Raw genomic sequence first — 49,258 nt, 5'->3', positions numbered from 1 at the left:
CTCGGCCAGCGGCTTGCCCTGTTCGGCGGTGAGGATCGCGGCCAGATCGTCGGCGTTCTCGATCACGAGATCGTGCCAGCGCTTCAGGACCCCGGCCCGCTCCTTGGCGGTCTTCTTCGCCCAGTCCTTCTGAACCGCGCTCGCCGCCTCGATGGCGCGGCGCGTTTCATCGACACCCAGATCCGGCAGCACCGCCAGCACCGCCCCGTCGAACGGGTCCCGAACCTCGAAGCTCTTGGAACCAGCACCGACCCACTCGCCGGCCAGAAAAGCCTTCGAGACAAGAAGCGAGGGATCGCGAAGATCGAGAGAAGAAGCGGAGGTTTTCGGCAGAGCGGACACGGGGGCACGTCCCTTTGGTGATGGAGTTCGACGGCGTTAAATGCCGTATCGACACCCAAGATAGGCTGCCCGGCGCGCCATTTCGAACGCCAATCCTACGAATACGCAGCAGATCGTTCCAAAATGTCGCGGGAACCCGCGCGAATCGGAAGGGATTCCGTTGCCATGCCGACGCCCCAGACCCTTTTCGATCCCCCAAGGCGACCCCGCCCTCCTCGCGCAGCGAAGCGGGCGGCACTGGTGGCGACCGATCCGGGCCTCAGCGAAAAGGCACTTCTTGTTCACCGCCGCCTTTGCCCAGTCTATGGCTGCCCGATCTCTTATTTCCACGCTCTCGACCCTTTGAGCGAACTGGTTTCTTCGCTGCTTTCGCACCGGACGCGCAACGCCGATTCCGGTCGCGCCTTCAAGGCGCTGAGAAGCCGCTACCCGGGTTGGGAAGATGTGATCGCCGCTCCGACCGCCGAAGTGGAGGAAGCGATCCACGGCGTACGCTGGCCCGAGCAGAAAGCGCCGCGCATCCAGTCCTCGCTGCGGGCGGTGAAAGACAGAACCGGGACGCTGTCGCTGGATTTCCTGGCCGAGATGAGCGTCGACGCGGCGCGCGCCTGGCTTCAGGAAATTCCGGGCGTCGGGCCGAAGACGAGCGCGGCGGTTCTGTCCTTTTCCGTTCTTCGGATGCCGGCCCTGCCGGTCGATAGTCATCATCACCGCGTCGCCCAACGGCTCGGACTGATCGGGCCGGAGGTCGAGGTCGGTCCGTCGCATCCGATCTTGCGCGCGCAATTGCCGGCCGACTGGAGCGCGCAGGACCTTTACGACAATCACGAGGTGCTGATGCTACACGGGCAGAAGATCTGCCACCACCGCGCGCCGGCCTGCGGCGCCTGCGTCCTTGCCGATATCTGCCCGAGCGCCTTCGCGGTTCGCTGAGCGCCGCGCGAAGGCTCTATCCAAGCCGTTGTGTAACGGGTGCGATCAGGACGACAGCCCTTTTCTAGGATCGGATGCCGAACTGAATCAGCTTCCGGCGTTTGCTGCCCGAAGCGGCGAAGCCTACCAGGGCCGCATCCTTGTCAGGAGACCGTCGCGCTTGACGAACTGGTGGCGAAGCGCGCCGAGGACGTGCAGCGCGACCAAAGCGAGGATGGTCCAGCCGAGCGTCTCGTGGAGGTCGAACAATCGGTCGCTCATGTCCTCGTCCATTCCGACGAGATCGGGCAGCGGCAGGCCGAAGAAGCGGACCACATCGCCCGACAGCGCCGAACCGAGCCAGCCGATGGCCGGCATGGCCAGGAGAGCGAGATAAAGGCTGGCCTGAACGCCGGACGCCAGAAGCCGCTCCCAAAGTGGGGACTGTCGCGGCAGGGGATCAATGCGATGGGTCGCACGCCAGATGAGGCGGGCGCAGACCACCGCGAAAAGAAGGATGCCGAAGGAGCGGTGAACCTCCACCAAGGTCGCGCCGCTTGGGCTTGGCCCCAGCCAGTCGAAGGTCCAGGCCAGGCCGAAGAGCAAAGCGAGCAGGCAGACGGTTCCCCAATGGAACCAGCGAAGCGCGGCTGGCAGGGGACGAACGGGGGGCGGCTGCGCACGGCGATCGTTCGAGATTACCGACATGTATTGAAACGGCCCCATTGCGAACAAGATCGGACCGATAGCCTCACCCGTTCTTCTTTGCTCGAAGCTAGAGAAGACGCAGGAATGTGTCAACAAAACCAGCACGAATGGGAGACATCATGCGGATGAAGAAAGTATATCTATCGGTTGGCGCCATTGCGATGATGTTGGCATCGCCCGCCTTTGCGGCGACGAAAGTATCCGTCGAGCTGATCGGCGAGCGCGGCGGCAAAATGTCCATCAAGCTCGACAAGAACGAGGTCCCGGCGGGCGAAATCACCTTCGACGTGGTCAACGCCGCCATGCAGACCCCGCATGAGATGGTCGTCATCAAGCTCGACAAGGCGGGGCAGAAGCTGGAAGTCGATCCCGACAAGAACCGGGTCGATGAGGCGAAGCTGAACAGCATGGGCGAAGTGTCGGACCTCAAGGCCGGCAAGGGCGGGACCCTCACCGTCAATCTCGAACCCGGCTCCTACGAACTGATCTGCAACCTGAAAGGCCACGTGGCGGCCGGCATGGTGGTGCCCTTCACCGTCGCCAAGTAATCCGCGATTTGCCGTGCCGGGGACCCACGCTCCTCGGCACGCCATCATCCAAGGCAGCCCTCATACGGATCAGTTGAGCGGTGCCCGACTGTCATAAGGTCGGTGGTCCACTTTCCAGGCAAGACGCGGGGGCGATGCGGCCGGAAGGTCCTTCCGATATTTCGGCGTATCGAGAACGAGCTTGCAAGGCAGGATGAGCTTGAGGCAGCGGGCGCTCGAACTGCCGCGACGAGCCTCTTCGCAAGGCAAACGAACCATGCTGCATCCATGCTGCGATCGTTCGCCGAGCCCACCGAAAAATCGATGTGGTTCAACGTCATAGACCCGCAGCGATATGCGGCACCAACAGCACAGGCGTCGTGGTGCCTACCCAAGCGTAATCAATGTCATAGGGAAGGTGATGGTAGCGGGAGAGGGACTTGAACCCCCGACACGCGGATTATGATTCCGCTGCTCTAACCAACTGAGCTACCCCGCCAGCCTTCGGTGCCGAAGCACTGGATGGGGCGATATAGGTGCGCCGGAGCTTGCCTGTCAAGCGGCTCCAGGCGCGATCTCCGCTTGATCTCACGCCGTCGCCCCCTTAACCCCGCAGCGTTTCGAGGCCTTTGACGGGAGCTTACCATGGCGGTGCGGATCGCAGTTCTGGGCTGCGGACAATGGGGCCAGAACCATGTGCGAACGCTCGCCGAGATCGGCGCGCTCGCCGCCGTCGCCGACCGCGATGCGGAAAAGGCCGCCGCCTTCGGCGCGAAATACGGCGTCCCTGCCCTTTCGCCCGACGCGGCGATCGAGGCCGACGATATCGACGCTCTCGTTCTCGCCCTGCCCGCCAGCCTTCACGGCCCGACTGCGCGGCGCGCTTTTGCGGCCGGCAAGGATGTGCTGATCGAAAAGCCCATCGCGCTCGACGTCACCGACGCACGGCTGACCGCGGAGGCCGCGGAAGCGGCGGGACGCATCCTGATGGTCGGCCATGTCCTGCGCTTCCATCCGGTATTCGAGGAATTCACACGGCTCGTGGCGAACGGGCGGATCGGCATGCTTCGCCATATCGTGGCGCTGCGCCAGGGGCTCGGGCGCTTTCTCGGCATGGACGTGGTGTGGGACCTCGCGCCGCACGACCTGTCGCTCGTTCTGAAGATCGCGGGCGAAGCGCCATCCCAGGTGGAGGCGACGCGCCGCACGGTGCTCAGCGACGACACGGATATCGCGCAGATCGTCCTCGGCTTCCCGAGCGGCGTTTCGGCCGAGATCCAGGTGTCACGCGTGTCGCCCTATCGCGACCGCCGCTTCTCGGCGATCGGCACGGAAGGAATGCTGGTCTTCGACGATCTGGCGCCGGAAGGCCGCAAGCTCGCCTTCTACGGGCATGAGGTGAAGCGCCAACCGGACGGCACCATCGGCTTTCGCCATGTCGATCCCGAATATCTCGACACCGAGCCGGGCCTGCCGCTCGACCGCGAGCTTCGGCACTTCATCCGCTGCGTCGAAACGCGCGAGAGCCCGGAAACGGGCGCACGCGAAGCGGTCGAGACCGTGCGCCTTCTCGGTCTCGCTTCCCCGATCGGCTGAGGTTCAGCCGACCGCCGCGAGGCACGCTTCGTCTTCATGCATATTGAGGAGCGCGTCGGGAACGGAGCGCGCGATGAAGCCGCCGCCGAGAACGCGCGCGCCGGGCGCTTCACCATCGTAGAGCGCGGCGGCCTGGCCGGGGGAAACGCCCTCTTCCGGGTCGAGAAGTTCCAGAACCACCTCGCCATCGGCTTCGCGCACCAGCCGGGCGGGCGCCGGACGGCGGGTGGAGCGCACGCGCGCCAGCACGTCCCGCTCCTGACGGCCGCCGGACAGGAAACCCTCGTCGCCGAGCCAGTTCAGATCGCGCAGGATCAGGCGGCGCGTGGCGAGCGCCGAGCGCGGACCGACCACCACGCGCGCGCGGGCCGCTTCGATGGCGACGACATAGAGCGGTTCGGGCGCGGCGATCTTGAGGCCGCGCCGCTGCCCGACGGTGAAATGCACGATGCCCTCGTGCCGGCCGAGAACGCGCCCATCGACATGCACGATGTCGCCGGCGACACCGGCATCGGGCCGGAGCCTCCCGATGACGTCGCTGTAATGGCCGCGCGACACGAAGCAGATGTCCTGGCTGTCGGGCTTGTCGGCGACGGCAAGGCCGTGCGCTTCCGCCAGACGGCGCGTTTCAGGCTTGGTCAGGCGGCCGAGCGGAAAGCGCAGGAAGTCGATCTGCTCCTGCGTGGTCGCGAACAGAAAGTAGCTCTGGTCGCGGTCGAGATCCTGCGGCCGGTGCAGCGCGCGATGGGGCGAGCCGTCGCCGGCCATGCGGCTGTCGATGTAATGGCCCGTGGCGAGGGCATCCACGCCAAGATCCCTGGCGAGCGCCAGAAGATCGCGGAACTTCACCGTCTGATTGCACGCGATGCAGGGCACCGGCGTTTCGCCTGCGACATAGCTTTCCGCGAAGGGATCGATCACCTGCCGCCGAAAGGCTTCCTCGTAGTCGAGGACATAATGGGGGATGCCCAGCGTTTCGGCGACACGGCGCGCATCGCGGATGTCCTGGCCCGCGCAGCAGGCCCCTGCCCGGCGCGGCACCGCCCCCGAATCGTAGAGCTGCAGCGTCATGCCCACGACATCGTAGCCTTCGGCCTTCAAAAGCGCGGCCACCACGGACGAATCGACCCCGCCGGACATGGCGACGACCACGCGGCAATCTTCCGGCGCCTTCGGCAGATCGAGAGAATTCAACATTTTCGAATTTCCGGCGAAAAGGCCCTTCGGCCGTACGGCATGCCCCATTTAGCGACGGCCGATCAAAAAGCCAAATCCGTGGCGTCACTTGGGCGGAATCCGCGGCATCTACCGAAGAGTCAACGAAGCCGGCGGACGGGCTTTGATTCCGAATTCGTCAAGGGTTCTTATCGAATTATTACAGAGGGTTTAGCCGAATTTTAAAAGCAACGCTCTAGGCTCCGACATCAGATTGGTACTGTGAGTTTTGTTGAGAGTACAATGACCGATCAGATCAGACCCCGCGTGAAATACGTCATCGGGCCGGATGGAAGCCCGCTGACGATCGCGGATCTGCCCCCGCCCAACACCCGCCGTTGGGTGATCCGGCGCAAGGCCGAGGTGGTGGCCGCCGTGCGCGGTGGCCTTCTCAGCCTCGACGAAGCCTGTTCGCGCTACACGCTGACGGTGGAAGAGTTCCTGTCATGGCAGACTTCCATCGACAGCCACGGCCTTGCCGGCCTGCGCACCACGCAGATCCAGGAATATCGCAAGAAATACGATCTGCACTGAGATTTCCCGAAGAAATGCACGAAGGCCGGCGCAAGCCGGCCTTTTCGCTTTGGTGGACCTGTCAGGGAGAATGGGAAAGGGTGGAGGTTGAACGCGCTGTCGGTTCGGCTCCCCGACCCGCACGAAGCCGAAGGCAGTCGATCTGACTGGCCCGGCTCAGGCGGCTCTCGGGACGGCCTTTCCGCGACCGAGCCCCTCTCGGCTTGCTTGGGGCTTAGAACGTCAGGCGTTCAAGCGGGCGCGATGCGCAAAGCGGGCACAACGCTTCGGGCGCTCCTGCGGCAACGGGCAGGCGGACGGTCTCTGCGACCCGGCCGCGAAGGCCGGGCGATCGTCTCGATGACTTGAATTCTATGTCAGGCGGAGGCGCGGCGGTCCTCGGCCATCTCGTCGCGCATTTCGAGCTTCTCGGCGTTCAGAAGCTCGGCTTCGGCTTCTTCCTGCGAGATGCGGGCGGCGTTCAACTGAACGCGCAAATCCTTCACCGAATTCGTCAGGTTGTCGCGGCGCGCGCGGGCCGCCTTGGCGAAGGTCGGATAGGCGAAGTGATTCGTGTCGGTGATGCCGGCGCGCTTTTCCTCGCTCGCGATCTGCTGGTCGAGCTCGGCCGCCATGCGGCCGAATTCGGCCATCATCAGTTCGAGCTGTTCGACCTGACGGCGCTTCTCGCTGACCTTGAAGCGTGCGAGCCGCACGAGATTGTCTCTCTTCATGGGTTTTGCCCCCGCTCGTCGTGTCAGAAGATCCGCTTCATGCCGGACCGCGCGAGGAGGGTTTCAGGCAAGGCCTGCGGCTTAGTTTTAACCGTCCGTTTACGCGCGACGTTAATCATAGGAACGAGGGCTTAAGGCTGGGTAAATCCAGGCGAGCCAAGCGGTTGCAATCTTATACGCGATCGCGGGCCAGCCGGGTTCGAACAGCCGGGGTTTCCGAAAGGTTTCGTTTTCGGCGAATCGGTCGGGACCAGCACGGGATTTGTTAACCATTGCATGTCAGATTTTAGCAACGGACAAACGACTGATGGGAATGGCGCCGCCTTCGCCCGCGCGACGCCCCCCACGGAGAGGACCACCTGATGCGCGTTCTTTTGATCGAGGATGACAGCGCGGTCGCGCAGAGCATCGAGTTGATGTTGAAGTCCGAGAGCTTCAACGTCTACACGACCGACCTCGGCGAGGAAGGCGTGGATCTCGGCAAGCTCTACGACTACGACATCATTCTTCTCGACCTGAATCTCCCCGATATGTCGGGCTACGAGGTGCTGCGCACGCTTCGCCTTTCCAAGGTGAAGACGCCCATCCTGATCCTGTCGGGCATGGCGGGCATCGAGGACAAGGTTCGCGGCCTCGGCTTCGGCGCGGACGACTACATGACCAAGCCCTTCCATAAGGACGAGCTGGTCGCCCGCATCCACGCCATCGTGCGCCGTTCCAAGGGCCATGCCCAGTCGGTGATCGTGACCGGCGAACTGACCGTCAATCTCGACGCCAAGACGGTGGAAGTCGCCGGCCAGCGCGTCCACCTGACGGGCAAGGAATACGCCATGCTGGAGCTGCTTTCGCTCCGCAAGGGCACGACGCTCACCAAGGAAATGTTCCTGAACCACCTTTACGGCGGCATGGACGAGCCGGAACTGAAGATCATCGACGTCTTCATCTGCAAGCTGCGCAAGAAGCTCGCCAACGCCACCGACGGCAAGAACTACATCGAAACCGTCTGGGGCCGCGGCTACGTGCTTCGCGAGCCGGAAGCTGACACCCGCGCCGCCTGATCGGCGACAAGGGCGACAAAGAAAGAAGGCCCGCGATCCTTATCGGTTCGCGGGCCTTTTCATGTTTGAAGATGTCGCCGACGCTCAGGCGGCTTCGGCAAGGCGCAGATAGGTTTCGAGGCGCATGGACAAGGACATGCGGTCGAAGGGCTTCAGCGCGAAGCCGCTGGCCCCTGCCCGCTTCAGCCGGGTCATCTGGCCGAGATTGCTTTCCACGAGAAGCGCGATCACCGGCACGGCCGCTCCCCCTTCGAGGGCGCGCAGGCGCCGGATGAAGTCCTCGCCGCTCATGTCGGAAAGGTTGCCGGAGACGAGAACGAGGTTCGGCATGGTGTTCTCGGCCGCCGCCAGACCTTCCGCACCGCTGGCCGCTTCCGCCGTGGCGGTGTCGAAGCTCGCGATGATGCGCCCGGCGACCTTCCGCACGATGCTGGAATCGTCGATCACCAAACAGGTCCGCATGGGAGGCTCCGCCGAGGGGCGCCTCGTCCGATGAGGCGCCGTTTCATGGGCAGGACCTTAGCGCGGCGGCCTTTGCGCCTTTGTTCGGAGAACCCTTAAACTTCGAGCGATGCCGGTTTCTCTTGCCCCGAGTCGGCCGGCGTCACCTTGAACACGGCGCTGTCGCCTTCGCTGGTCAGCTCGACCTTCAGCTTGGCTTCGCGTGCCAGAAGCAGCGTGTAATAGGGCTGGACGCCATGCGCGTCGACGGCCTCGGCCAAGGGCTCGCCGGCCAGAAGCGCGCGGAACTTCTGGGGCACGCGCAAGGGCGTGCCGGAGGCCGTGACGGTGAAGCGCGGGGCGGCGCCGAGCGCTTCCACCTCGATCTTGACCTCGCGGCCGCGCGGCACGGATGCGTTGGCGACCACGAGCAGATTCAGCATCAGCTTGGCGATGTTTTTCGGCACATAGGCGCGCTCGCCCGACCACACGAGATTGGCGCGCTCGAAGGACATGAAGCCTTCCGCCACGGACCGCGCGTCGCCGAGATCGATCTCGGCGGTGGAGGAGCCGGACGCGCCATAGGCGATGCGGGCGAACTGCAGCTTGGCGACGGCGCTTTTCGTGGAGTTGCGCACGAGAGCCATGGATTCGGGATCGTTCGGCATCTCGTCCAGAAGCTCGAGCCCGCTTTGCACCGCGCCGACGGGCGAGATGATGTCGTGGCAGAGCCGGCTGGCGAGAAGTGCGGCGAGGTCCGGAGCGGAGACGGGTGGGAGTTCCATGGATCCTTGTTCCGTTCGGGCGTCGCGTGCGGGCGGCAGGTGCCGGGAGAATGATTCGCACGAGGTTGGCCGTCAACCATGTGCCGACCATCGCAATGCCGGCTGCGTTAGGCTTTCGGCAACCATGGCATGATCAAATACAGCGAATGTTGCGGTTCGGCCGCAGGATCGGGCGCATCCCGATTCGGCGCCGGCCAAATTCGTGAAGGAATGACCGCATGACTATCCTGCGCCGTATCCTCGCCCGCCCCATGGGGCGCATCATGCTGTTCGCCGCGCTTCTTCTGTCGCTCGGCCTGCCGGCGAAAGCCCAAGGTCAGAACGGCTATACGATCGGCGAGATCGTCAACGAAGGGCATCGCTTCTTCGGCGCCGCCTCCGGCGGCATCGCCAGCGTCATCGAGAAGGCTTTCGAGCGCTACGGCCTGCCGAACGGCTACATCCTCGGCGAGGAAGGGGCCGGCGCGATTTTCGGGGGCCTTCGCTTCGGCGAGGGCACGCTCTTCACCAAGAATGCCGGCGACCACCGCATCTTCTGGCAGGGCCCTTCGCTCGGCTTCGATATCGGCGGCGACGGCGCGCGCACGATGATGCTCGTCTACGACCTGCCTTCCGTGGAGGGCGTCTACGGGCGCTATGGCGGCGTGACGGGCAGCGCCTATCTCGTGGGCGGCGTCGGCATGACCGTGCTCCAGCGCGACAACATCGTGCTCGTGCCAGTGAAGACCGGCCTCGGCGCCCGGCTCGGCATCAATCTGGGTTACCTGAAGCTCACCCCTTCGCCGACCTGGAACCCCTTCTGATCCAACGCCTATCCGAAATCCCGACGGCCGCGCGGAAGATCATCCGGCGGCCGTTTTCGTTTGCGCCGTCCGCTGCCCGTGCTATCGCCTCAGGATCATGATCGCGAACGCCCTCGTCTTCCTTCTCGGTTTCGCCGTCGCCGCGCTTCTGGCGCTTCTCGTCGCGCCCATTCTCTGGCGAAAGGCGCAAAGCTTCGCCCGGCGCGAATACATGGCGACGCTGCCGGCAAGCGCGAACGAGATCCGCGCCGAGTTCGACATGGTGCGCGCCGAGGCCGCGATGAAGGTCCGGCGCGCGGAGATCGATGTCGGCGAGATGCGCGAGCGCGTCGCGGGTGCCTTGTCCGATCTCGGCCGCGCCCATGGCGAGATCGCCGATCTTTCCCGCGCCAAGCGCGAACTCGAAGGCGAGATCGAAGCCTATGGACGCGAGCGCGACAAGCTGCGCCAGACCTTCTCGGCCTTCGAGGACAAGGAACGCATCCTGAACAGTTCCCTGGACGAGGCGCAGCGCGACGGTTGGCTGAACGCCGAGGAGCTCGAAGCCCTCGCCCAGCGCTTCCGCGAGGTCTCGGATCTGGCCGAAGAGCGCAAGATCGAGCTGGTGGCGGCCGAAGCGCGCACGGAGCGCTTGACCGACACCCTGCGCTCCCTGGAACGGGCGAGCGTCGAGAAAGACACGCTGATCCGCCTCCTGCGCGCCGAAGCCGAAAAAGCTCCGACAGCAGCCAAGCCGCGTCAGCCCATGAAGGCCGGCGCGATGCCCGGCATGGCGACCGGAGCGCGACCGGCGTCGCCGGCGGCCGAGCGCCAAGCCATACCGACCCAGCCCGCTGCTTCGCTTCGCGAACTCCTCGACCGACCCCGGCCGGAACTCGGCCTTCCCGGCGCGCAAGGCGGTGATCCCACTGAGCGCCTGTCCGAGATCGCCGCCCATGCGATCCTCGCGGTCGCGACGCGCGAAGGCGAAACCTCCGCGCTTGCCGAAATCCTTGGCCGAGACGACATCGGCGAGGCACCGGCAAACGGCGTCAGCCTCGCGGAGCGGGTGCGCCGGCTCGCCGACGAGATGGCTCAGGCGGGCGAGGCGCCGCGCCGGGCCGAATAAATCCGCTGCAGCGCGATCGCCGCGCTGGTCGCGACGTTCAGGCTGTCGAAGCCCGGCACCATGTCGATCCGAACGCCTTCCATGCATGCCATCAGATCGGAGGGAAGCCCCTCCCCTTCCGTGCCGAGGAACAGCGCCGCCGGCCCCAGCCGTTCCAGACGCGAAAGATCGGGATCGCCTTGCGGCGACAGGGCGAAGGTTCGAAAGCCAGCGGCGCGCAACGCATCGAGCGCTTGGGCCGGGGCTAAACGCACGAACGGCACCTGAAGCACCGCCCCGACGGACACGCGAAGCGCCTTGCGATAAAGCGGATCGCAGCATTGGGCGTCCAGAAGAACGAGGTCCGCACCGAAAGCCGCGGCGTTGCGGAAGATCGCGCCGATATTGTCGTGATTGGCGATCCCGACCGCGACCACCACCGTTCCACCCTTCGCCGCGATACCCGCCAAGCGATCGGTGAGAGACAGGGGCTCGGTCGCCTCGCGCGCGACGCCATGCGCCAGAACGCCGCGATGAACGGCAAAGCCCGCGATCCGGTCGAGAACGGCATTGTCGGTGACGAGAACCGGTGCGTCCGATGGCATCCGCTCCACGATGTCGGCGATACCAGACAAGCGACTGCGCAGGGTGAGAAGGGCCGTCGGGCGAAAAAAGGGCGAGGATATCAACCCGCGCGCCACCACCGTTCCTTCCGCGATGAAGCCCCCGGAGCGCACCAGATCGCGCTCGCGGATGTCGCGAAACGGCTCCAGCGCGGGGTCGTCCGGGTTGTCCACGGTTCGCATTTCACCCATCGCCTCATCGCCCTTCCATCACGGCATGCGTCGCTGGTTTATCCATCTTGTCCGGAACGCGACGCCCGCTTCTTTACTTTCGTGGCCAAACCACGATGGAAATGGGGCCATGCAGCGCCGCACAGCCTCCCTTATCCTTTGCGCTTCGACGCTGGCCGCGTGCGGCCCACGCGTGCCGAGCATCGACCTGTCGGGCATGACGCTGCCCAAGCTCGAAATCTTCCGCTACGGCGTGGCGAACACGGACACTTCCACCGAACCCTATCGCCTAACGCCGCAGGACCTCGCCGCGGTCAAGTCGCAGTTCTCCGCCGCCTTCACCGATGGGCGCACATTGGAATTCGGTCCGGTTTCGGCGCGCCGCAAGCGCGATGGTGATCTTGCGATCTGCGGCTTGGTCAGCGTGCGCCGGCCGGACACGCGCGAAACCGGCATGAAGCTCTTCGACGGGTCTGCCAAGTTCGATTCTCTCGGCAGCCTCCGCTTCACGCCGTCCCGTCTCGCGGACGCCAACGCCAAGCCCATCGACATCTACGGAAGCTGCCGCGACCAGGGCGTGATCTGATCGGCCCGGTCAGGGCCGCACGTCGATCGTGCCTTCCACCTTCTCGAGTTCGACCCGGTTATCGCCGACCTCCAGCCAGACTTGCCAACGGCCGGGCACCGGCAAGGCCGCGTTGGCCTGCCAGAGACCGTTGCCGGACCTGACGCCGGCTTGGCGAACCGGCGGAACCCGGCCGGCGGGATCGGTGAAGACAAAGGTGACGCCTTTGGGATCGATGGGCACGTAGTCGATCGTGGACAAGGCGGCACTCGCCTCCACCGGGCCGGCGCGCCCCGGGCGAAGCGTCACTTCCGCCGCCAGCCGACCGGTGACGAGATAAGCCACAGCCGGCTGGCGCGCCGCTTCCTGAAGCGCGCGCGGCGGGGGCGTAAAGCGCCAGAAGGCCACGACGGCGAGGACCAGAAGCACCAGCGCCAGTTCCATGCCGATGAGGCCCACCATGCGCTCGCGCACCGTCCGGTCCGCCCCACCCGCCACGGCCGGCGTCAGGCTCCAGCGGTTGGCGGCGGCCAGAAGCAGAAGCAGCGACACGAGACCGAGCTTGGCCACCAGCACCCAGCCATAGGCCGTGTCGAACAGCGCGTCCGGCTCGCGCACCTGCACGACGCCGAGCAACACCCCGGACGCGACGAGGGCCAGGAGAACGAAGGGAATGGCGGCGGAAAAGCGCTTCAGCGCGGCCCTTCCCTCTTCGCGGCCGCCCTGGATGGCGAGCGCGAGCGGCAGGAGGCTGCCGACCCAGAAGGCGATGGCGAGGGTATGGAGAAACACGGCGGGCCGGGTCGCCCATTGCGGCGGCGCGGCGGAGGCATGGCCGGAGGCGGCGAGCGAAAGGCCAGCGCCCAGAAAAGAGAGACCCGCCAGCACCGTGCCGATGCGCCCGCCGGGCAGGAATGCCGCGGCGAGCCCGAGAAGAAAGGACACTGCCGCGATGCCGAGAGTTCGGCCGAAGGAGGTTTCGGCCCCCGCCGCCCAGCTATCCGGCTGGAAAAAGGCGCCGATGGACGCGCCGAGCGCATCGAGCCCTTGCGCGGCGAGCGCGACCGGCACCGCGACAAGGCCGAGAACGAGAAAAACCCGCACGACGCGGCGTGCGGCAGACTCGAAGGGCTGGATCGCGGCGCCATAAGCGAGGCCACCGATCCCGACAAACAGGCCGAGGTAAAGCAGGAGCTTGGAAGAAAACACCAAAGCCGCCACCGGCCAGTCGGGCGCATCGCCGCGCCCCGGCGTGCCGCTCGGCGCACCCACCGAGAACAGCACCGACCCGCCGACCGGGTGGCTGTCGGCCGAGACGATGCGATAGCGGATCGCGTGCGTCCCCTCGGCCATGTTCGCGGGCACCGCGACCGACACGTCCGTCCCGTCGACCTCGGCCCCCTTCAGGGCGACGGTTTCGCCGGTCGGCGCGGCGAGCGAAAGGCTCATCAGCTTCACCGGCTCGGAAAAGCGTAAAGTCAGGCGTGTCGGCGCAGTTTGCAGCACCTCGTTGTCGGCGGGCTCGGCGGACACCAGCGTCGCATGGGCGCGTGCCTCGGTCGCAAGGCCGAGACACAGGAACGGCAACGCCAACACGGCGACCAAGACTGCTGCCAAGGCCCGCGCCGATTGGCACCCGGCAGCGATACGCCGCCGGATGCCTGATCCATGAGACTGCACCCTCACTCGCCGTCCTTGGAATCGGCGGCGGTCATCTTCTCGACCTGGAGGTAGACCTCCACCGCGCCGCCCTTTTCGAAGATCAGCGTGAGGGGAACCTTGTCGCCGGTCTTCAGCGGAGCCTTCAGATCGGTGAGCATCAGGTGGAAACTGCTCGGCTTGAAGGCCACCGTCTGGCCGGGCGGGATTTCGACGCCGCCGGTGACGGGGCGCATCGTCATCACCCCGTCCTTCACCGCCATCTCATGCACTTCCACTTTCGCGGAAGCGGGAGAGGTCGCGGAAACGAGGCGATCGGGCGTCGAGCCTTCGTTCTTCAAGGTCAGGTAGCCGGCCCCGACCTTGGCGCCGGGCGGCGTCGCGCGGCTCCAGGGGTGGCCGATCTCGACCGAACCGGCCTTGAACTCGTGGGCGAAGGCGGACGGCGAGAAGGCGAGAAGGCTGAGGGCGAAAACCGCGGCGGCGCGGGTGAAAACGGACATGGAATGACTCCCAAGCGAAGGATCGAGCGGGCGCGCAGCCATCTTGCTCGATGCCTCCTTCAAGCTGGATTTGCCGGTGCGATCCACCGGCGACGGATGGGCTCGTCGTCAGGCCGACGGAGGCGGCGCACGCGCCCACGCGCCCGGCCAGTCGAACCCGACCCCGTCGATGCGAACGAAAGGATAGGCGAGCCGTTCCGCAACCGCTGGGGCAACGAACAGCGGAACGCCTTCCGGCGGCATTCCCGCGGATCGATCCGCGCCGGCCGGGCAGCCGAGCTTGCAGCAGTCGAGCCTCCCCGCCCCGTGCGGGCCGCCGTGATCCGCCGGTGACGGATCGTGCGCCTCGGAATGGCAAAGAACGTTGCCGAAGCGATCCAGCGCGACGGGGGCGGCCTCAGCCCCGATGCCGAATGCGAGAAGCAGCCCCTGCAAGGCGAACAGAAGGACGGCGAGTTCAGCCGTCCATCTCTTCGAGCCAAGGGCGCGCGTCGCAGTCACGTATCGGAACCTTCGAAAGGACAAGTCGTCGGACAAGGCGACGGGTGCCGGTCGGATCGGCTGTAGCAGGCGCTCGGCGCAATTGAAATGCGGCGGGACCGCGCTTCAACCCCGCCGTTCGGACTGCGGCAGCACAAAAGGCACGCCGGCCGGCGGGACGACGCCGACGCGTAGCGTCACGTCGAAGACCGAGCGCAGCATGTTGTCGCGAACGACCGTTGCCGGCGTGCCGTCCGCATCGATCCGCCCACCTGCGACAACGACCAGGCGGTCGGCATAAGCAGTCGCGAGGTTGAGGTCGTGCAGGATGGCGACGGCGCAGCCGCCTTTCTCCGCAAACTCCCGCGCGATGGCGAGAACACCGAGCTGGTGGCGCAGATCCAGCGAGGACACCGGCTCGTCCAGGAACAGGAGGCGCGGCTCGCCCGCTTCCACCGGTTCGCCGATCTGGCACAGGACGCGGGCGAGATGGACACGCTGGCGCTCGCCACCCGACAGTTCGTTGTAGAAGCGGCCGGCGAAGCCTTCGAGCTCGACGCGGGCCAGCGCGCGCGCCACCGCTTTCGGATCGTGACGACGCCCGCCGGCTTCCAGCCCGAGGCGCACGACTTCCGCCACCGTGAAGGGAAAGGCGAGCGCCGAGCTTTGCGGCAGAACCGCCCGGCGGCGCGCCAGCGCGGCCGGCGACAGATGCGCGATGTCCTGCCTGCCGAGAAGCACACGGCCCGCGCCGGGCGCGAGTTCCCCCGTCATCAGCTTCAAAAGCGTCGATTTGCCGGCCCCGTTCGGCCCGACGATCACCGTCAACTCGCCCGCCCGAAGCGAAAGGGAAACGCCGTCGATGACGCGCCGGCCGCGATAGCCGGCCGAGACGTCCTGAAGTTCGACGAGCGGCGCGCGGTCAGTCACTGCCGAGGCCTCGCGAGCGCAGGAGAATCCAAAGAAAGACCGGCGCGCCGAGCGCGGCGGTGAGGATGCCGATGGGAAGTTCGGCGGGCGCGACGATCAAACGGGCGACCATGTCGGCCAGAAGCAGGAGAACGCCGCCGCCAAGCGCGGATGCCGGCAGGAGCCAGCGGTGATCGGGGCCGATGGCGAGCCGCAGCAAGTGCGGCACCACGATGCCGACGAAGCCGATGACGCCCGACACCGCGACCGCCGCGCCGGTGGCGAGCGCCACCACGACGACGGTGCAGCGCTTCAGCACTTGAACGCGGATGCCGAGATGGAACGCTTCCGCTTCGCCGAGAACGACGCCGTTTAACCCGCGCGCCAGGAACGGCGCGGCGAGAAGCGCGGCGAGCATCATGGGCGCCGCCGCCGCGAGCTTCGTCCAGCTCGCGCCGCCGAGCCCGCCGAGGCTCCAGAACGTCAGGTCGCGAAGCTGGTTGTCGTCGCTGAGATAAACCAGAAGCCCCGTCCCGGCGCTCGCGAAGGCGCCGAGCGCGATGCCGGCGAGCAGCATCAAGGCCATGGAGGAGCGCCCTTCCCGCGTGCCGACGCGGTAGATCACGATCGTCGCCAGAAGACCGCCGGCAAACGCGAAGACGGGTAAGGTATAGATCCCGAGGACGCTCGCGACCGGTGCCAGAACGCCGCCCGACAGAACGATCGCCGCGACCGCCGCGAAGGCAGCCCCGCTCGACACGCCGACAAGGCCGGGATCGGCGAGCGGATTGCGGAAAAGACCCTGCATCATGGCCCCGACGCTGGCGAGCGCTGCGCCGACGAGAAGACCGAGAAGAACGCGCGGCAGGCGGATCTGCCAGACGATCATCCGCTCGGCCAAAGGCGCATCGCCTGCCCATGGGCCATCGGACAGGACCGAAACCACTTTAGCCGGCGACAGCATGGCGGGTCCCGTTCCAAGCGCCAGCACCGTCACGGTAAGAAGCGCCAGACCCAACAGAAACGTGACGAGCCGCGCCCGCCCGCTGCGGTCGCCGCTTGCCGGGAAGTCAGCGGGCACCGGCGGCCAGGAGGTTCTTTTCGGGATAAAGCTTGGCGGCGAGATCACGCACGGCGGCCGGCGTGCGGGGGCCGAAGCCGAGGAGATAGGCCGCATCCATGCGGATCACCGCGCCGGACTGCCCGGCGGGCGTCGCGGCGAGCGCCGGCACGCTCATCGGATCGGGCGCGTTGGACGGGCCGGCGCGGCTCACGAGGAGGATGACGTCCGGTGCCAAGGCAGCGAGCGCTTCCGTGGACAGCGTCTTATAGCCCTTCACGTCGCCGAAGACGTTCTCAGCCCCCGCCAGTCGGATCACCGCGTCCGCGCCGGTGTCCGATCCGGCAGCGTTCGGCCTGCCATCCACCAGCGACAGGATGAAAAGGACGCGGCGCTTGCGTTCGATTTGTCCAAGGCTGGCGGCAAGGCTCGCGAACTCGCCGTCGATGCGGTTCGCCATCTCCTCGCCCTTTGCAGCATTGCCAACAACCGATGCGACCTTCACCACCTTCTCATGCAATTCCGCGACCGAATGGCCGGTCGGCACATGCTCCACCCGGACGCCCGAAGCATCCAGAAGCGCCACCGCCTCCTTCGGCCCTGCCCCCTCGTCCATCAGCACGAGATCGGGCGACAAGGACAGGACGCCCTCGGCGGACAGGGCGCGCATGTAGCCGACATTGGGCTTCCGGCCGAGCGCCTCAGGCGGAAACAGGCTGGTGGTGTCGACGCCGACGACGCGGCTTTCCTGCCCGAGCGCGTAGAGGATTTCGGTCACCGCCCCGCCGATGGAGACGACGCGGGAGGGCGCGGCGGCTTCCTCTGCCCAAACGGACGCCATCGGCGAGAGAAGAAGAGCGACGGCGAGCGAAAAAGACCGCATGGCTTTCTGTTTCCGTTTCGAAGAATGGCGCACTGCCTAGAACCGGGCAAGCGGTGGCCCGTTCCGGCGACAAGGGTTCGACACGTTCGTTATCCCGCCCTTGCTGGCGCGGCAACGGTTGATCGAAACAAAACTTCGCTAGTTTAGAACTATTTCAATTAAAGAAGCCGTCTTTCAATTCTTTAATTAGAATAACTCCATGTTATGTTTCTTATTTCTTTGAATAATACATTGACTCTACATCATGACCGTCAATAGAACCCCCATGCGAAAGCGGACGGCAGGGGCGCCGGACGCTGATGCAGGCGGGCGGGCCCGCCGTGTTCGGAAAATCATTCTTCAAAGGGGGTTTGACGCCATGTCCGACAGGATTCGGCACCTCTTGTTCGGCGCTGCAGTCGTGGCGTTGCTTGGCGGAGGGCAGGCTCTCGCCCAGTCGCCCACGGCGCGCACGGCCGACGACGAACCGGGCGACGGCGTTCAAACGGAGATCGAACTCGAGACCGTGACGGTAGACGCGCGTGCCAGGGTCCGCAATCCGACGGCACCGGCCGGCACCGCGACCACCCGGACGACGACGCGCGAGGCGATCGACAATCGCCAGATCAACAACATCCAGGATATCGGGCGCACGGAGGAAGCAGGGGTTTCCTTCAACCGCACCAACAACAGCGTCAACATTCGCGGCCTCGACGGCTCGCGCGTCCTCACCACGGTGGACGGGGTGCGCGTGCCCTATCTGTCGGACGCGACGCGCGGCGCGGTGGGGGGCGTCAATTCCTTCGACTTCAACTCGCTATCGGCGTTCGACCTGACGCGCGGCGCCGATCCGCTGCTCGGCAACGGCGCGCTCGGCGGCGTTCTCGCCATCCGCACGCTCGATCCCGACGACATCCTGAAGGACGGCAGGAAGGTGGGCTACCTCACCAAGAACGGCTATGACGGGGTGGACGATTCCTGGTTCACCAGCCACGCGGCGGCAACGCGCGTCGGCGACACGTCGCTGATCCTGCAAGGCGGTTATCGCGACGGTCACGCCATCGACAACCAGGGGGGCGGCGACGCTCTCTCGACCCTTCGCACCGCGCCGAACCCGCGCGACTACGACCAGTACAATCTTCTCGGCAAGCTTTACCAGGATGTGGAAGGCGGCCACCGCTTCGGCATCACCGGCGAAATCTTCGACCGGAACGAGGACATCAACACCCGCACGCTGCAGACCGCGACAGGCAACTATCGGCGCGACAACCATTTCAGCGGCGAAGACCTGAAGCGCCGCAAGGTGGCGCTGACCTACGATCTCGATGCGCCGGAGCCGGGCTCGGGCTGGTTCGACGACGCCTCCGCCGTCCTTTACTACCAAGACGTGGAGCGCCACACGACGGTCGATGCCTTCCGCTCTACCTCCGTGATCGGCCCCTTCTCGCGCGACAATTCCTACGATGAGGAAAGCATCGGCTTCACCGGCTATGCCGCGCGCGACTGGCAACTCGGCGGCGTCGGTAACCGCTTCACCTTCGGCGGCGAGGTCTACGGCACGAAGACCACGCAATATTCCGCCGGCGCGGACGGCTGCGCGACGGCGACGCGGCCCTCCGATATCAGGGCCTGCACCAACCTCCACACCAACCAGGCCGACACGCCGCAGGTCGACAGCCGGGTCGTCGGCTTCTACGCCGAAAACGAGACGCGCTTCCTCGACAACCGGCTGCGCGTCACGCCGGGCCTGCGCTTCGACTGGTACGAGCACGAGCCCAAGCTCACCGACGAATATCGCGACAGCGCGGCCTTCAACGGCACCGTTCCCGACGGCTCGAACGACGTCGCCCTGTCGCCGAAGGTGCTGGTGGAATACGACATCATTCCAAGCCTCACCGCCTATGGCCAGTATACGCAAGGTTTCCGCGCACCCACCGCCGGCGAGTTGTTCGGCCGCTTCGGCGCGGTCGGCACATATCTGCGGACCGGCAACCCGGACCTCGACCCGGAAACAAGCAGCGGCTTCGACGTCGGCCTTCGCTACGGCGACAAGGACCTCGGCGCGCAGGTGAATCTCTTCACCACGCATTACGACAACTTCATCGACACAGTTCTCGTCGCCCCGCCCGGCGGCAACTACCCGCAAGGCGGCATCACGAGCTATCGCAACATCCCGAACGCACGCATCTCGGGCGTCGAGCTTTCCGGCCATGCCCGCTTCCTGGACCATTGGCGGGCGCGGGCGTCCGTCGCCTACCAGGAAGGCGAGAACCTCACCGACGACGTTTATCTCGACTCGATCCCGCCGCTGACGGCGATCCTGGCGCTCGGCTACGATCGCACCACCTGGGGCGGCGAGGTGTCCACCAAGCTCGCGGACCGGCGCGACAAGGTGGATGACGGCTTCAATGCCCCGAGCTACGGCGTGGTGGACTTCACGGCCTGGGTGTCGCCGGAGCGCCTGCCGAACCTGAAGCTTGCAGGCGGCGTCTTCAACATATTCGACAAGACCTATTACGACGCGGTCAACGTGCCGGACGATCCCTCGCGCACCCAGCCGCGCCTTTATTATTCCGAGCCCGGCCGCTCCTTCAAAGTGAACATGACCGTCCAGTTCTGAAGCATGGGCTTGGCCATGGGCGGGGTGACAAACGGCGCTCCCCGCTGCATGTCTGCCTTCCGGCCACCCTCGGCCCACGAGCACCCACCATGCTTCCCTGGATACATCTCGACAAGGCGGCCGTTCCCGGCGGCGACACCGAACTCCTCCTGATGCGGCGGGGCACGGAGTTCTCGATCATGCTCGGCGGCAACGAGTTGATGAACAGCCGCCTCAGCGGCTCGGAGGAAGCGCTGGCCGATCTCGCCTGCGGGCGCATTGCCGGGCGAAGCCAGCCGCGCATCCTGATCGGCGGGCTTGGCATGGGCTTCACGCTGCGCGCCGCGCTCGCCGCCCTGTCACCCGACGCGCATGTCACCGTCGCCGAACTCGTGCCGGCAGTGGTGGCCTGGGCCAAAGGGCCGATGGCACCGGTGTTCGACGGCTGCCTCGAAGACCCGCGCGTCGCGATCCACGAAGGCGACGTCGCCGGCGCGATCACGGCTGCGCGGGCGACGTTCGACGCGATCCTTCTCGATGTCGACAACGGGCCGGACGGGCTGACGAGCGCGGCGAACGACGGGCTCTACGGCTTGGCCGGACTTCGCGCGGCGGCCCGAGCGCTGCGACCGGGAGGCGTGCTGGCCGTCTGGTCGGCGGGACAGGACCCACGCTTCACCGCCCGGCTCGGGCAAGCCGGTTTTGCCGCGGAAGCCGTCAAGGTTCGCGCCAACGGCAAACGCGGCGGCGCCCGCCACGTCATATGGCTGGCGAGCGCCGGCAAAGAGAGCGCTTCGGCCAAACAACGCGGCTAAGAGCCCGTTTGGAAACTCCGCCGGGTCGGTCCGGCGGGTCTTTTCCTCCCCCATTTCGTTGCCAATCCTCGCCGATGCCGCCGGCATCGACTGCGTTTGGCGCCTCACGGGAACGAAAAATCCCTCGCCGGCTCTCCGCCGGTGAATTTTCAAACAGGCTCTCAACGAAAGGCATCGCCCGGCTTTCAGCGGTCGAGGGCGACCGCGATTGTGTCGCACTGCCCCTATGACACCGGGCGCATCGCTCCACGTTAGCCGGGTTCGCTATTTCGGAGAACCCCATGACAGACGACACCGCCGTTCAGGCACGCCGCCGCGAGATCGCGTCCGAGCATATCCTGTTCAAGCTGATCGAATATGTCGAGAAGCAGCATCCCGGTCTTCTCGACCATATCGAGGGGAGTCTCGACCATCTCGGTGATCCGGCCAAGGACGAGACGAAGGACGACGATGCCGTGCGCGAGATCGCCCGCAAGATGCTGAAGGGCGCGCGGCACGAACTCGGCAAATAGAGGCAAAGCCGTCGGACAATGAAACCGTCGCGGCGATGTTCGGGCGTGGACGCGCCGCCGGTCGACCGGCGCAGATTGTCGCGGCAGGCCAAGGAATCCTTCGCCTGTCGGCATTGCGGAAGTCAGCTACGCATTCACCGCCCGGCGGGCGATGGACGACCCTGAGCCTCGCCCTTTCTCCGGCTTCCTTGATGAACCATTCCGGTTCCGCTTCGGGAGGCTTCCATGCACCGCCGCCAAATCCTTTCCACCGCCGTCGCCATGTCGGCGCTTCTCGTCGCCCCAGCCGTTTTCGCGCAGGAAACCACGAAGACAACCGATCCCGAAAAGATGGGCGAGGCCGAAACCAAGCACGCGATGGAGACCATGAAGGTCGGCGCTCTGTCGCTTGCCACCAGCCGCATCGCCGAGAAGAAGGACACCGGCCCCATGGTGGCGCAGTTCGCGATGTTCGAGGTCGCCGAACAGGAAACCATCGCCGACGTCCTGAAGTCCATGAAGATGGACGAGAGCGCCGCCAAGGGCACCGTCGCCAAACCGAGCGACGCCGAGGTGATGGGCATGCTCGACGCCGAAGGCAAGCAGATGGTGGAGAAGCTCCAGGCCCTTTCTGGCAAGGAATTCTCGAAGATGTACGTGATTGCCCAGACCGAAGGCCACCAGAAGCTTCTCGACATTCAGGAGGAGTATCTGAAGGTCGGCAAGAACCGCGAGCACCTGAACGTCACGAAACTCGCGCGCGGCCAGATCAAGGAGCACCTGAAGCTCCTCGCCGATCTCAAGACCGAACTCGGCTGAGCTTTTCGCTCGAAAACCGGAAGGGGCATGTCTTTCCCTTCCGGCCCGGATGCCCTTGCCCTCAGCGGAGTTTGGGTTCGCTCGGGGCCGTGCCGTTCCAGGTGATCGGCGCGACCACCGACAGCGAGGTCGCCGGCGAGCCGTCGATGATGCGGGTGGTGCGCGCGACATAAACGAGGCTGCCATTCGTCTTGTCGAAGATGCGGTCGATCTCCAGCGACTTGAAGATCAGCGAGCGGCGCTCGTCGAAGACGCCCTCCCCGCTTTCGCCGTCGCTGATCGGCTCGTTAAAGGAGATCGGCCCCGTCTGGACGCAGGACACGCTGGCGATCGACGGGTCTTCGGCGATGCCGACGGCGCCCCTGAGGCCCCCGGTGCGCGGCCGCGCGACATAGCAACTGACGCCGGCGATCTTCGGGTCCTCGAAGGCCGTGATGACGATCTTGTGGTTCGGGCCGAGGAGCTTGAAGCCCGTCGAGACCTCGCCGACATCGCGGGCCGAAGCGGCCCCGGAAAGAACGGTCGCCGCCAGGGCCGCAACCCAAAACCCTTCACGCATCATGCCTTCAAACTTCCGCTCGACATTCACATCCACGATCCGAAACGGTCGGATGGATGGAATATAGGGTCGTCATGTCGCCTGCGCTTGCGGAACCGCCCCGCGATTCATCGACTGGCGTTCCTCGGCGGTCTGGCGAATGGCGGCCGCGACGCTCGGCTGGCGGCTCATGAAGAGATCGAAGTCGCGCCGTTCCAGCACCAGAAGCTGGCAATAGTCGACGGCCGTGACATCGGCGCTGCGCCGCGTGTTGTCGAGGAGCGCCATCTCGCCGAAGATCGCGCCGGCCCGCAGATCGACGCTGCCGCCCTGCGTTTCCACCTCCACCCGGCCTTCCGACAGGAAATACATTCCGTCGGGCCGGTCGCCGCGCCGGATGATGCGCGTGCCGGGCGCGGCGGTGCGCGGTTGAAACAAGAGAAGCAGCGCGTCCCGGTCTTTCGCCGGCACGCCGGCCAGAAGCGGAAAGGTCGCGAGCAGCGCATCGATCCTCAGCGTGCGCTGTTCGCGCCGCGCTTCAGCGCGCTGCCGGCCGGCTTCGAGATCGGCTTCCAGGCGCGCGAACTGAGCGCGACCGAAGGCGGATAAGCCTGCACTCCCAAACCGGGCTTCCAGCCGGTCGGCGATGACCGTCGCGCTCTTGTTGAAGGTGATCGACAGAAGCGCCGCGGCCAGAACCAGATCGCGTCCTTCGCTCGGCAGAAGACCGAGGCTGAGCCCGAGGCCGACGAGGATGAAGGAGAACTCGCCGATCTGCGACAGGCTGGCGGCGATCCTCAGCCCCATGACGAGCGGGTAGCGCAGCGCCAAAACGATGCCGAGCGAGATCAACGCCTTGCCGAGGATCACCACGAGCAGCGTCGCGGCGACGGCGAGCGGTTCTCGAGCGATGATGCTCGGGTCGAACAACATGCCGACCGACACGAAGAACAGAACGGAAAAGGCGTCCTGCAACGGCAGCGATTCCGCCGCCGCGCGATGGCCGAAATGCGATTCGGACAGAACCACGCCCGCGAAAAAGGCGCCGAGCGCGAAGGACACGCCGAAGAGTTCGGCCGAGCCGACCGCGATGCCGACGGCGATCGCCAGCACCGACAGGGTGAAGAGCTCGCGCGATCCGGTGCGCGCCACTTCGCCCAAGATCCAGGGCAGAAGCCGCGGCCCGATCAGGATCGCCAGCGCGACGAAAGCCGCCACCTTGCCGAGCGTCACTGCGAGTTGCAGGGCGAACGGCCCGCCCTCGCCGCCTGCACCATGGGCGGCGCCGGCCGCGATCGCGTGGCCGCCGAGCGGTTCGGCGATGGCCGGCAGAAGCACGAGCGCCAGCACCATCGCGAGATCCTCGACGATCAGCCAGCCCACCGCGACGCGCCCCGCCGGCGTATCGAGCCGGTTGCTTTCCTCCAGCGCTTTCAGAAGCACCACGGTGGACGCGACCGACAAGGCGAGGCCGAACACCACGCCCGCGCCCACGCCCCACCCGAAGAACCAGGCCAGCGCCATGCCGAGAAGCGTCGCCAGCGCGATCTGCGCCAGCGCGCCCGGAACGGCGATGCGCCGCACCGCCATGAGGTCGGGGATCGAGAAGTGAAGCCCGACGCCGAACATCAGAAGGATGACGCCGATTTCCGCGAGCTGTCCGGCCATCGCCGAATCGGCCTGCAGGCCCGGCGTGAAGGGCCCGGCGAAGACGCCGGCGATAAGATAGCCGACAAGCGGCGGCAGGCGCAGGCGGCTCGCGATATAGCCGAATACGATGGCGAGCGCGAAGCCGATGGCGATCGTGGCGATCAGTTGCGTTTCGTGCAAAAACCCGTTCCCCGACTGCCCGACACGGCGCGAGCATAGCCTGCGACGGGCTGAGGGCAACGGTTTCGGCGCGGCTTCTTCAACGCGCGAAAGGCTTTCCCACTGAGGCCGATCATTCTCGGTCTGACCGCAGGCGCGGCCGCCCTCCGAGGCCGGTCCGTGAGGCAAAATGGCTCGGCCCGCCTATCCAATTCGCAAACCTCCATAGATACGATCGCCGCTGGCGGCGCGGGTTTCCCTTGGCCGCCGAGAAGGACATGGCATTGGACGACCTGAGTGACGACGTCGAAGCCGCCGAAGCGCTCGTGCTGGAGCCCTTGGCGGACTTTCCCCATATCGATCTTCGAACGCCCGGCGAGCCTTGGGAAAAGCGCCGAGCCGCCGGCAAGGTGCTGCGCGAGGCGGTGCCGCACAGCGCCCATGGCCCAAGCGAACCGATACGCAAACGGCCCGATCCCGTTCGGCTGATCGAGCGCGCCCATAAGGGGCGGCAGGCGGACCTCGTTCCGCTGCGGGTCGCGCGGATGGCGAGTTCGCCCTTCGCGTTTCTGCGCGGCACGGCCCATGTCATGGCCTGGGATCTGGCACAGATGCCCAATACCGGCATCGACGTGGTTCTCGACGGCGACGCCCATATCGCGAATTTCGGCCTGTTCGGCACGCCGCAGGGCGATATGGTTCTCGACCTCAACGATTTCGACGAAGTGACGATCGGCCCCTGGGAATGGGACCTGAAACGCCTCGTCGCCAGCATCGTCGTGGCGGCGCGGGCGTCGAAAGCGCATCGCGGCGAGCGCCGGGCGGCGGTAGAGGCGGCGGTGACCGGATACCGGCAAACGGTGGCGGACCTGGCCCCTCTCGGCTCCATCGAGGTGTGGGGGCGCATGGCGCTCGCGACCGACCTGAACTTCGCCGGCGTGTCGATGGACGAGGCGTCGCGGGCGATCATCGAAAAGGCCGTCCAGAAAGCCCGCCGCCGCAACAATCGCAGCCTCCTCGACCAGATCGTGGAGCGGCAGGTGAACGGCGGTTGGCGCTTCAGGCAGGACGCGCCGATCCTCACCCGCGTCGACGAGGAAACGCGCCAAGCTGTCACGACAGGGCTCGAGCACTATGCCGACACCCTGCCGCGCGAGCGCCGCTTCATGCTGAACCGCTACCATGTCGTGGATGTCGCGCACCGCGTGGTCGGCGTCGGCAGCGTCGGCACGCGGGCCTATGTCGCGATGCTATGCGGCAATTCCGATCTCGACGTCCTCTTCCTGCAGGTCAAGGAAGCGGTGACGCCGGCGCTCGCCCCTTACGTTCCCGGCATGCCGGCGCCCTACAACGACCATGAGGGCGAGCGCGTCATCTACGGCCAACGCCTTCTCCAGGCAGTCGGCGACCCGTTGCTCGGCTGGACGTCGATCGCGGGGCGACCGTTCTATGTCCGGCAGATGAAGAACATGAAGGGCGACATCCCGGCAAGCTGCATGAGCGGACGCCCGCTCCAGTTCTTCGCCTACGCCTATGGCGCGCTTCTGGCCCGCGCCCATGCGCGCACCGGCGACGCCGCCGCCATTTCCGGCTATTGCGGCGGCAACCACAACACCACCTTCGCCAACGCCCTGACGGACTGGGCCGAAAGCTACGCCGATCAGAACGAGGCGGACCACTCCCGCCTGGTCGAGGCGATCGAGGAAGGCCGCCTCACCGCCGCAGCGGACCCCTGTCTTTGATCGAAGGGTTCAGTTCGGGAAACCAAGGCCTATCGCAGGGAACCCCCGCCCCGTTTCACGACGGGGCCTTTGGCCCGCGGATCAGGGAACGCCACTGGTAAACGGGACAGCACCGACCGACTTCCGGCTCCCGGAATCAGGAAACCCAATCGAACTGACTGCCGTCATCATGTGAGGAGAAACTGGTACGCCCAAGGGGAATCGAACCCCTGTTTGCGCCGTGAGAGGGCGCCGTCCTAACCGCTAGACGATGGGCGCGTTGCCAGTGTGTGGGTCATATAGCCGGGGTCATGGCGGAGCGCAAGCGCCTTGTTGGGCCTCGCGTCAGGGCCGTTTCAGCTCGTAGCGCGACAGCACCCGGCCCGTGGACAGATCGATGCGAAGGATGCGCTCCACCTCGTTCTCGCGAAGGCGGAGCAGCATCTCCCCGTCCCCGGTCGCCATGTCCTCAACGAGGGAGCCGGCCGGAATCTCGATCGGCAGAACGCGGGTCGGGTCACCGCCCGAGCGATCCGTCGTGATCTTGTAGACAACAGCCGCCAGCACGGCCATAACCGCCGCAAAGGTCACCCCGATCGAAATCACGAGCAGCCGGACCATCTTGCGGCGCAGGCGCTCCGTCGCCGGGTCCAGCGGCTTGTCCGCCTCGTCGCCGAGCTCCGCATTCGCCATGGCATCATCCCATCCAGTCGAGGGCGACATGCCCGATCAAGCTCCTAGCCTCGGCCCCTCCGGCGAAGCAAGCCGCTTCACCGTGACGGAGGAGGCCGGCGGCACACGGCTCGATCAATTCCTCGCTTCCCGGCTGGATGGGGCGCTGTCGCGATCGCGCGTGCAAGGGGTGATCGAGGCCGGCGGGGTCAGCGTGGACGGCAAGCCAACGGCAAGCGCCAAGCGCCGCATGGTGGCCGGCGAGGTCGTGGAGATCGCCGTGCCGGAAGCCGCCGAGCCCGATCCATTCCCCGAGGATATTCCGCTCGACATCCTCTTCGAGGACGATTCGCTCGTGGTTCTCGACAAGCCGGCCGGGCTCGTCGTCCATCCGGGCGCCGGCAACTGGACCGGCACGCTCGTCAACGCGCTTCTGCACCATTGCGGCGACAGCCTGTCGGGCATCGGCGGCGTGAAGCGGCCGGGCATCGTCCACCGGCTCGACAAGGATACGAGCGGCGTGATGGTGGTAGCCAAGACCGATCTCGCGCACCGGTCCCTGTCGGAGCAGTTCGCCGCCCATGGCCGCGACGGGCGGATGGAACGCGCGTATCTCGCCCTCGTCTGGGGCGTGCCGACACGGCCGAAGGGGCGCATCGACGCGGCGCTCGGCCGATCCACCGCGGACCGCCTGAAGCGGCAGGTCGTGCCCGAAACGCGCGCCGACGCCCGCCACGCCGTCACGCAGTTCGAGGTTCTGGGGAAGGACGCGAGCGGCGAGGTGTCGCTCGTGCGCTGCATCCTGGAAACCGGGCGCACGCACCAGATCCGGGTGCATATGGCCCATATCGGCCATCCGCTCGTCGGCGACGAACTCTATGGGAAGTCGCTCCGCACCAAGGCGCGCAAGCTCCCCGAACCCGCCTCCTCCCTTGTCGGCGCCTTCGCGCGCCAGGCGCTCCACGCCCATCGCCTCGGCTTCGTGCATCCCATGACGGGCGAAGAGATGCGCTTCGAAACGCCGGTTCCCACCGATATGGCGGCGATCATGGAGGCACTTCGCCTTTCCACATGAACGAAGGTTTAGGTGCGTCACCATGCGCGATGCAGCATAATCGGCATTCGATCGTTAACATCTCTGACGACAGTCGGTGAACGGTTCGTTCGAAGAATGAGGCGGCCGTCTTCGATGAAATTTGACGGCGCGATCCCCATCTGAAGCTACGCGGGGGTGGGTGAAAAGCGATCTCCGCGCGCGGCCGGCTCGATTGGAGCGGCCGATATCGAACATGGAGGGTGCATCATGGCCCGAGCCAATCTGCCGAGCATCGCGTCGGGTGAAGGTGGTCTCAGCCGCTACCTGGAAGAGATCCGCCGGTTCCCGATGCTGGAGCCGCAGGAAGAATACATGCTGGCCAAGCGCTATGCCGAGCACGAGGACCGCGACGCGGCTTCCCGGCTGGTCACGAGCCATCTGCGTCTCGTTGCCAAGATCGCCATGGGCTATCGCGGCTACGGCCTGCCGATCGGCGAGGTCGTGTCGGAAGGCAATGTCGGCCTGATGCAGGCGGTGAAGCGCTTCGACGCCGATCGCGGCTTCCGCCTCGCCACCTACGCGATGTGGTGGATCAAGGCGGCGATCCAGGAATATATCCTGCGCTCGTGGAGCCTCGTGAAGATGGGCACCACGGCGAACCAGAAGCGCTTGTTCTTCAACTTGCGCAAGATGAAGAGCCGTATCCAGGCCCTGGACGAAGGGGACCTTCGCCCCGAACAGGTGAACCAGATCGCGACCTCGCTCGGCGTGTCCGAAGAGGAAGTCGTGTCCATGAACCGCCGCTTGTCCGGCGACGCGTCCCTCAACGCGCCGATCCGCGCGACGGAAGGCGAATCGGGCGAATGGCAGGATTGGCTGGTGGACCAGTCGGACAACCAGGAAGCCATGCTGGTCGAGCAGGACGAGATGGATCAGCGTCGCGGCATGCTGCACGGCGCGCTGGACGTCCTGAACGACCGCGAGCGCCGCATCTTCGAGGCGCGGCGCTTGTCCGAGGAGCCGCTGACGCTGGAAGCTCTGTCGGGTGAGTTCGACATCAGCCGCGAGCGCGTGCGCCAGATCGAGGTGCGCGCCTTCGAGAAGGTGCAGAAGGCAGTGCGCGACACCGCCGAGGCGGCGCGGCGGGCCTTGCGCCCGGTCGCTGCCTGACGGACACGGTAAGGCCCCGACAATCAAAAGCCCCGCCGGAAGCGGGGCTTTTTCGTATCCGATCAGAAAATCGGGTCAGGTCTTGGCGGCCCAGGCGTCCATCGCCTGCTTGAAGACCCGCTCGCCCGGCACGCCCTTTTCGATCGACATCAGAGCGCGGCGGCCCGTGGCATAGGCGAGCGGGATGTCGATCCACTGCTCCTTGCCGAGCAGCGAAAGGTTGGTTTCCGTCGCCTTGTCGAGATTGTTGAGGGCGATGATGAAGAAGCCGTCCGAGATTTTGCCCGCGACGCCGATCAATGGTTCGCCGCGCGCTTCCTCCGTCGGCTTCATCGCCAGCCGCTGGACATTGGCGACCTGCCCGCCGGAAAAGCCCGGCGGCACGTCGAACTGAAGCTCGATCACATGGCTCGCCGGCAGGGTCTGGTCGAGATTGCGCCGGATCGTCAGAGTCAGCTTGAAGTTCTCGTCCGGCACGTCGGCGACGCCGCGAATGGCCGGCTCCGGCGGCTGATCGTCGGCCGGCGGCTCGCTGACCACGCTCCAAACCACGTTGCCGATGCGCTGCGTGCTTTGCTGCGTATCGGTGCGCTCTTCGTAGAACATGGCGCGCTGCGCGACGGCCGGCGCGCCGCTCGGCGGGGCGGAAGCAGGCGGCGTGGAAGCCGTCGGCGGGGTCGCGGCCGGGGCTGCAGGTGTTGCCGGGGTCGCGTCGGCTTCGGGCGTCGCGGCGGCGATGTTCGTGCCCTCGTCGAAGGCATTGCTGTTGGCCGCGCCGGGGCCGTCGTTGACTTCGGTTCCGTCCGGCAGAAGGCGCTGCGTGAAGCGCCGGCCGCTGGCGGCGGAAGCCGACGGGTCCGGCGTGCCCGCATTGTTCTCGCCTTCCGCGCCGGTCGAGGGCAAGGCCGCATTCTCGGTTCCGGTCGCAGCCGGCGTCTGATTATCGCTCGCGACATCCATGGTGCCGAACCCAGGGATGCGATCGCTGTAAAGATATCCGCCGATCCCGAGGGCCAGAAGCGCGACGCCGGCGACGCCGGCATAAAGCGGCGCGCGGCTGCGCTTGGCGCGCGGGGGCTTGGACGCCGCGTAGCGCGGGGCGCTCGTATCGGCATCCGGGATATCGAAGCCGCTGTCCGGCTCGGTGGTTCGGGGCGCATCGGCCGGCAGGCCGAGGGCCGGCTCGCGGCGCTCGGTTGAGCGCTCGAAACGCCGCTCGGCGACGGGGGGCGTCGTGAAATCGTCCTCGACGCGCGGCAGGCGCGGAATCGGGGCGGCCGGCGTGATCGGCTCGACGGGGGGCTCGGGCAAAGGCGGCGCGGCCGGCTCGTCGAACGCGAAGGGTTCGGCTTCCAAAGCCTCGACGCCGGCATAATGCGCTTCGGTGGACTCGATCGCGTCTTCAAGTGCGGCGGTGCGCCGTTCCACGACTTCGTCGGCGAGCGGGGGATTGGCGTTCTCGATCTGGCGGAGAATGGCGGCGCGCGCCTTCTCGTAGACCTTGGCGCGAAGCTCGGGCGTCGCGTTGGGCAGCCCGTCGATCGTCTTGCGCAGAACTGCGCCCAAATCCGCCATTGATCGATGCCATCCGTTGCCTGCGCGGCACGGCAGGGCCGCGCCACGGGGATCATCCTGCCCGGCCGACCGGCGCCGCCTCCGCCGCGCGGACCATCGGCCGGATGCAGTCCGTCAAATTTATCGTTGTTTCGCATAAACCATTCCGCGTCCGACCGGAAGCGCGGATGGACGCGCTCCGGGCGAAGCGGCCGGAGCGCGATAAGCGGATCAGTCCTCGAAGGGATCGCGCACGAGGATCGTGTCCTGGCGCTCCGGCGAGGTGGAAAGGAGCGTCACCGGGCAGTTCACCAGTTCCTCGATGCGGCGGACATATTTCACCGCCTGGGCCGGCAGGGCGCCCCAGCTCCGTGCGCCGGCGGTGGTGTCCTTCCAGCCCTCGAAGGTCTCGTAGATCGGCTCCAACCGCTGCTGCGCGCCGAGCGTCGCCGGCAGATAGTCGATCTCCGCCCCGTCGAGGCGATAGCCGACGGCGATCTTGATCTCGTCGAGACCGTCCAGCACGTCGAGCTTGGTGAGGGCGAGGCCGGTCAAGCCGTTCACCGCGACGGCCTGGCGCACCAGAACGGCATCGAACCAGCCGCAGCGGCGCTTGCGGCCCGTCACGGTGCCGAATTCGTGACCTTTGGTGCCGAGAAACTCGCCGACCTCGTTCTGCTGTTCTGTCGGGAACGGCCCTTCGCCGACGCGCGTCGTGTAGGCCTTGGTGATGCCGAGCACGAAGCCGACCGCCGAGGGCCCGAGGCCAGAGCCCGCCGCCGCCTGCCCCGCAACGGTGTTGGACGAGGTCACGAAGGGATAGGTGCCGTGATCGATGTCGAGCAGCGTGCCCTGCGCGCCCTCGAAGAGGATGCGGTCGCCGGCGCGGCGATGCTTGTCGAGAAGCTGCCAGACGCGGTCGATATGCGGCACGATCTCGGCCGCCACCGCCTGGAGCTCGGCGAGGATCGTCTCGGCCGAGACCTCCTCGACGCCGAGCCCGCGGCGCAGCGGGTTGTGATGGGCCAGAAGCCGCTCGACGCGCTCCGGCAGCACATCCGGGTCGGCCAGATCCATGACGCGAATCGCCCGGCGGCCGACCTTGTCCTCGTAGGCCGGACCGATGCCGCGCCGGGTGGTGCCGATTCGCGTGCCCGTGTTGGAGCTTTCGCGGAAAGCGTCGAGCTCGCGATGGACGGACAGAATCAGCGCCGCATTGTCGGCGATGCGTAAGTTTTCGGGCGTGATGGCGACGCCCTGCCCCTTCAGCCGGTCGCGCTCGGCGACGAAGGCGTGCGGATCGAAGACGACGCCGTTGCCGATCACCGACAGCTTGCCGGGGCGCACCACGCCGGAGGGCAGAAGCGAGAGCTTGTAGGACACGCCGTCCACTACCAGCGTATGCCCGGCATTGTGGCCGCCCTGGAAGCGCACCACCACGTCGGCGCGCTCGGACAGCCAGTCGACGATCTTGCCCTTCCCTTCGTCACCCCATTGGGAGCCGACGACGACGACGTTTGCCATGCGAATTTCCAGTACCGGTCAGCGGATATCGCAGCCTTTTATCCCCCGAGGCCGCAGACGGGAAGCGCCCGGCGTTCATAATTGGGTAGGAGAACGCAGGGCATGGTCACCCATGGGAAAGTCGTGACCAGGGGGCTGGACCGGGTTTCCACTAAAGATTGAGTAAGACATACATTTTAGAAGGCATTCCCACCCAGCGGCGGCTGCTTCGAAGGGGGAGCAACGGCATGGACCCCAATACATTGCATCTCATGGACGCCCTGGTGAACATCACCTGCGGCGTGACCATCGGCATCGCCTGGTTCTTGCGCCGCTCGGAACGCTATTTCGCGTGGTGGGCAGGCGCGTTCCTCGTTTTCGGCGTCGGGCTTCTTTTGAAGCCTCTGGTTGCATCAAACCAGATCTTCGGCGCCTTGCAATACGGACTGCTGACGGCCGGGGTGATGATGATCCTGGCGGGCATCCGCAATTTCGACGGCAAAACGAGCATGGCCCCCTGGATGGCGGCAAGTCCCGTTCTGCCGACGGTCATCTATCTCGGCGGGGGGCTCGCCGGCCTTCCCGCAGTGATCTGCGAGTTGTCCGGCTTCGCTTCCTCCTGGCTTCTCAGCCTTCTCGGCATCGCCCAGGTCTTTCTGTTCAAGGGCGAAACCTCGATCTATCGACGCCTTGCCGGCGGAACCATGCTGGCGCAGTGCCTCACCACGGCCCTCATCGTTCTGTTGGCGGGCGCGATCCTCGACCAAACCGCCGTGGATATCGCCATTCCGCTCGCCGATCAGCTTTTCTCCATCGCCCTCATCACCTCGATCTTCGGCATGTCCGTGGATCGCGGTTATCGGCGAATGCAGAATCTCGCTTATAGCGACGCGCTGACGGGTGTCCTGAACCGGACCGGTTTGGCGCTCCGGTTTCCCAAGGCGGAAGCGCGCGCCGGCGTCGTCATCGCCGATCTCGATCACTTCAAGGGCGTGAACGACCGTTACGGACATCTCGGCGGCGACGCGGTTCTCAGGGAATTCGCCAATCGCACATCGGCATGCCTGCCGCAGACCGGCTTGATCGCTCGCCTCGGCGGCGAGGAATTCGTCGTGGTTCTCCCCGATGCCGACCATGTCGAGACAACGGCGGTCGCGCATCGCATCTTGCTCGCCACGAGGCGCGATCCGATCGTCTGGGGCGAAGAGTTCATTTCCGCGACGGTCAGTCTGGGGATCTCGATGGTCCATCGGGGAGAGGACCTGGAAGCGGCGATCTCCCGCGCCGATGCCGCGCTCTACCGGGCCAAGATGGAAGGCCGCAACAGGGTCGCGGCCTGACTATCGACGCGTCGCGGAACGCGATAATGCGCTGTCATGAAACGCATTCTCGGCCATCCTTACATTCTCCTGGCCATCACATCCTTCTTCTGGGGCGGCAACGCGGTCGCCGGGCGCCTCGCCATCGGCCACGTTTCGCCGATGGTCATCACATCCCTGCGCTGGCTGATCGCGACCGCCATCCTCCTGCCCTTCGCCTGGGGCGACGTGAAGCGCGACTGGCCGCTGATCCGGCCCGCGCTGCCGCTCTTGTTCGTTCTGGGCGCGGCGGGCTTCACCGTGTTCAACGCGATCTTCTATGCCGCGCTCCAGCACACGACGGCGATCAACGTGATGATCGAGCAGGCGGCGATGCCGCTCGTCGTGTTCGTGGCGGGCTTTCTTCTGTTTCGCACCCCGGCCAGCCTTTTCCAGATCGTCGGCTTCGCGCTCACCCTCGTCGGCGTCGCGGTGACGGCCGCGCACGGCCATCTCGAAACGCTTCTGTCGCTCGATCTCAACCGGGGCGACGCGATGATGATGATCGCGGTGGTGATCTACGGGCTCTACACGGTGGCACTGCGCTGGAAGCCGGCCGTGCACTGGCGCTCGACCATCTTCGTCCTGTCGGTTTCTGCCCTCGTCGCCTCCCTGCCCTTCCTCGCCTTCGAGCAGGCCACGGGCACCGCGCAGTGGCCGGATATCGAGGGCTGGCTGATCGTCCTTTACATCGCGCTCGGCCCCTCGCTCGCGGGCCAGACGCTCTACATCAAGGGCGTGGAGATGATCGGAGCCAACCGCGCCAATCTCTTCATCAACCTGACGCCGATCTTCGGCGCGGCCCTTGCGATGGCGATCCTCGGCGAGGACCTGTTCCTCTACCACATCGCGGCCCTCGTCTTCGTTCTCGGCGGCATCGCGCTGGCCGAGCAGGGGCGCAAGCGCCGCGAGCCGCCGGCCGTGATGCCGGTACCGCAGGAAAGCGAGCGCGTATGAAAAAGGGCGGCGCGGAGATGATCCGCACCGCCTTCTTCGTATGAAGCCGCCTTTCGGAGCGCCCTGTCACACCTCGAAGGACATGTATTTCGCCTGACCGATGCCTTCGATACGGCGGAGGTCCTCCAGCACCGTTTCCTTCACCGGTTCGTCGACATAGATGATGGCGATGGCGTCGCCGCCATGCTCGTCGCGTCCGAGATGGAAGTTGGCGATGTTCACCTTGTTGCGGCCGAGCGTCATGCCGATCTCGCCGATCATGCCCGGCACGTCGCGGTTGGTGATGTAGAGCATGTGGCGGCCGACTTCGGCATCGAGATTGATGGACTTGATCTGGATGAAGCGCGGCTTCTTGTCGGAGAAGCAGGTGCCCGCCACCGAGCGCGTCATCTTCTCCGTCTTCACCGTCAAGCGGATATAGCCGTCGAAGACGCCGGACTTGTCGCGCCGGACTTCCGAGATCACGATCCCGCGCTCCTTCGCCATCACCGGGGCGGAGACCATGTTCACCGTCTGCACCAGCGGCTTCAGAAGGCCGGCGATGGCGGCGCTCGTCAGGGCGCGGGTGTTCATGGCGGCGGTGGTGCCGTCGAAGAGGATCTCGACCTCCTTGATCGGGTCCTCCGTGACCTGGCCGACGAAGGCGCCGAGGATCTCGGCGAGCCGCACGAAGGGCGTCAGGATCGGCGCTTCCTCGGCGGTGATCGAGGGCATGTTGAGGGCGTTGGAGACCGCGCCGTTGACGAGATAGTCCGACATCTGCTCGGCGACCTGCAGCGCCACGTTCTCCTGCGCTTCCTCCGTGGAAGCGCCGAGATGCGGCGTGCAGACGACGTTGTCGAGCGTGAACAGCGGGCTTTCCTTGGCCGGCTCGGTTTCGAACACGTCGATGCCGGCGCCCGCCACCTTGCCGCTTTTCAGCGCCTCGTAGAGATCGGCCTCGACCACGAGACCACCACGCGCGCAGTTCACGATGCGCACGCCGTCCTTCATCTGGGCGATGGCCTTGGCGTCGATGATCCCGCGCGTCTTGTCGGTCAGCGGCGTGTGCAGCGTGATGAAATCGGCGCGGCGGAAGAGTTCGGGCAGTTCCACCTTTTCGATGCCCATCTCAAGGGCGCGCTCGGCCGACAGGAAGGGATCGAAGGCGATGACCTTCATCTTTAGGCCAACGGCGCGCGAGGCGACGATGGAGCCGATATTGCCGCAACCGACGATGCCGAGGGTCTTGGCGGTCATCTCGACGCCGAGGAAGCGGTTCTTCTCCCACTTGCCGGCCTTGGTGGAAAGATCGGCGGCCGGCAGGTCGCGCGCCACCGCGAACATCATCGCGATGGCGTGCTCGGCCGTGGTAATGGAATTGCCGAAGGGCGTGTTCATCACGATGATGCCCTTCCGGCTGGCGGCCGGGATATCGACATTGTCGACGCCGATGCCGGCGCGGCCGACGACCTTCAACCGCGTCGCCGCCTCGATCACCTTTTCGGTGACCTTGGTGGCCGAGCGGATGGCGAGGCCGTCATACTGGTCGATCACGGACAGGAGCTTGTCCTTGTCCTTGCCGATGTCCGGCAGATAATCGACGGCGACGCCGCGATCGGTGAAGATCTGGACCGCGGTCTTGGAAAGCTGATCGGAAACGAGAACGCGAGGTGCCATGGGGCGAAGCTCCGTTGAGCCTTGATAAGGGAAAAGGACGCGAGGACAGGCGAAAGCCTTCCCTCCCCCGGCATGGGGAAGGGTGGCTGCACTTGCGTTTCCGCCTTTGAAGGCGGAACGGATGGTGTGTCAGGCCGCCTTGGTGGCGAGTTCGGCCTTCTCGGCCTCGAAGGCATAAGCGAGCCAAGGCATCAGCGCCTCGACATCCGCCGTCTCGACCGTCGCGCCGCACCAGATGCGAAGGCCCGCCGGCGCGTCGCGATAAGCGCCGATATCGAGGGCGACGCCTTCCTTCTCCAGACGCGCCGCGACGCCCTTGGCGAAGGCCTGCTGCACCTCGTCGGAGGCACCGGCCACCGCCGGGTCGGTAAACGTCAAGCAAACGGAGGTGTTGGAGCGGATGGCCTTGTCTTCGGCCAGGAAGCCGATCCACGGATTGGCGTCCACGAAACGCTCGATAACGCTGAGATTGGCGTCGGCGCGGCGCTTCAGCTCGGCCAAGCCGCCGATGCGCTTCGCCCAGTCCAGCGCATCAAGATAGTCCTCGACGCAGAGCATGGAGGGCGTGTTGATGGTCTCGCCCTTGAAGATGCCCTCGATCAGCTTGCCGCCGGAGGTCAGGCGGAAGATCTTCGGCAGCGGCCAGGCCGGCTTATAGGACAGAAGCCGTTCCACCGCGCGCGGCGACAGGATCAACATGCCGTGCGCGGCCTCGCCGCCCAGCACCTTCTGCCAGGAGAAGGTCACGACATCGAGTTTGTCGTAGGGAAGGTCCTGCGCGAAGGCGGCCGAGGTCGCGTCGCAGATGGTGAGGCCCTTGCGATCCGCCGGGATCGCGTCGCCGTTCGGCACGCGGACGCCCGAGGTCGTGCCGTTCCAGGTGAACACCACGTCGCGGTCGAAATCGACCTTGGCGAAATCCACGATCTCGCCATAGCCTGCCTTGATGGTGCGGGCGTCGGAAAGCTTCAACTGTTTGACGGCGTCCGTGACCCAGCCGGCGCCGAAGCTCTCCCAGGCCACCATGTCGACGCCGCGCTCGCCCAGCAGCGACCACATGGCCATCTCCACCGCGCCCGTGTCGGACGCCGGCACGATGCCGATACGGTAGTCGGCGGGGACGCCAAGAACTTCGCGGGTGTCGTCGATGGCCTTGGCGAGCTTGGACTTGCCGAGCTTGGCGCGGTGCGAGCGGCCGAGTGCGGCATCGCTCAAAGCCTCAAGCGACCAGCCGGGTCGCTTGGCGCAGGGGCCAGAAGAGAATTGGGGATTTGCCGGACGTTTGTCCGGACGCGATACGGTCGCCATCAAGCTATCCTTCCAGATAGAAGCGCCTCGTTGGGGAGGCGTGTCCCATCGCGGGAGCTATCCTTGGGCGTCGTCGCAGTCAAGATGGTTCGGTGCGAAAAGAAGAAGGCGGGGATCGCTCCCCGCCTCGTATCGCCCCGATTCGTTCAGAACAGCGAGTAGCGCAGGCCCGCCTGGATCGTGTGCCGGTCGAAGCCGTCGTCCTTGAAAGACATCGTGCCGCCATTGAGCGGCGTTTGCGCGACATCGCCGCCATCGACGTTCACGTAGCGATAGCCGACGTCGAGCTTCAGGTTCTGGGCGATATCGTAGCTGATGCCCCCTGTCAGCGCATAGGCGAAGCGCCAGTCGTTCGCGCCGTCGAACTCCACGGAAGCGTCGGCATTGCAGAGATTGGCGTCGAAGCAGTTCCCGAGCGCCGAGAAGTTCGTGTATTTCACGCGCGCCGCGCCGACGCCGCCGCCGACATAGGGCGTGAAGCCGGCGAAGGTGCCGAGATCGAGGTAAGCGTTCGCCATCAGTTCCCAGGTCTTGGCTTCGCTGTTCTCCGATGAGCAATCGAAGCCGGCCGGGAAGGACAAGCAGGCGGTGTCGCCGAACTCAGCCCCGGAGAGCTTCAGCTTGCTTTCCCAGTAATGCGCCGTCAGGTCGCCGCGCAGCATATCGGTGAACTGATAGCCGAAGCCGATGCCGAAATCGGCGTTGTCCTTCAGGCTGATGCCGCCCACCGAACCGTGATCGCTGAAATCGACCCCGTTCGTGTCGACATAGCTCCGGTCGAACTTCACGTCGACGTCGGACTTGAAATCGTAGGAAACGTCGCCGCGCAGATACCAGCCGGAGCCGACCTCGACGGGAACGAGCGGCGCCGATTCCAGCGGCGCGTCGAAAATGTCCGCAGCCTTCGCCACGCCCGTCAGGCCGAGGCAGGCGACCCCGACGATCAGCACCTTTCCAATGGTCATCCTGTTCCATTCCCAAGCGGACCGCAGCGGCGCAGGGCCAAGCCGACGGTCGTTCGATCTGGGATGGAGCCTATCGTGCAGAGCTTAACCGACGATTAACCCTGTTCTTTAACCACGTTGCGCTCAAGCCTCGCCGCGAAACGCCAAAGGCGCGCCCGGTTTCGCGGGCGCGCCTTTGGTGAAATCCGAAGGAGTGGATTGATCAGTGGAACTCGTAGCGCAGGCCGACGCGCACGGTGTGAAGGTCGAAGCCGTCGTCCTTCAACTGCGCGCCCTTGGCGCCGGTCGCCTGATCGGCGGCGTCATAGGCAAAGGCGTCGCCGCCGGAAATATGGGTGTACTTGTAGCCGGCATCGAGCTTCAGAGCGCCGGTGAGGTCCACGGTCGCGCCGGCCATCAGCGATGCGGCGAAGCGCCAATCGTCGAGACCCTTGTGATCGAAGCTCCGGTTCGTCGCGATGCCGCATTCCACGCCGCATTCCTCGCTGCGAAGGTTGCCGTAGTCGACATAAGCCGCGCCGATGCCGGCGCCGATATAGGGAACCACGAGCGGCCCGAAGACCGGCAGGTCGACATAGGCATTGGCCATCGCCGTCCAGATGTCGACATCCGCCTTGTCGGAATATTTGCAGGAGATGTTGGGCGCTGCCTGCCCATATTGCGACGCGGCGACATAGCTCGGGCACTGGGTCGAGCCCTTGAAGTCCGGGTTGAAGTAGTCGACCGTCGCGTCCATGCGGAAATTGTCGGTGAAGCGGTAACCGACACCCGCGCCGAAGCTCGCCCCGCCATCGAGGTCGAAGTCGTCGTAGTTGAAGGTGTCGTCCACGCCCCGGTAAACCGGATCGGGGTTCCAGAACTTCCAGCTTCCCTCGTTGCGGGACTTGAAGGTGTAGCCGACATCGCCGCGCAGATACCAGCCGGACGCGGCCGGGAGGGGCTCGATCGGGGCCGGCGGGGGGACCTCGATCAGGTCGGCGGCAAGGGCCGGACCGGACGCCAGCATGAGAACCGCCAGAACCGGCAGGAACCTCGAACGCGACATGACAATCTCCGAAAGATCCAACTCGGCCTCTGCCGACGATTTCCCGGAGATTCTGCTTGGTCATGGTTAAGAAGCGGTTAACGCTCGCACGAAAGTTCTTAACCGGTTCAGGCGGCCTGATTGAGCGCGCCGATGATATCGTCCACCACCATGTTGACGAGATGCGGGTCGTCGCCTTCCGCCATCACGCGGATCAGCGGCTCGGTGCCCGATGGCCGGATCACGAGACGGCCGGCATTGCCGAGGCGGTCGCGGCCCGACGAGATGGCGAGTTTCACCTTCTCGCGCTCCAGCGGCTCGCCGCCCGAAAAGCGCACGTTCTTGAGGACCTGGGGCACCGGCTCGAACTTGCGGCAGACTTCCGACACGGGACGATCGCCCCGCGCGACGACGCCGAGCACCTGCAGCGCGGATACGAGACCGTCGCCGGTGGTGCCGTAGTCCGACAGGATGATGTGGCCGGACTGCTCGCCGCCGACATTGTAGCCGTGCTGGCGCATGTGCTCCACCACATGGCGGTCGCCGACTTTGGTGCGCGCGAGCGACAGGCCCCTGTCGCCCAGGAAGCGCTCCAGGCCGAGATTGGACATGATGGTGGCGACGATGCCGCCGGATGCCAGACGGCCGTCCTCGGCGAAGGATTCGGCGATGACGGCCATGATCTGGTCGCCGTCGACGATCTCGCCATGCTCGTCCACGATGATGACGCGATCGGCGTCGCCGTCGAGGGCGATGCCGACATCGGCTCGCATCTCGCGCACCTTGGCGCAAAGGGCGGCTGGGCTGGTGGAGCCGCAGTTCAGATTGATGTTGGTGCCGTTCGGCTCCGTGCCGAGGCGCACGACTTCCGCGCCGAGTTCCCAAAGGACCTCCGGCGCGACCTTGTAGGCGGCGCCGTTGGCGCAGTCGATCACGACGCGCATGCCGTCGAGCGTCATGTTGCGGACCAGGGTTCGCTTGGCAAATTCCGCATAGCGGTCGCGCCCGCCGTCGTCGTAGCGCTTGGCACGCCCGAGCCGATCGCCTTGCGCGAGATGGCGCGACAGGTCCTCTTCCAGAAGGCTTTCGATCTCCTCCTCGATCTCGTCCGACAACTTGTAGCCGTCCGGGCCGAAAAGCTTGATGCCGTTATCCTCGAAGGGATTGTGCGAGGCCGAAATCATCACCCCGATATCGGCGCGCATGGAGCGCGTCAGCATGGCGACGGCCGGCGTCGGAATCGGGCCGAGCATCAGGACATCCATGCCGACGGAGGTGAAGCCCGCGCAAAGGGCGGGCTCCAGCATGTAGCCGGACAGCCGCGTGTCCTTGCCGATCACGACGCGGTGGCGGTAGTCGCCGCGCCGAAAGGCGATGCCGGCGGCCATGCCGACCTTCATCGCCAGATCGGCCGTCATCGGCTTGGCGTTGGCGCGTCCCCGGATACCGTCCGTGCCGAAATATTTTCTGCCCATGATCCCCCGCGAGCTTCAACGAGCTTCGAATACTGACGCAACAATTACGGAAAAAGTAAAAAAGAATGTCATCACCTCACGAAGAGCCAGGAAATTCAATCCGGCGCTCGGTTCGTTTGTTCAGTCCAAGCCATGTCGGCAATTTTCCGTCTGGAACCACAAACGAAAAGGGCGGCCCATAGGACCGCCCTTTTTGAATTCTTTCGTCCGGCTTCAGACCGAAGGCTGGGGCTCGAAGCCGCCTTCCGGCTTCGGACGCGGAACCGAGCCGGTCTTCGGCACGGTGGACCCACGTGAGGGCGGCGTGTCGTCGCCCATGTCGCGGGTCAGCGTCTTACCGGCCAGAAGGTCGCGGACCTCGTCGCCCGACAGCGTTTCGTATTCAAGCAGACCCTTGGCGAGCGTATGCAACTCGTCCAGGTGCTCGTTGAGGATGCGACGCGCCTTGTTCTCGGCGACCTCGACGATGCCGCGCACTTCCGAATCGATCAGCCGCGCGGTATCCTCGCTCATGTTCTGCTGCTGCGACACGGAATGGCCGAGGAAGATTTCCTCCTGGTTCTGCCGATAGCGCAGGCGGCCGAGCTTGTCGCTCATGCCGTATTCCATGACCATCGCGCGGGCCATGTTGGTGGCCTGCTGGATGTCGTTGGACGCGCCGGTGGTGACGTTGTCGAGCCCGTAGATGATCTCCTCGGCCGCTCGGCCACCGAAGATCATGACGAGGCGCGCTTCCATCTCGTTCTTGCGCATGCCGTAGCGGTCGCGCTCCGGCAGGTTCATCGTGACGCCCAGCGCACGGCCGCGCGGGATGATCGTGACCTTATGCAAGGGATCGTTGAAGGGCTCGTGGATGCCGACGAGGGCGTGGCCGGCCTCGTGATAGGCGGTGAGCGTCTTTTCTTCCTCGGTCATGGCCATGGACCGGCGCTCGGCGCCCATCATGACCTTGTCCTTGGCATCTTCGAACTCGAGCATGGTGACGAGACGCTTTGAGCGGCGTGCCGCCATCAGAGCGGCCTCGTTGACGAGATTCGACAGATCGGCGCCCGAAAAGCCCGGTGTGCCCCGCGCGATGGTCTTCAGATCGACATTCGGCGCGAGCGGCACGTTGCGGATGTGAACCTTCAGGATCTTCTCGCGGCCGCCGACATCCGGGTTCGGCACCATGACCTGACGGTCGAAGCGGCCCGGACGCAGAAGCGCGGGATCGAGAACGTCGGGACGGTTGGTCGCGGCGATGAGGATGATACCCTCGTTGGCCTCGAACCCGTCCATCTCGACCAGAAGCTGGTTTAGCGTCTGCTCGCGCTCGTCGTTGCCGCCGCCAAGGCCCGCGCCGCGATGCCGGCCGACGGCGTCGATCTCGTCGATGAAGATGATGCAGGGGCTGTTCTTCTTGGCCTGCTCGAACATGTCGCGCACGCGGCTCGCGCCGACGCCGACGAACATTTCCACGAAGTCCGAACCGGAGATCGTGAAGAAGGGAACGTTGGCTTCGCCCGCGACGGAGCGCGCCAGAAGCGTCTTACCGGTGCCGGGAGGACCGACGAGAAGCACGCCGCGCGGGATCTTGCCGCCGAGGCGCTGGAACTTCTGCGGCTCGCGCAGAAACTCGACGATCTCTTCAAGGTCCTGCTTGGCCTCGTCGACACCGGCGACATCAGCGAAGGTGACGCGGCCATGCGCTTCGGTCAGGAGCTTGGCCTTGGACTTGCCGAAACCCATGGCCTTGCCGCCCGCGCCGCCCTGCATCTGGCGCATCAGGAAAATCCAGACGCCGAGAATGAGGAGGATCGGTCCGAAGGACAGGAGCATCGACCAGATCGGGTTCGAGTTATCCGACGGCGCCGACGCGTTGATCTGGACGCCCTTCCCTTCCAGCCGGCTAACGATGTTCGGATCGCCCGGCGAGTAGGTCTGGAACGAGGTCGCGGCGTCGTTGTACTTGCCCGTGATGCGCGGCCCCTGGATCGTCACCGATCGCACCCGTCCCGAATCCACGTCGGACAGGAACTGCGAATAAGGAACCTCGCTCGCGCCGGCATTCTGCGAGCCGTTCGAGAAAAGCTGGAAGAGCGCAATCAAGAGAAGCGCGATGATTGCCCAAAGCGCGAAGTTGCGGAAGTTCTGGTTCATCTCTCATCCCAGGCGTCACACGCCAGCGCCGGGAAGGCGCGCACGCAAGATAGGCAGGCACAAGAGCAATGCCAACCGCATCCGGCGGTTTTGCGGCAAATTGGTTGCCGGATAAAAGCCCGGCTTTACTCAAATCTTCGGCATAGAGGCCAAGTCGCTGAAAAGGCGTGCGGAAACCATTTCCGCCGCGTCCAGCAGCCGAGCGCGCGGATAAGGACGCGCCAGGGCGGGGTGGACTGCGACGACGTGCCCGCCAGAATCGATGGCGACCGGCAACGTTCGGGTCACGGCATTGCCGCGCCCCAGCGCACCGAAGGCGACGATCCGGGAACCCACGGGAAGCTCGTCGAAGTTTCGGTTGAAGATCCTGAAACGGCGGTCGAAGATCGCATCGCAACCGTCTGCGATGTCGAGGATTTCGAGACCCCTCCGCCCATATTCGCGCATAAAAGTGAAGATCGCGTTGCCATGAACCGCCGCGCCGCCCAGCGTGGCATGGATTTTTCCGCCCGCGCGAAGCCGCTGGCCAAGCCGGACGACCGCGGCGGCTGATGGCGGATAGTCCGCCCCCGCGACCGCGCGAAGAAGAAAGCCGAGAAGAAGTTCTGCGAGGCGAGGATCGTCCGCACGCAGCGCTGCCGCTTCGAGCCGCGCGCAGCCGCATTCGTCAAAGGATAAGGCACCACTTTCAAGGAGCCGGGCGCACCAGGCGCCAAGCGCGGCGTCCTCTTGCGTGCGCCTTTCCCCGTGGGCGGCGATCCGGGCGAGGCAGCGCTGGCGTTCGGTGGCGTCCAGCCGAAGCGTGGCACGCAGTCGCGCCCGGTCGAACCGCGGGTCGCGATTGCTCGGATCGTCCACGCAAACGAGGCCGCGCTCGGCGACGCTGGCTTTCAGCCGCGCACCCGGGACAGACAGAAAGGGCCGCAACAGCCATAGGTCCGGTGACAAGCGGCGAGCATCGCGCATTCCCGCCAGCCCCCGATCCCCTGCCCCGCGCGCGCCGGCAAGAAGATGCGTTTCGATCTGGTCGTCCTGGTGATGCGCGGTGAGGATCGCGGGGGCGCCGAGTTGCCGGGCGTAGGTCGCCAGGAGAGCATAGCGCGCATCGCGGGCGGCGGCGGCAAGGTTGCCGGTGGGCTTCGCGCCGAGCCAAGGCAGAACATAGTGGGGAAGCGCAAGACGCTCGGCCTCAGCCGCGACGAAATCGGCCTCGGCGGCGGATTCAGGGCGCAGGCGATGGTCCACCGTCGCGACGACGGGACGAAAGCCGGCCAATCTCAAGCGATCGATATTTTCCGCCGCGAGCACCAGAAGCGCCAGCGAATCGGGACCGCCGGACACGGCGAGAAGAACGGGGCGGATAATGCCTTGCTCGGGAGCAAGAGGGCGAAGGCTGACAAGAAGGAGGCGACCGCCCTCTGCGGCGTCGATCCCGGCGGAGGCGAGCGTCACATCCAACCGTGCCTCAGCACTTGGCGGACTGCGTCTCCGTTTGCAGCTTGCGCTTCACGGTCGCGTTCATCTGGGGGTAGCGTCGGGCAACTTCCTTGAAGGTGACGCAGGCCGTGTCGCGGTTGTCGAGCTTGGCGAGCGACATGCCGAGCTTCAGCATCATCTCGGGGGCCTTCGGGCTCTTCGGATAATCCTTCTGCGCGTTCAGGAAGGTCTCGGCCGCGTCGGTGAACTTCTGCTGCTGGAACTGGCTTTCGCCGAGCCAATAACGCGCGTCCGGCACGTCCTTGGCGTCGGGATAGGTCTGCGTGTACTGGCGGAACGAGCTTTCGGCGAGTTGGTAGTCGCCGGCCAGCAGATAGTTGTAGGCTAAGCCGTAGAGCTCGCCGGCATTGTTGGTCTTGATGGAAGCCACCGTGCCCGAATTGGCGGCCGGGGCGCGCGAGGCCGGCGGCGCGGCTCCGGCCGAACCGCTCGGGGTTCCGAGCGTCCCGGTCGCGTTGCCGTCCAGCCCGCCTTCGCCGAGCAGCGAGCCGATCTCGTCGCCCGACGGCGGGGCGGCAGCCGCCTGCTGCTGCGCGGGCGGCGCACCGGCCGAGGGCGCAGGCGCGGCGTCGCTGCGCTTTTGCGCCGGCGGCGTCGAAGCGGGCTTGGCTCCGCCGCCACGGCCTTCCAGATCCTGGAAGCGGAAATCGTTGTCTTCCTGCATCTTGCGCATCTGCTCCTGCATCTGGAGCACCTGGAAGGAGAGTTCCTCGACCTTGCCGTTCAAGCGGCGGTTCTCTTCCTCAAGCTGGCTGAGGCGCTGACCGGCATCCGACATCTGCGCCATCACGATCGGGCGCTCGGCTGCCGTGCGCGCCGGTGCCGGCCGCTCGCCGCCGAGATTGAAGGGAAGGTTCAACGCGGACGCGGGTAGCGCCGCCGACGCCAAAGCCGCACCGAAAACCGCCACGCGCAAGGCCCTAGCCAGATTCCTGTTCAAGTCCGATCCCCGTTGCCTATCGGCTCCTTAAGGTCACGGCCGCCCCTGCCCCGCGATCCTTTGCGCCTTCGCTCACACCTTGGATGAGCCGTTTTCGTCATAAGTTTGGCCGCAGGCGTTGGAAAGCGCAAAGCTTTCCTCCGATGGCGTGCCGCCGAACGAAAAAGGGCGGCCCACCGGACCGCCCTTCGCATTTCGTTCGGTCGGGCGAGGCCCGGATCAGCTTCCGGCGCCGTTGAGGACGGTGACGGCGCGGCGATTCTGCGACCAGCAGGAAATGTCGTCGCAAACGGCGACCGGGCGTTCCTTGCCGTAGGAGATCGTGCGCATCCGGTTGGCAGCGACGCCCTGGCTGGCCAGGAACTCGCGGGTGGCGGAAGCGCGGCGGGCGCCGAGCGCCAGGTTGTATTCGCGGGTGCCGCGCTCGTCGGCATGGCCTTCGACGGTGATCGAGTACTGGCGGTACTGGTTCAGCCAGCGGGCCTGCGAGGCGAGCGTTTGTTGCGCATCGGCGCGAACCACGGAGGAGTCGGTGTCGAAGAAGATGCGGTCGCCGACATTGACCGTGAAATCGCCGGGCGTGCCGGGCGCGGAAGATCCGGCACCGCCGGCGCCGCCGGCACCACCCGCGCCGCCGAGGCCGAGACCGGCCGCGTTGTCGGGCAAGCCCCCGTTCTTCTTCGCGCAGCCCGCGATGGCGAGTGCGGCGACCAGGGCCAGCGCGACGCGGCTCTGAGCCAAAACAGCAATCCGGCTCATGGCCTTCTCCTTCGATTGCGATGAATGTTTCTAACCGACCATTTACCCTGTTCACCGTTAAGGCAGGGTAAACGACGGAGCGCCCTTGCGGGGCAGTCGGGAACTCCTCGCGGGCGATTGGGACGATCCTCGGGCAGCATGGAACGGCGGCCGCCACAACGCGAAAGGCGGGGTCTTTCGAACCCGCCCTGTTGCAGTGAAACCACGTTTTGGCGCTGGCTTTATTCGCGCGCGGGCGACCAGGCCGGATCGGACGCATAGCCGGGCGTCGGCACCCGTCGCTCGTTTCGGCCCGTGAGGTCGATCGAATAAAGCTGCGGGCCGGCGCCGGAATCCTTGAAGAACATCAGGACGCGGCCGTTCGGAGCCCAGGTCGGCCCTTCCGCATGGAACGAGGAGGTCAAGATGCGCTCGCCCGATCCGTCCGGCTTCATCACGCCGATCTGGAACTGACCGCCGGACTGCTTGGTGAAGGCGATGAGATCGCCGCGCGGGCTCCAGACGGGCGTCGAATAGGAACCGGGGCCGAAGGAGATGCGGTTCTGGCCCGAGCCGTCCGCGCCCATCACGTAGACCTGCGGCCGCCCGCCGCGATCGGATTCGAAGACGATGCGGTTCCCGTCCGGCGAAAAGCTCGGCGCGGTGTCGATGGCCGAGGTCGAGGTCAGGCGCGTCGTGGCGCGCGAGCGCAGGTCCATGGCGTAGATGTTGGACGAGCCTTCCTGCTGAAGGCTCATCGCGATCTTCGTGCCGTCCGGCGAGAAGCGCGGCGCGAATGTCATGCCGGGGAAGTTGCCGACGACCTCGCGGCGTCCCGTTTCCAGTTGCAGGAGATAAACGCGCGGTTCGGCCTTGCCGAACGACATATAGGTCAGTTCCTGCCGGTTCGGCGAGAAACGCGGGGTCAGGACGAGGTCGTCGCCGCCCGTCAGATACGAGACGTTGGCGCCGTCCTGGTCCATGATGGCGAGGCGCTTCACGCGCTTCTGCTTCGGCCCGGTTTCGGACACGAACACGACGCGCGTGTCGAAATAGCCCTTTTCGCCCGTCAGCCGCTCGTAGATCGCGTCGGCGATGATGTGGGCGACGCGGCGCCAGTTGTCGGGCGTCGCGTAGAACTGCTGGCCGTCGAGCTGGCCGTTGGCGAAGGTGTCCCACAGGCGGAACTCGGCGCGCAGGCGCCCGTCCGCCTCGCTCGCCAGCTTGCCGGTGACGAGCGCCTGCGCGTTGATCACCGTCCAGTCGGGAAAGCGGGGCGTGGCATCCGGCGACACGTCCTTCTGGATAAAGGCGGAGGGGTCGATCGGCGCGAACAGCCCGGTGCTTTTCAGATCGTTCGCAATAACGTCGGAAATCTGCGCCGCCATCTTGCCGCCGCCGAAGGTCGGAATGGCGATCGGCAGCGGCTGCACGTTGCCGCGCGTGACGTCGACCGTGATCTCGGCCCGGGCGGGCGCCACCACCGTCGCGAAGGCGACGGAAAGGCAAAGCGCCGCGCCGAAGGCCTTGAAGAAGCTCGTCATCGATTCATCCCATCTTTCGGAAAGCCGCCGACCTCGAAAGCCGCGCATCCCAATTCGGTGAGCGACCCAGATCGCGGATCAGAACATCTCGCTCGGGTCGAAATTCAGGTTCGTCACTTCCCAACCACCGGCATACATTTCGGACGGCAGGTTGAAGGGCGCGCAGCGGCGGATGGCGCGAACCGCCGCCTCGGCAGCGATGCGCTGCGATCCCGAACCACCCCCTTGCGTGATCTCCGGCATGCCCTCGACCTCGCCGGACGGCGTAAAGCGGACGCGGATCGCCACGCGCAGGGAGTCGCCCGATTCGATGCCGGCGGGCGGGTTCCAGCATTTCGACATCTGCTCCTGGATCATGCCTTGGAGTTCGCCGAGCTGCGAACGCGACAGCTTGGTGCCGGTCGTGACCTTGGAGCCGAGCGAGGCCGTTTCGGTGGAGCGCTTGGCGCCGCCGCCGGCAGGCTTGGCCTTGTTCAACTGCGCCATGATCTCGTCGGCGTTGAAGTCCGAGCCTTCTTCGCTCGCCTTGTCCGCGACTTCCTTCTTCGGCTTGTCCTTGGCCTTAGAGTCCATCTTCTTCGCCGTTTCCACCTTTTCCTCCTTCGCCGTTTCGGTCTTGGGGACCTCTGGCTTCGGGGGCTGGGGCTTCACGACGGGTTTGGGCACGGGCTTCGGGGCCGGCTTCTCCACCGGCTTCACTTCGTTTTCAGCCTTTTCGATGGCTTCGGCGAGCGGGTCTTCCTTCGGCGGCTCCGGCTGCTTCTGCGGCTCGGGCTTCTTTTCGGGCTCGGGCTTTGGCGGCTGCGGCGGGGTCGGCGCGGGCGTCGGGGCCGGCGGCGTCTTTTCCGCGACCTTCGGCTCGGGTTTCGGCTCCGGCTTCTTTTCCGGCGGCGGCAGGTCGGCGGCTTTGGGCTGTGGCTTCGATTCCACCGGCGACGGCTTGGCGTCCGGCACCGGCGGGGTTTCCAGATCGGCCTCGTTGTCGCCGGTGTTCTTGGCGTCCATCGGCAGCGTCTGCGGCTTCGTCGTGGGCTTGGGCGCGGGCTTGTCCTTAAGGGGCGCGTCCTTCTCGCCCTTCACGCCCTCGAACGTGTCGGACATGATGACTTCGACGGGCAGCGCCTCGGCGAATTGCGCGTCGAGCGCCTTGGGAGCGCCGAGCGACCAAAGCCCCCAGGTGAGGAGGGCGACATGGACGACGGATGAGGTGACGACGCCGGTACGCATTTCGGGCTCGTCAGCTCGTCGTTTCGGGCGCGGTGATGAGGCCGATATTCTTGTAGCCGGCCGCCGAAATCAGCGCCATCACCTTGATCACGGAACCGTAGTCGGCGGCCTTGTCGGCCTTCACGAAGATGCGCTCCTCGTAGCCGG

47 protein-coding genes and 2 tRNA genes (1 of these 49 cut by a window edge) are annotated in these 49,258 nt (G+C 65.8%); 17 read left to right on the top strand and 32 right to left on the bottom strand.

All coding sequences use genetic code 11. The features are described 5' to 3' along the window. Window positions 1-342, bottom strand: a 342-nt coding sequence (locus tag F9929_RS03780) for an aldehyde dehydrogenase family protein (RefSeq protein ID WP_235918983.1), incomplete at its 3' end; no start/stop codon positions are given. Window positions 343-507: 165 nt separating this feature from the next. Here F9929_RS03780 and F9929_RS03775 point away from each other — a divergent pair. Further along, a complete protein-coding gene (locus F9929_RS03775; RefSeq protein WP_152045168.1) occupies window positions 508-1,275 on the top strand; it encodes an endonuclease III domain-containing protein in 768 nt (255 codons plus the stop codon). A 123-nt stretch (window positions 1,276-1,398) separates the two neighbouring features. Here the strand turns inward: F9929_RS03775 and F9929_RS03770 are convergent, their stop codons facing one another. Continuing rightward, window positions 1,399-1,962: a cytochrome b gene (locus F9929_RS03770; protein WP_193227595.1), complete on the bottom strand. Its 564-nt coding sequence runs from the start codon at window positions 1,960-1,962 to the stop codon at window positions 1,399-1,401. Between the two features lie 125 nt (window positions 1,963-2,087). Between F9929_RS03770 and F9929_RS03765 the strand changes: the two genes are divergently transcribed. Beyond that, window positions 2,088-2,510, top strand: a complete 423-nt coding sequence (locus F9929_RS03765; protein ID WP_235918980.1) for a plastocyanin/azurin family copper-binding protein — start codon at window positions 2,088-2,090, stop codon at window positions 2,508-2,510. Window positions 2,511-2,911: 401 nt separating this feature from the next. On the opposite strand, the gene F9929_RS03760 is transcribed toward F9929_RS03765, so the two are convergent. Further along, window positions 2,912-2,988: transfer RNA gene (locus F9929_RS03760), tRNA-Met, on the bottom strand. 146 nt (window positions 2,989-3,134) lie between these two features. Between F9929_RS03760 and F9929_RS03755 the strand changes: the two genes are divergently transcribed. Beyond that, entirely contained in the window at window positions 3,135-4,085 is a 951-nt protein-coding gene (locus F9929_RS03755; protein ID WP_152045165.1) for a Gfo/Idh/MocA family protein, read from the top strand. A 3-nt stretch (window positions 4,086-4,088) separates the two neighbouring features. Here the strand turns inward: F9929_RS03755 and mnmA are convergent, their stop codons facing one another. Next, a complete protein-coding gene (gene mnmA / locus F9929_RS03750; protein WP_152045164.1) occupies window positions 4,089-5,282 on the bottom strand; it encodes a tRNA 2-thiouridine(34) synthase MnmA in 1,194 nt (397 codons plus the stop codon). Between the two features lie 261 nt (window positions 5,283-5,543). On the opposite strand from mnmA, the gene sciP reads away from it, so the two are divergent. Further along, complete coding sequence (sciP, locus tag F9929_RS03745; protein ID WP_152045163.1) at window positions 5,544-5,834, top strand: CtrA inhibitor SciP; 291 nt, start codon at window positions 5,544-5,546, stop codon at window positions 5,832-5,834. A gap of 356 nt (window positions 5,835-6,190) precedes the next feature. Here the strand turns inward: sciP and F9929_RS03740 are convergent, their stop codons facing one another. Continuing rightward, a complete protein-coding gene (locus F9929_RS03740; protein ID WP_152045162.1) occupies window positions 6,191-6,547 on the bottom strand; it encodes a flagellar export protein FliJ in 357 nt (118 codons plus the stop codon). 362 nt (window positions 6,548-6,909) lie between these two features. Here F9929_RS03740 and ctrA point away from each other — a divergent pair, with 362 nt between their 5' ends. Beyond that, a complete protein-coding gene (ctrA, locus tag F9929_RS03735) occupies window positions 6,910-7,605 on the top strand; it encodes a response regulator transcription factor CtrA (protein WP_152045161.1) in 696 nt (231 codons plus the stop codon). Between the two features lie 84 nt (window positions 7,606-7,689). Here ctrA and F9929_RS03730 read toward each other — a convergent pair whose 3' ends face one another. Continuing rightward, a complete protein-coding gene (locus F9929_RS03730; RefSeq protein ID WP_152045160.1) occupies window positions 7,690-8,067 on the bottom strand; it encodes a response regulator in 378 nt (125 codons plus the stop codon). Between the two features lie 95 nt (window positions 8,068-8,162). Continuing rightward, a complete protein-coding gene (gene chpT / locus F9929_RS03725; RefSeq protein ID WP_152045159.1) occupies window positions 8,163-8,831 on the bottom strand; it encodes a histidine phosphotransferase ChpT in 669 nt (222 codons plus the stop codon). Window positions 8,832-9,049: 218 nt separating this feature from the next. Here chpT and F9929_RS03720 point away from each other — a divergent pair, with 218 nt between their 5' ends. Beyond that, on the top strand, window positions 9,050-9,634 hold the full coding sequence (locus F9929_RS03720) for a DUF1134 domain-containing protein (protein ID WP_152045158.1): 585 nt from the start codon (window positions 9,050-9,052) through the stop codon (window positions 9,632-9,634). A gap of 97 nt (window positions 9,635-9,731) precedes the next feature. Beyond that, window positions 9,732-10,742 (top strand): hypothetical protein, encoded by a 1,011-nt coding sequence (locus F9929_RS03715; RefSeq protein ID WP_152045157.1) that lies wholly within the window; start codon window positions 9,732-9,734, stop codon window positions 10,740-10,742. Here the strand turns inward: F9929_RS03715 and F9929_RS03710 are convergent. Further along, on the bottom strand, window positions 10,709-11,536 hold the full coding sequence (locus tag F9929_RS03710) for a TrmH family RNA methyltransferase (RefSeq protein ID WP_152045156.1): 828 nt from the start codon (window positions 11,534-11,536) through the stop codon (window positions 10,709-10,711). The genes F9929_RS03715 and F9929_RS03710 overlap by 34 nt on opposite strands. Before the next feature lie 109 nt (window positions 11,537-11,645). Here F9929_RS03710 and F9929_RS03705 point away from each other — a divergent pair, with 109 nt between their 5' ends. Continuing rightward, a complete protein-coding gene (locus tag F9929_RS03705) occupies window positions 11,646-12,101 on the top strand; it encodes a hypothetical protein (protein ID WP_152045155.1) in 456 nt (151 codons plus the stop codon). Between the two features lie 9 nt (window positions 12,102-12,110). On the opposite strand, the gene F9929_RS03700 is transcribed toward F9929_RS03705, so the two are convergent. From F9929_RS03700 to F9929_RS03675, 6 genes are all read right to left on the bottom strand, one after another. Next, window positions 12,111-13,697, bottom strand: a complete 1,587-nt coding sequence (locus F9929_RS03700) for a copper resistance CopC/CopD family protein (RefSeq protein ID WP_193227594.1) — start codon at window positions 13,695-13,697, stop codon at window positions 12,111-12,113. A gap of 65 nt (window positions 13,698-13,762) precedes the next feature. After that, window positions 13,763-14,242: a copper chaperone PCu(A)C gene (locus tag F9929_RS03695; protein ID WP_152045153.1), complete on the bottom strand. Its 480-nt coding sequence runs from the start codon at window positions 14,240-14,242 to the stop codon at window positions 13,763-13,765. Between the two features lie 108 nt (window positions 14,243-14,350). Continuing rightward, entirely contained in the window at window positions 14,351-14,743 is a 393-nt protein-coding gene (locus tag F9929_RS03690; protein WP_152045152.1) for a DUF2946 family protein, read from the bottom strand. A 105-nt stretch (window positions 14,744-14,848) separates the two neighbouring features. Next, window positions 14,849-15,652 (bottom strand): heme ABC transporter ATP-binding protein, encoded by an 804-nt coding sequence (locus F9929_RS03685; RefSeq protein ID WP_152045151.1) that lies wholly within the window; start codon window positions 15,650-15,652, stop codon window positions 14,849-14,851. After that, the gene (locus F9929_RS03680; RefSeq protein ID WP_235918979.1) at window positions 15,645-16,712 is read right to left on the bottom strand and encodes a FecCD family ABC transporter permease; all 1,068 of its coding nucleotides are present in this window, start codon (window positions 16,710-16,712) and stop codon (window positions 15,645-15,647) included. The genes F9929_RS03685 and F9929_RS03680 overlap by 8 nt, the downstream gene beginning before the upstream one ends. Next, entirely contained in the window at window positions 16,702-17,574 is an 873-nt protein-coding gene (locus tag F9929_RS03675) for a heme/hemin ABC transporter substrate-binding protein (protein WP_152045149.1), read from the bottom strand. The genes F9929_RS03680 and F9929_RS03675 overlap by 11 nt, the downstream gene beginning before the upstream one ends. 358 nt (window positions 17,575-17,932) lie before the next feature. Between F9929_RS03675 and F9929_RS03670 the strand changes: the two genes are divergently transcribed. The 4 genes from F9929_RS03670 (at window position 17,933) to F9929_RS03655 (ending at window position 22,277) form a co-directional block, all read left to right on the top strand. Beyond that, on the top strand, window positions 17,933-20,173 hold the full coding sequence (locus F9929_RS03670; protein WP_193227593.1) for a TonB-dependent hemoglobin/transferrin/lactoferrin family receptor: 2,241 nt from the start codon (window positions 17,933-17,935) through the stop codon (window positions 20,171-20,173). Between the two features lie 89 nt (window positions 20,174-20,262). Beyond that, window positions 20,263-20,967, top strand: a complete 705-nt coding sequence (locus F9929_RS03665; RefSeq protein ID WP_152045147.1) for a polyamine aminopropyltransferase — start codon at window positions 20,263-20,265, stop codon at window positions 20,965-20,967. Window positions 20,968-21,248: 281 nt separating this feature from the next. After that, a complete protein-coding gene (locus F9929_RS03660; RefSeq protein WP_152045146.1) occupies window positions 21,249-21,479 on the top strand; it encodes a hypothetical protein in 231 nt (76 codons plus the stop codon). Window positions 21,480-21,704: 225 nt separating this feature from the next. Then, on the top strand, window positions 21,705-22,277 hold the full coding sequence (locus F9929_RS03655; RefSeq protein WP_235918977.1) for a DUF4142 domain-containing protein: 573 nt from the start codon (window positions 21,705-21,707) through the stop codon (window positions 22,275-22,277). Window positions 22,278-22,338: 61 nt separating this feature from the next. On the opposite strand, the gene F9929_RS03650 is transcribed toward F9929_RS03655, so the two are convergent. Together F9929_RS03650 and F9929_RS03645 are read right to left on the bottom strand one after the other, a co-directional pair. Further along, window positions 22,339-22,836: a CreA family protein gene (locus F9929_RS03650; protein ID WP_152045145.1), complete on the bottom strand. Its 498-nt coding sequence runs from the start codon at window positions 22,834-22,836 to the stop codon at window positions 22,339-22,341. A gap of 72 nt (window positions 22,837-22,908) precedes the next feature. Further along, complete coding sequence (locus F9929_RS03645) at window positions 22,909-24,645, bottom strand: cation:proton antiporter domain-containing protein (RefSeq protein WP_152045144.1); 1,737 nt, start codon at window positions 24,643-24,645, stop codon at window positions 22,909-22,911. Between the two features lie 257 nt (window positions 24,646-24,902). Between F9929_RS03645 and F9929_RS03640 the strand changes: the two genes are divergently transcribed. Continuing rightward, window positions 24,903-26,366 carry a DUF2252 domain-containing protein gene (locus F9929_RS03640; protein ID WP_152045143.1) on the top strand — a complete coding sequence of 488 codons (1,464 nt, stop codon included), beginning with the start codon at window positions 24,903-24,905 and terminating at the stop codon, window positions 26,364-26,366. Window positions 26,367-26,549: 183 nt separating this feature from the next. Here F9929_RS03640 and F9929_RS03635 read toward each other — a convergent pair. Continuing rightward, window positions 26,550-26,624: transfer RNA gene (locus F9929_RS03635), tRNA-Glu, on the bottom strand. Window positions 26,625-26,690: 66 nt separating this feature from the next. After that, the gene (locus tag F9929_RS03630; protein WP_152045142.1) at window positions 26,691-27,038 is read right to left on the bottom strand and encodes a fimbrial protein; all 348 of its coding nucleotides are present in this window, start codon (window positions 27,036-27,038) and stop codon (window positions 26,691-26,693) included. A 28-nt stretch (window positions 27,039-27,066) separates the two neighbouring features. Here F9929_RS03630 and F9929_RS03625 point away from each other — a divergent pair, with 28 nt between their 5' ends. Together F9929_RS03625 and rpoH are read left to right on the top strand one after the other, a co-directional pair. Continuing rightward, complete coding sequence (locus F9929_RS03625) at window positions 27,067-28,092, top strand: RluA family pseudouridine synthase (RefSeq protein WP_152045141.1); 1,026 nt, start codon at window positions 27,067-27,069, stop codon at window positions 28,090-28,092. A gap of 228 nt (window positions 28,093-28,320) precedes the next feature. Then, window positions 28,321-29,223 (top strand): RNA polymerase sigma factor RpoH, encoded by a 903-nt coding sequence (rpoH, locus tag F9929_RS03620; RefSeq protein ID WP_152045140.1) that lies wholly within the window; start codon window positions 28,321-28,323, stop codon window positions 29,221-29,223. Between the two features lie 75 nt (window positions 29,224-29,298). Here rpoH and F9929_RS03615 read toward each other — a convergent pair whose 3' ends face one another. Both F9929_RS03615 and F9929_RS03610 read right to left on the bottom strand, forming a co-directional pair. After that, window positions 29,299-30,798: a hypothetical protein gene (locus F9929_RS03615; RefSeq protein WP_152045139.1), complete on the bottom strand. Its 1,500-nt coding sequence runs from the start codon at window positions 30,796-30,798 to the stop codon at window positions 29,299-29,301. A 210-nt stretch (window positions 30,799-31,008) separates the two neighbouring features. Continuing rightward, the gene (locus F9929_RS03610) at window positions 31,009-32,301 is read right to left on the bottom strand and encodes an adenylosuccinate synthase (RefSeq protein ID WP_152045138.1); all 1,293 of its coding nucleotides are present in this window, start codon (window positions 32,299-32,301) and stop codon (window positions 31,009-31,011) included. Between the two features lie 227 nt (window positions 32,302-32,528). Here F9929_RS03610 and F9929_RS03605 point away from each other — a divergent pair, with 227 nt between their 5' ends. Both F9929_RS03605 and F9929_RS03600 read left to right on the top strand, forming a co-directional pair. Further along, window positions 32,529-33,620, top strand: coding sequence for a GGDEF domain-containing protein (locus tag F9929_RS03605; RefSeq protein ID WP_152045137.1), 1,092 nt, complete (start codon window positions 32,529-32,531; stop codon window positions 33,618-33,620). A gap of 36 nt (window positions 33,621-33,656) precedes the next feature. After that, the gene (locus F9929_RS03600; RefSeq protein WP_152045136.1) at window positions 33,657-34,595 is read left to right on the top strand and encodes a DMT family transporter; all 939 of its coding nucleotides are present in this window, start codon (window positions 33,657-33,659) and stop codon (window positions 34,593-34,595) included. Window positions 34,596-34,661: 66 nt separating this feature from the next. On the opposite strand, the gene serA is transcribed toward F9929_RS03600, so the two are convergent. From serA to tolR, 12 genes are all read right to left on the bottom strand, one after another. Beyond that, entirely contained in the window at window positions 34,662-36,254 is a 1,593-nt protein-coding gene (gene serA / locus F9929_RS03595; protein WP_152045135.1) for a phosphoglycerate dehydrogenase, read from the bottom strand. A gap of 129 nt (window positions 36,255-36,383) precedes the next feature. Then, the gene (locus F9929_RS03590; RefSeq protein ID WP_152045134.1) at window positions 36,384-37,562 is read right to left on the bottom strand and encodes a phosphoserine transaminase; all 1,179 of its coding nucleotides are present in this window, start codon (window positions 37,560-37,562) and stop codon (window positions 36,384-36,386) included. A 146-nt stretch (window positions 37,563-37,708) separates the two neighbouring features. After that, a complete protein-coding gene (locus tag F9929_RS03585) occupies window positions 37,709-38,527 on the bottom strand; it encodes an outer membrane protein (protein WP_152045133.1) in 819 nt (272 codons plus the stop codon). 202 nt (window positions 38,528-38,729) lie between these two features. Then, a complete protein-coding gene (locus tag F9929_RS03580; RefSeq protein ID WP_152045132.1) occupies window positions 38,730-39,572 on the bottom strand; it encodes an outer membrane protein in 843 nt (280 codons plus the stop codon). A gap of 107 nt (window positions 39,573-39,679) precedes the next feature. Continuing rightward, entirely contained in the window at window positions 39,680-41,026 is a 1,347-nt protein-coding gene (gene glmM / locus F9929_RS03575; protein ID WP_152045131.1) for a phosphoglucosamine mutase, read from the bottom strand. A 213-nt stretch (window positions 41,027-41,239) separates the two neighbouring features. Continuing rightward, on the bottom strand, window positions 41,240-43,165 hold the full coding sequence (gene ftsH / locus F9929_RS03570; protein WP_152045130.1) for an ATP-dependent zinc metalloprotease FtsH: 1,926 nt from the start codon (window positions 43,163-43,165) through the stop codon (window positions 41,240-41,242). A gap of 129 nt (window positions 43,166-43,294) precedes the next feature. Then, window positions 43,295-44,617 carry a tRNA lysidine(34) synthetase TilS gene (gene tilS, locus F9929_RS03565; protein WP_193227592.1) on the bottom strand — a complete coding sequence of 441 codons (1,323 nt, stop codon included), beginning with the start codon at window positions 44,615-44,617 and terminating at the stop codon, window positions 43,295-43,297. A gap of 13 nt (window positions 44,618-44,630) precedes the next feature. After that, the gene (gene ybgF / locus F9929_RS03560) at window positions 44,631-45,602 is read right to left on the bottom strand and encodes a tol-pal system protein YbgF (RefSeq protein WP_152045128.1); all 972 of its coding nucleotides are present in this window, start codon (window positions 45,600-45,602) and stop codon (window positions 44,631-44,633) included. A gap of 219 nt (window positions 45,603-45,821) precedes the next feature. Further along, the gene (gene pal / locus F9929_RS03555; protein WP_152045127.1) at window positions 45,822-46,361 is read right to left on the bottom strand and encodes a peptidoglycan-associated lipoprotein Pal; all 540 of its coding nucleotides are present in this window, start codon (window positions 46,359-46,361) and stop codon (window positions 45,822-45,824) included. A gap of 221 nt (window positions 46,362-46,582) precedes the next feature. Beyond that, window positions 46,583-47,884 (bottom strand): Tol-Pal system beta propeller repeat protein TolB, encoded by a 1,302-nt coding sequence (gene tolB / locus F9929_RS03550; RefSeq protein ID WP_152045126.1) that lies wholly within the window; start codon window positions 47,882-47,884, stop codon window positions 46,583-46,585. A 78-nt stretch (window positions 47,885-47,962) separates the two neighbouring features. Further along, window positions 47,963-49,111, bottom strand: coding sequence for a hypothetical protein (locus tag F9929_RS03545; protein WP_152045125.1), 1,149 nt, complete (start codon window positions 49,109-49,111; stop codon window positions 47,963-47,965). Between the two features lie 10 nt (window positions 49,112-49,121). Then, window positions 49,122-49,258 carry the 3' portion of a protein TolR gene (gene tolR / locus F9929_RS03540; protein WP_152045124.1) on the bottom strand. 319 nt of this gene lie beyond the right edge of the window, so 137 of the gene's 456 nt are visible here — the last part of the coding sequence; its start codon lies beyond the right edge, outside the window; it ends in the stop codon at window positions 49,122-49,124.

Source organism: Aureimonas psammosilenae, assembly GCF_009176975.1.
GTDB classification, from domain to species: domain Bacteria; phylum Pseudomonadota; class Alphaproteobacteria; order Rhizobiales; family Rhizobiaceae; genus Plantimonas; species Plantimonas psammosilenae.
This window is presented reverse-complemented; position numbering and strand designations above follow the sequence as displayed.

Excerpts from the sequence above, each read along its gene's own strand:
- F9929_RS03775 (WP_152045168.1), top strand. The coding sequence starts at position 508 with ATGCCGACGCCCCAGACCCTTTTCGATCCCCCAAGGCGACCCCGCCCT.
- F9929_RS03770 (WP_193227595.1), bottom strand. The coding sequence starts at position 1,962 with ATGTCGGTAATCTCGAACGATCGCCGTGCGCAGCCGCCCCCCGTTCGT.
- F9929_RS03765 (WP_235918980.1), top strand. The coding sequence starts at position 2,088 with ATGAAGAAAGTATATCTATCGGTTGGCGCCATTGCGATGATGTTGGCA.
- F9929_RS03755 (WP_152045165.1), top strand. The coding sequence starts at position 3,135 with ATGGCGGTGCGGATCGCAGTTCTGGGCTGCGGACAATGGGGCCAGAAC.
- mnmA (WP_152045164.1), bottom strand. The coding sequence starts at position 5,282 with ATGTTGAATTCTCTCGATCTGCCGAAGGCGCCGGAAGATTGCCGCGTG.
- sciP (WP_152045163.1), top strand. The coding sequence starts at position 5,544 with ATGACCGATCAGATCAGACCCCGCGTGAAATACGTCATCGGGCCGGAT.
- F9929_RS03740 (WP_152045162.1), bottom strand. The coding sequence starts at position 6,547 with ATGAAGAGAGACAATCTCGTGCGGCTCGCACGCTTCAAGGTCAGCGAG.
- ctrA (WP_152045161.1), top strand. The coding sequence starts at position 6,910 with ATGCGCGTTCTTTTGATCGAGGATGACAGCGCGGTCGCGCAGAGCATC.
- F9929_RS03730 (WP_152045160.1), bottom strand. The coding sequence starts at position 8,067 with ATGCGGACCTGTTTGGTGATCGACGATTCCAGCATCGTGCGGAAGGTC.
- chpT (WP_152045159.1), bottom strand. The coding sequence starts at position 8,831 with ATGGAACTCCCACCCGTCTCCGCTCCGGACCTCGCCGCACTTCTCGCC.
- F9929_RS03720 (WP_152045158.1), top strand. The coding sequence starts at position 9,050 with ATGACTATCCTGCGCCGTATCCTCGCCCGCCCCATGGGGCGCATCATG.
- F9929_RS03715 (WP_152045157.1), top strand. The coding sequence starts at position 9,732 with ATGATCGCGAACGCCCTCGTCTTCCTTCTCGGTTTCGCCGTCGCCGCG.
- F9929_RS03710 (WP_152045156.1), bottom strand. The coding sequence starts at position 11,536 with ATGGGTGAAATGCGAACCGTGGACAACCCGGACGACCCCGCGCTGGAG.
- F9929_RS03705 (WP_152045155.1), top strand. The coding sequence starts at position 11,646 with ATGCAGCGCCGCACAGCCTCCCTTATCCTTTGCGCTTCGACGCTGGCC.
- F9929_RS03695 (WP_152045153.1), bottom strand. The coding sequence starts at position 14,242 with ATGTCCGTTTTCACCCGCGCCGCCGCGGTTTTCGCCCTCAGCCTTCTC.
- F9929_RS03675 (WP_152045149.1), bottom strand. The coding sequence starts at position 17,574 with ATGCGGTCTTTTTCGCTCGCCGTCGCTCTTCTTCTCTCGCCGATGGCG.
- F9929_RS03670 (WP_193227593.1), top strand. The coding sequence starts at position 17,933 with ATGTCCGACAGGATTCGGCACCTCTTGTTCGGCGCTGCAGTCGTGGCG.
- F9929_RS03665 (WP_152045147.1), top strand. The coding sequence starts at position 20,263 with ATGCTTCCCTGGATACATCTCGACAAGGCGGCCGTTCCCGGCGGCGAC.
- F9929_RS03660 (WP_152045146.1), top strand. The coding sequence starts at position 21,249 with ATGACAGACGACACCGCCGTTCAGGCACGCCGCCGCGAGATCGCGTCC.
- F9929_RS03655 (WP_235918977.1), top strand. The coding sequence starts at position 21,705 with ATGCACCGCCGCCAAATCCTTTCCACCGCCGTCGCCATGTCGGCGCTT.
- F9929_RS03650 (WP_152045145.1), bottom strand. The coding sequence starts at position 22,836 with ATGCGTGAAGGGTTTTGGGTTGCGGCCCTGGCGGCGACCGTTCTTTCC.
- F9929_RS03640 (WP_152045143.1), top strand. The coding sequence starts at position 24,903 with ATGGCATTGGACGACCTGAGTGACGACGTCGAAGCCGCCGAAGCGCTC.
- F9929_RS03630 (WP_152045142.1), bottom strand. The coding sequence starts at position 27,038 with ATGGCGAATGCGGAGCTCGGCGACGAGGCGGACAAGCCGCTGGACCCG.
- F9929_RS03625 (WP_152045141.1), top strand. The coding sequence starts at position 27,067 with ATGCCCGATCAAGCTCCTAGCCTCGGCCCCTCCGGCGAAGCAAGCCGC.
- rpoH (WP_152045140.1), top strand. The coding sequence starts at position 28,321 with ATGGCCCGAGCCAATCTGCCGAGCATCGCGTCGGGTGAAGGTGGTCTC.
- F9929_RS03615 (WP_152045139.1), bottom strand. The coding sequence starts at position 30,798 with ATGGCGGATTTGGGCGCAGTTCTGCGCAAGACGATCGACGGGCTGCCC.
- F9929_RS03610 (WP_152045138.1), bottom strand. The coding sequence starts at position 32,301 with ATGGCAAACGTCGTCGTCGTCGGCTCCCAATGGGGTGACGAAGGGAAG.
- F9929_RS03605 (WP_152045137.1), top strand. The coding sequence starts at position 32,529 with ATGGACCCCAATACATTGCATCTCATGGACGCCCTGGTGAACATCACC.
- F9929_RS03600 (WP_152045136.1), top strand. The coding sequence starts at position 33,657 with ATGAAACGCATTCTCGGCCATCCTTACATTCTCCTGGCCATCACATCC.
- serA (WP_152045135.1), bottom strand. The coding sequence starts at position 36,254 with ATGGCACCTCGCGTTCTCGTTTCCGATCAGCTTTCCAAGACCGCGGTC.
- F9929_RS03590 (WP_152045134.1), bottom strand. The coding sequence starts at position 37,562 with ATGGCGACCGTATCGCGTCCGGACAAACGTCCGGCAAATCCCCAATTC.
- F9929_RS03585 (WP_152045133.1), bottom strand. The coding sequence starts at position 38,527 with ATGACCATTGGAAAGGTGCTGATCGTCGGGGTCGCCTGCCTCGGCCTG.
- F9929_RS03580 (WP_152045132.1), bottom strand. The coding sequence starts at position 39,572 with ATGTCGCGTTCGAGGTTCCTGCCGGTTCTGGCGGTTCTCATGCTGGCG.
- glmM (WP_152045131.1), bottom strand. The coding sequence starts at position 41,026 with ATGGGCAGAAAATATTTCGGCACGGACGGTATCCGGGGACGCGCCAAC.
- ftsH (WP_152045130.1), bottom strand. The coding sequence starts at position 43,165 with ATGAACCAGAACTTCCGCAACTTCGCGCTTTGGGCAATCATCGCGCTT.
- pal (WP_152045127.1), bottom strand. The coding sequence starts at position 46,361 with ATGAGCCGGATTGCTGTTTTGGCTCAGAGCCGCGTCGCGCTGGCCCTG.
- tolB (WP_152045126.1), bottom strand. The coding sequence starts at position 47,884 with ATGACGAGCTTCTTCAAGGCCTTCGGCGCGGCGCTTTGCCTTTCCGTC.
- F9929_RS03545 (WP_152045125.1), bottom strand. The coding sequence starts at position 49,111 with ATGCGTACCGGCGTCGTCACCTCATCCGTCGTCCATGTCGCCCTCCTC.